Annotated in this window: 51 protein-coding genes and 2 pseudogenes (2 of these 53 cut by a window edge); 21 read left to right on the top strand and 32 right to left on the bottom strand. The window is 72.6% G+C overall.

All coding sequences use genetic code 11. The annotated features are described in order from the left end of the window. On the bottom strand, positions 1–392 hold the beginning of the coding sequence (gene egtA, locus ACFWI4_RS04765) for an ergothioneine biosynthesis glutamate--cysteine ligase EgtA (RefSeq protein ID WP_387191010.1). The gene continues 964 nt to the left of window position 1, outside the view; only the first 392 of its 1,356 coding nucleotides appear in the window; its start codon is at positions 390–392; its stop codon lies off the left edge, out of view. A 256-nt stretch (positions 393–648) separates the two neighbouring features. Here egtA and ACFWI4_RS04760 point away from each other — a divergent pair, with 256 nt between their 5' ends. Continuing rightward, positions 649–1,482: a TIGR02452 family protein gene (locus tag ACFWI4_RS04760; protein ID WP_387191008.1), complete on the top strand. Its 834-nt coding sequence runs from the start codon at positions 649–651 to the stop codon at positions 1,480–1,482. A gap of 48 nt (positions 1,483–1,530) precedes the next feature. Here the strand turns inward: ACFWI4_RS04760 and ACFWI4_RS04755 are convergent, their stop codons facing one another. The 4 genes from ACFWI4_RS04755 to ACFWI4_RS04740 form a co-directional block, all read right to left on the bottom strand. Then, positions 1,531–1,986: a type II toxin-antitoxin system PemK/MazF family toxin gene (locus ACFWI4_RS04755; protein ID WP_387191006.1), complete on the bottom strand. Its 456-nt coding sequence runs from the start codon at positions 1,984–1,986 to the stop codon at positions 1,531–1,533. Positions 1,987–2,214: 228 nt separating this feature from the next. Further along, the gene (locus ACFWI4_RS04750; protein WP_387191004.1) at positions 2,215–3,702 is read right to left on the bottom strand and encodes an SPFH domain-containing protein; all 1,488 of its coding nucleotides are present in this window, start codon (positions 3,700–3,702) and stop codon (positions 2,215–2,217) included. A 204-nt stretch (positions 3,703–3,906) separates the two neighbouring features. Further along, on the bottom strand, positions 3,907–4,125 hold the full coding sequence (locus tag ACFWI4_RS04745) for a hypothetical protein (RefSeq protein ID WP_387191002.1): 219 nt from the start codon (positions 4,123–4,125) through the stop codon (positions 3,907–3,909). A gap of 26 nt (positions 4,126–4,151) precedes the next feature. Next, positions 4,152–5,576, bottom strand: a complete 1,425-nt coding sequence (locus ACFWI4_RS04740) for an amidase (protein WP_387191000.1) — start codon at positions 5,574–5,576, stop codon at positions 4,152–4,154. A 169-nt stretch (positions 5,577–5,745) separates the two neighbouring features. Here ACFWI4_RS04740 and ACFWI4_RS04735 point away from each other — a divergent pair, with 169 nt between their 5' ends. The 3 genes from ACFWI4_RS04735 to ACFWI4_RS04725 all read left to right on the top strand — a co-directional run bounded on the left by ACFWI4_RS04735 (position 5,746) and on the right by ACFWI4_RS04725 (position 9,600). Beyond that, positions 5,746–6,780: a LacI family DNA-binding transcriptional regulator gene (locus tag ACFWI4_RS04735; protein WP_387190998.1), complete on the top strand. Its 1,035-nt coding sequence runs from the start codon at positions 5,746–5,748 to the stop codon at positions 6,778–6,780. Positions 6,781–6,931: 151 nt separating this feature from the next. Further along, a complete protein-coding gene (locus ACFWI4_RS04730) occupies positions 6,932–8,146 on the top strand; it encodes a 4-hydroxybenzoate 3-monooxygenase (RefSeq protein ID WP_387190996.1) in 1,215 nt (404 codons plus the stop codon). 17 nt (positions 8,147–8,163) lie between these two features. Then, on the top strand, positions 8,164–9,600 hold the full coding sequence (locus ACFWI4_RS04725; protein ID WP_387190994.1) for an aldehyde dehydrogenase family protein: 1,437 nt from the start codon (positions 8,164–8,166) through the stop codon (positions 9,598–9,600). A 34-nt stretch (positions 9,601–9,634) separates the two neighbouring features. Here ACFWI4_RS04725 and trxA read toward each other — a convergent pair whose 3' ends face one another. Continuing rightward, positions 9,635–10,009 carry a thioredoxin gene (trxA, locus tag ACFWI4_RS04720; RefSeq protein WP_387190992.1) on the bottom strand — a complete coding sequence of 125 codons (375 nt, stop codon included), beginning with the start codon at positions 10,007–10,009 and terminating at the stop codon, positions 9,635–9,637. A gap of 119 nt (positions 10,010–10,128) precedes the next feature. On the opposite strand from trxA, the gene ACFWI4_RS04715 reads away from it, so the two are divergent. Further along, on the top strand, positions 10,129–11,562 hold the full coding sequence (locus ACFWI4_RS04715) for a dihydrolipoyl dehydrogenase family protein (protein ID WP_387190991.1): 1,434 nt from the start codon (positions 10,129–10,131) through the stop codon (positions 11,560–11,562). Between the two features lie 31 nt (positions 11,563–11,593). Here the strand turns inward: ACFWI4_RS04715 and ACFWI4_RS04710 are convergent, their stop codons facing one another. Together ACFWI4_RS04710 and ACFWI4_RS04705 are read right to left on the bottom strand one after the other, a co-directional pair. Next, a complete protein-coding gene (locus tag ACFWI4_RS04710) occupies positions 11,594–13,180 on the bottom strand; it encodes an ABC-F family ATP-binding cassette domain-containing protein (protein ID WP_387190989.1) in 1,587 nt (528 codons plus the stop codon). A 225-nt stretch (positions 13,181–13,405) separates the two neighbouring features. Further along, on the bottom strand, positions 13,406–14,293 hold the full coding sequence (locus ACFWI4_RS04705; RefSeq protein WP_387190987.1) for a helix-turn-helix domain-containing protein: 888 nt from the start codon (positions 14,291–14,293) through the stop codon (positions 13,406–13,408). Between the two features lie 199 nt (positions 14,294–14,492). Here ACFWI4_RS04705 and ACFWI4_RS04700 point away from each other — a divergent pair, with 199 nt between their 5' ends. Next, positions 14,493–14,684, top strand: a complete 192-nt coding sequence (locus ACFWI4_RS04700; RefSeq protein ID WP_387190985.1) for a hypothetical protein — start codon at positions 14,493–14,495, stop codon at positions 14,682–14,684. Between the two features lie 291 nt (positions 14,685–14,975). Here the strand turns inward: ACFWI4_RS04700 and ACFWI4_RS04695 are convergent, their stop codons facing one another. The 4 genes and pseudogenes from ACFWI4_RS04695 to ACFWI4_RS04680 form a co-directional block, all read right to left on the bottom strand. Continuing rightward, entirely contained in the window at positions 14,976–15,635 is a 660-nt protein-coding gene (locus ACFWI4_RS04695; RefSeq protein ID WP_387190983.1) for a peptide deformylase, read from the bottom strand. Positions 15,636–15,816: 181 nt separating this feature from the next. Continuing rightward, the gene (locus ACFWI4_RS04690; RefSeq protein WP_385401226.1) at positions 15,817–16,164 is read right to left on the bottom strand and encodes a tetratricopeptide repeat protein; all 348 of its coding nucleotides are present in this window, start codon (positions 16,162–16,164) and stop codon (positions 15,817–15,819) included. 67 nt (positions 16,165–16,231) lie between these two features. Beyond that, positions 16,232–16,690 carry a MarR family winged helix-turn-helix transcriptional regulator gene (locus ACFWI4_RS04685; protein ID WP_387190981.1) on the bottom strand — a complete coding sequence of 153 codons (459 nt, stop codon included), beginning with the start codon at positions 16,688–16,690 and terminating at the stop codon, positions 16,232–16,234. 107 nt (positions 16,691–16,797) lie between these two features. Next, a pseudogene (locus ACFWI4_RS04680) lies at positions 16,798–17,268 on the bottom strand (MarR family winged helix-turn-helix transcriptional regulator); the annotation flags it as partial. Positions 17,269–17,587: 319 nt separating this feature from the next. On the opposite strand from ACFWI4_RS04680, the gene ACFWI4_RS04675 reads away from it, so the two are divergent. Beyond that, positions 17,588–18,553 carry a pirin family protein gene (locus ACFWI4_RS04675; RefSeq protein ID WP_387190979.1) on the top strand — a complete coding sequence of 322 codons (966 nt, stop codon included), beginning with the start codon at positions 17,588–17,590 and terminating at the stop codon, positions 18,551–18,553. 45 nt (positions 18,554–18,598) lie between these two features. On the opposite strand, the pseudogene ACFWI4_RS04670 reads toward ACFWI4_RS04675, so the two are convergent. From ACFWI4_RS04670 to rhaI, 9 genes and pseudogenes are all read right to left on the bottom strand, one after another. Further along, a pseudogene (locus ACFWI4_RS04670) lies at positions 18,599–18,781 on the bottom strand (electron transfer flavoprotein subunit alpha/FixB family protein); the annotation flags it as partial. Positions 18,782–19,209: 428 nt separating this feature from the next. Next, entirely contained in the window at positions 19,210–19,710 is a 501-nt protein-coding gene (locus ACFWI4_RS04665) for a hypothetical protein (RefSeq protein ID WP_387190977.1), read from the bottom strand. An 840-nt stretch (positions 19,711–20,550) separates the two neighbouring features. Next, the gene (locus tag ACFWI4_RS04660; RefSeq protein WP_387190975.1) at positions 20,551–21,360 is read right to left on the bottom strand and encodes a hypothetical protein; all 810 of its coding nucleotides are present in this window, start codon (positions 21,358–21,360) and stop codon (positions 20,551–20,553) included. 340 nt (positions 21,361–21,700) lie between these two features. After that, positions 21,701–22,351 (bottom strand): lactate utilization protein C, encoded by a 651-nt coding sequence (locus ACFWI4_RS04655; protein WP_387190973.1) that lies wholly within the window; start codon positions 22,349–22,351, stop codon positions 21,701–21,703. After that, on the bottom strand, positions 22,348–23,826 hold the full coding sequence (locus tag ACFWI4_RS04650; RefSeq protein WP_387190971.1) for a LutB/LldF family L-lactate oxidation iron-sulfur protein: 1,479 nt from the start codon (positions 23,824–23,826) through the stop codon (positions 22,348–22,350). The genes ACFWI4_RS04655 and ACFWI4_RS04650 overlap by 4 nt, the downstream gene beginning before the upstream one ends. Continuing rightward, positions 23,823–24,578 carry a (Fe-S)-binding protein gene (locus ACFWI4_RS04645; RefSeq protein ID WP_387190969.1) on the bottom strand — a complete coding sequence of 252 codons (756 nt, stop codon included), beginning with the start codon at positions 24,576–24,578 and terminating at the stop codon, positions 23,823–23,825. The genes ACFWI4_RS04650 and ACFWI4_RS04645 overlap by 4 nt, the downstream gene beginning before the upstream one ends. A 168-nt stretch (positions 24,579–24,746) precedes the next feature. Further along, a complete protein-coding gene (locus ACFWI4_RS04640; RefSeq protein ID WP_387190967.1) occupies positions 24,747–26,222 on the bottom strand; it encodes a rhamnulokinase family protein in 1,476 nt (491 codons plus the stop codon). Between the two features lie 5 nt (positions 26,223–26,227). Continuing rightward, positions 26,228–28,267, bottom strand: coding sequence for a bifunctional aldolase/short-chain dehydrogenase (locus ACFWI4_RS04635; protein ID WP_387190965.1), 2,040 nt, complete (start codon positions 28,265–28,267; stop codon positions 26,228–26,230). A gap of 170 nt (positions 28,268–28,437) precedes the next feature. Continuing rightward, the gene (gene rhaI / locus ACFWI4_RS04630; protein ID WP_387190963.1) at positions 28,438–29,598 is read right to left on the bottom strand and encodes an L-rhamnose isomerase; all 1,161 of its coding nucleotides are present in this window, start codon (positions 29,596–29,598) and stop codon (positions 28,438–28,440) included. Positions 29,599–29,866: 268 nt separating this feature from the next. Between rhaI and ACFWI4_RS04625 the strand changes: the two genes are divergently transcribed. The 9 genes from ACFWI4_RS04625 (at position 29,867) to sigJ (ending at position 39,709) form a co-directional block, all read left to right on the top strand. Next, positions 29,867–31,384: a sugar ABC transporter ATP-binding protein gene (locus ACFWI4_RS04625; protein ID WP_387190961.1), complete on the top strand. Its 1,518-nt coding sequence runs from the start codon at positions 29,867–29,869 to the stop codon at positions 31,382–31,384. Between the two features lie 109 nt (positions 31,385–31,493). Next, the gene (locus ACFWI4_RS04620; protein WP_387190959.1) at positions 31,494–32,534 is read left to right on the top strand and encodes an ABC transporter permease; all 1,041 of its coding nucleotides are present in this window, start codon (positions 31,494–31,496) and stop codon (positions 32,532–32,534) included. Beyond that, complete coding sequence (locus tag ACFWI4_RS04615; protein WP_387190958.1) at positions 32,527–33,522, top strand: ABC transporter permease; 996 nt, start codon at positions 32,527–32,529, stop codon at positions 33,520–33,522. Before ACFWI4_RS04620 ends, ACFWI4_RS04615 begins: the two co-directional genes overlap by 8 nt. A gap of 94 nt (positions 33,523–33,616) precedes the next feature. Further along, positions 33,617–34,699, top strand: a complete 1,083-nt coding sequence (gene rhaS / locus ACFWI4_RS04610) for a rhamnose ABC transporter substrate-binding protein (protein ID WP_387190957.1) — start codon at positions 33,617–33,619, stop codon at positions 34,697–34,699. A gap of 65 nt (positions 34,700–34,764) precedes the next feature. Beyond that, on the top strand, positions 34,765–35,085 hold the full coding sequence (locus ACFWI4_RS04605) for an L-rhamnose mutarotase (RefSeq protein ID WP_385401038.1): 321 nt from the start codon (positions 34,765–34,767) through the stop codon (positions 35,083–35,085). A 266-nt stretch (positions 35,086–35,351) separates the two neighbouring features. Next, the gene (locus ACFWI4_RS04600) at positions 35,352–36,377 is read left to right on the top strand and encodes a LacI family DNA-binding transcriptional regulator (protein WP_385401040.1); all 1,026 of its coding nucleotides are present in this window, start codon (positions 35,352–35,354) and stop codon (positions 36,375–36,377) included. A 133-nt stretch (positions 36,378–36,510) separates the two neighbouring features. Then, positions 36,511–37,812 (top strand): alpha/beta fold hydrolase, encoded by a 1,302-nt coding sequence (locus tag ACFWI4_RS04595; RefSeq protein WP_387190955.1) that lies wholly within the window; start codon positions 36,511–36,513, stop codon positions 37,810–37,812. Between the two features lie 107 nt (positions 37,813–37,919). Then, a complete protein-coding gene (locus ACFWI4_RS04590) occupies positions 37,920–38,753 on the top strand; it encodes an enoyl-CoA hydratase/isomerase family protein (RefSeq protein ID WP_387190953.1) in 834 nt (277 codons plus the stop codon). A 50-nt stretch (positions 38,754–38,803) separates the two neighbouring features. Further along, a complete protein-coding gene (sigJ, locus tag ACFWI4_RS04585; RefSeq protein ID WP_387190951.1) occupies positions 38,804–39,709 on the top strand; it encodes an RNA polymerase sigma factor SigJ in 906 nt (301 codons plus the stop codon). Between the two features lie 3 nt (positions 39,710–39,712). Here the strand turns inward: sigJ and ACFWI4_RS04580 are convergent, their stop codons facing one another. Then, positions 39,713–40,663: an SDR family oxidoreductase gene (locus ACFWI4_RS04580; protein ID WP_387190949.1), complete on the bottom strand. Its 951-nt coding sequence runs from the start codon at positions 40,661–40,663 to the stop codon at positions 39,713–39,715. 123 nt (positions 40,664–40,786) lie between these two features. Here ACFWI4_RS04580 and ACFWI4_RS04575 point away from each other — a divergent pair, with 123 nt between their 5' ends. Then, a complete protein-coding gene (locus ACFWI4_RS04575; RefSeq protein ID WP_387190946.1) occupies positions 40,787–41,629 on the top strand; it encodes a pentapeptide repeat-containing protein in 843 nt (280 codons plus the stop codon). Positions 41,630–41,680: 51 nt separating this feature from the next. On the opposite strand, the gene ACFWI4_RS04570 is transcribed toward ACFWI4_RS04575, so the two are convergent. Then, the gene (locus ACFWI4_RS04570) at positions 41,681–43,165 is read right to left on the bottom strand and encodes a cytochrome P450 (RefSeq protein WP_387190944.1); all 1,485 of its coding nucleotides are present in this window, start codon (positions 43,163–43,165) and stop codon (positions 41,681–41,683) included. Positions 43,166–43,272: 107 nt separating this feature from the next. On the opposite strand from ACFWI4_RS04570, the gene ACFWI4_RS04565 reads away from it, so the two are divergent. Then, the gene (locus ACFWI4_RS04565) at positions 43,273–43,881 is read left to right on the top strand and encodes a TetR/AcrR family transcriptional regulator (protein WP_385401060.1); all 609 of its coding nucleotides are present in this window, start codon (positions 43,273–43,275) and stop codon (positions 43,879–43,881) included. 81 nt (positions 43,882–43,962) lie between these two features. Next, positions 43,963–44,667 carry a DUF2470 domain-containing protein gene (locus tag ACFWI4_RS04560; protein ID WP_387190940.1) on the top strand — a complete coding sequence of 235 codons (705 nt, stop codon included), beginning with the start codon at positions 43,963–43,965 and terminating at the stop codon, positions 44,665–44,667. Between the two features lie 55 nt (positions 44,668–44,722). Here ACFWI4_RS04560 and ACFWI4_RS04555 read toward each other — a convergent pair whose 3' ends face one another. From ACFWI4_RS04555 to ACFWI4_RS04525, 7 genes are all read right to left on the bottom strand, one after another. Next, complete coding sequence (locus ACFWI4_RS04555; RefSeq protein WP_387190937.1) at positions 44,723–46,429, bottom strand: aldehyde dehydrogenase family protein; 1,707 nt, start codon at positions 46,427–46,429, stop codon at positions 44,723–44,725. Positions 46,430–46,529: 100 nt separating this feature from the next. Then, the gene (locus ACFWI4_RS04550) at positions 46,530–47,843 is read right to left on the bottom strand and encodes an MFS transporter (RefSeq protein WP_387190935.1); all 1,314 of its coding nucleotides are present in this window, start codon (positions 47,841–47,843) and stop codon (positions 46,530–46,532) included. Between the two features lie 88 nt (positions 47,844–47,931). Then, positions 47,932–48,855 carry a TauD/TfdA dioxygenase family protein gene (locus ACFWI4_RS04545; protein ID WP_387190932.1) on the bottom strand — a complete coding sequence of 308 codons (924 nt, stop codon included), beginning with the start codon at positions 48,853–48,855 and terminating at the stop codon, positions 47,932–47,934. A gap of 118 nt (positions 48,856–48,973) precedes the next feature. Next, on the bottom strand, positions 48,974–49,576 hold the full coding sequence (locus ACFWI4_RS04540) for a TetR/AcrR family transcriptional regulator (RefSeq protein WP_387190930.1): 603 nt from the start codon (positions 49,574–49,576) through the stop codon (positions 48,974–48,976). 9 nt (positions 49,577–49,585) lie between these two features. Beyond that, entirely contained in the window at positions 49,586–49,687 is a 102-nt protein-coding gene (locus ACFWI4_RS04535; RefSeq protein ID WP_387191186.1) for a hypothetical protein, read from the bottom strand. Positions 49,688–49,778: 91 nt separating this feature from the next. Next, complete coding sequence (locus ACFWI4_RS04530; RefSeq protein WP_387190927.1) at positions 49,779–51,035, bottom strand: lactonase family protein; 1,257 nt, start codon at positions 51,033–51,035, stop codon at positions 49,779–49,781. Between the two features lie 131 nt (positions 51,036–51,166). Further along, positions 51,167–52,414 (bottom strand): aromatic acid exporter family protein, encoded by a 1,248-nt coding sequence (locus tag ACFWI4_RS04525; protein WP_387190925.1) that lies wholly within the window; start codon positions 52,412–52,414, stop codon positions 51,167–51,169. Between the two features lie 120 nt (positions 52,415–52,534). Here ACFWI4_RS04525 and ACFWI4_RS04520 point away from each other — a divergent pair, with 120 nt between their 5' ends. After that, positions 52,535–53,140, top strand: a complete 606-nt coding sequence (locus ACFWI4_RS04520; RefSeq protein ID WP_387190922.1) for a TIGR03086 family metal-binding protein — start codon at positions 52,535–52,537, stop codon at positions 53,138–53,140. An 88-nt stretch (positions 53,141–53,228) separates the two neighbouring features. Here ACFWI4_RS04520 and ACFWI4_RS04515 read toward each other — a convergent pair whose 3' ends face one another. Continuing rightward, positions 53,229–53,723: an FBP domain-containing protein gene (locus ACFWI4_RS04515; protein WP_387190920.1), complete on the bottom strand. Its 495-nt coding sequence runs from the start codon at positions 53,721–53,723 to the stop codon at positions 53,229–53,231. A gap of 181 nt (positions 53,724–53,904) precedes the next feature. Between ACFWI4_RS04515 and ACFWI4_RS04510 the strand changes: the two genes are divergently transcribed. Then, complete coding sequence (locus ACFWI4_RS04510; RefSeq protein ID WP_387190918.1) at positions 53,905–54,939, top strand: phosphotransferase family protein; 1,035 nt, start codon at positions 53,905–53,907, stop codon at positions 54,937–54,939. Between the two features lie 15 nt (positions 54,940–54,954). Here the strand turns inward: ACFWI4_RS04510 and ACFWI4_RS04505 are convergent, their stop codons facing one another. Further along, a protein-coding gene (locus tag ACFWI4_RS04505; protein ID WP_387190916.1) for a GH1 family beta-glucosidase crosses the window boundary here: on the bottom strand, positions 54,955–55,871 show its 3' portion. The gene runs 442 nt beyond the window's last position; only the last 917 of its 1,359 coding nucleotides appear in the window; its start codon lies off the right edge, out of view; it ends in the stop codon at positions 54,955–54,957.

Genomic DNA, 55,871 nt, shown 5'->3' with positions numbered 1-55,871 from the left:
GGGGGGTTCCAGGGGTCCTGGCCGAATCCGCTGAGGCCGAGATCCGCCTCGCGCAGGGTCGCGCGTACGGCGTCGAGGTCGGCCGAGACGGACCGCACGCACTCCATCAGGGAGGCGGCGGGGTCGGAGCTGAGCTCCAGCTGCCCGCCGGGTTCGACGGTGAGCGCCGAACGCAGGGGCAGGGTCCGCAGTGCGGCATAGGCCGCTTCGAGTCGTTCGGGTGATACGGGGAGCCGCGGCCCGCGCAGCTCGTGGACCAGCCATTCCACCTCGACACCGAGGAGGCGGGGCGGACCGGTCTTGAAGCAGATGCCACGGACCAGTGCCTCCACCTCGGCCTCGGTGACGGCGGAGCGTCGTCGCTCCGTACAGTCACTCACCGAATCGGACATGTCGGGATCCTCCTGAGATTCCACCATGCCGCCGGCCCGGGGTCTGGTGGGCCGGACCGACAATGACCGTTCCACCCAAGACCTTCTCGCCGGTTCGCACAAGGGTGCAAATCGTTGCTTCGGGGACCGGGACGCACTGTTTGCGGCGCCGGGAAACTCTGTTGCGCCGCAGGACCAGCATCGCTCACGATGCGTTCATGGGCACGACGGGGGAAAGCACGCAGGCCGCGCCCGTGGCACGTACGGGGGTCGCGCCATGAGCGCGCGTCTGCGTGCGATCGCCCGGGAGACCGAGGAGATCGTGGCGGCCGGCGGCTACCGCGGTCCCTCCGGGGGCACGGTGTCCATCGCCGCGGCCGTCGAGGGCGCCCGGGCCGGGACCCGGTTGCACGGACCGGAGCCGGTGGAGATACCGTCCGTGACCGCGGTCGTCACTTCGTACGAGGTCACGGGCGAGAGCAGCCTGGAGGCGGCCCGCCGGCTGACCTCGGGGGGCGCGGGCCCGGTCGCCGTGCTGAACTTCTCCTCGGCGCGCAATCCCGGCGGCGGCTATCTGAACGGGGCGCAGGCCCAGGAAGAGGCCCTGTGCCGGGCCTCCGCGCTGTACACCTGTCTGCTGCGCGCCCGTGGCTTCTACGACCACCACCGCGCCCACCGTGACGCGTTCTACACGGACCGTGTCATTCACTCGCCCGGCGTACCGGTGTTCCGGGACGACCGCGGCCGGCTCCTCGACGAGCCGTTCACGGCCGGTTTCCTGACCGCCGCGGCCCCGAACGCCGGGGTCGTCCTGCGCACCGCCCCGCGGCGGGCGGCGGAGCTGCCGGGCGCGCTGGCGATCCGCGCCGAACGCGTCCTGGAGACGGCCGCCCACCACGGCTACCGCCGTCTGGTCCTCGGAGCCTGGGGCTGCGGGGTCTTCCAGAACGACCCGGAAGAGGTGGCGCGGGCCTTCCGCGGGGTGCTGGCCGGGGGCCGCCTGGAGGGGTACTTCGACCACGTGGTCTTCGGCATCCTGGACCGCACCCCGCACCGGACCACCCACCGGGCCTTCGACCAGGTGTTCGCGCCCGAGCTCCGGGGCGTGTGAGGCCCCGGGCCGTCGCGGTGCCGTCCGGTGCGGTCGGCGGAGGAGCGCTCAGCGCCAGCCGTACAGCTCCTTGAGCCGGTGCACCACGGAGTTGAACCGCATCCGGTCCAGCGCGCACGCCTCCCGGCGCATGCCCTCCTCGTGCAGCCGCATCACACGGTCCACGTTGACCCAGGAGTCCCGGCCGGTCCGGTCCCAGGGGCCGCTGCCGATGGCCACCCACTCGCGGTCGCCGTTGTGCTCCTTGCTGGAGAGCTGGACGGCGAGCAGCGTCCCCTCGGTCTCCCGGGCCACGACCAGCACCGGGCGGTCCTTGCCCCGGCCGTCGTTCTCCTCGAAGGGCACCCACGTCCAGACGATCTCACCGGGATCGGGGTCGCCGTCGTGCGCGGGGGAGTACTCGGTCCTCACGGCGCCGACCTCACGGGGCTCGGCCTCGGTGGTCGCGGAGGGGCCGTAGCGGCCCGGGACCTGGTCTTCTGTGTCATCGGTAAAGGCGTTCACGTCGGCCACCGTAGAGGCCGCGTCCGAAGCCGTAGCGGGCGGGGCCCGGGCCCGAGGCCCCCGCGGGGAACCGGGACCGGGTCCAACTCCCCGGCGGCGCCCGCCGTACGGCGTCACCCGTGCCGGGGGAACGGCACAGGGCGTACGGGAGCAGTGACTCAACTCCCGTACGCCCCAACCTCATTGCTCAGAACTCCTGGGCCGGCGCGCCCCGGTGGGCCGGCGGCCTCATCCCTCCTTCTCCACGGGCACCTTCTCGCTGACCGGTGCCACGACCCCGTTGAGTTCCACCGCCGGGTTCTTGGGCCCGCTCCCCTCGGGGTTCATCGAGGCGAGCAACTGGCGTGCCAAGCCGAGGCCGGTGCCGCCCATGGTGAGCGCCTTGGCGAACAGGTCCGACATGCCGTCGGCGCCGTTGAGCAGCACCATGTGGTCCACGTTGCCGAACGCGCTCGCACCCGCCTGGACGATCTCCGGCCAGTGCTCGGCGAGTTGCTGGGCGACGACGGCCTCCTGGTTCTCGGCCAGCGCGGCGGCGCGGGCCTGGATGGCCTCCGCCTCCGCGAGACCCTGCGCCCGGGTCGACTCGGCCGTCGCCAGACCCTTGGCCCGCGCCGCGGCGGCCTCGGCCTCACCGGTGGCGCGCGTCGACTCGGCGGCGGCCGCACCCCGTGCCTTGGTCGCCTCGGCCTCGGCGTTGGCGGCCGTCTTGACCCGCGTCGCCTCCGCCGCCGCGGCCAGTTCGGTCTCCCTGGCCTGGGCCTGCGCCGCCGAGATCCGCGCGTCACGCTCGGCCTCGGCCCGTGCCCGGATCTCGTACGCCCGGGCGTCCGCCGGCTTGCGGACGTCCGCCTGGAGCTGCTGCTCGCGGCGGTGCGCCTCCAGCTCGGCGACCCGGGTCTCCTGGACGACGACGTCCTGCTGAGCGGCGGCCGCGGCGAGCGGGCCGGCCATCTGGGCCGTCGCCGCCGCCTTGTCCCGCTCGGCCTGGTAACCGGCCTGCTGGATCTCGCTGTCCCGGGTGGCCTCCGACATCCGTGCCGCGGCCTTCTGCTCGGCCTCGGTCGCCAGCCGGTTCGCCTCGGCCTGCGCGATACGCGCGTCACGCTGCACGGCGGCGGCGTGCGGCATCGCCAGGTTCCGGATGTACCCGGTCGGGTCCTCGATCTCGTGGATCTGGAGCGAGTCGACGATCAGACCGAGCTTCTCCATCTCCGTGCCGCAAGCGGCCCGGGTCTGACCGGTCAGCTTCTCCCGGTCCCGGATCATGTCCTCGACGGTCAGCCCGCCGACGATGGACCGCAGATGACCCGCGAACACGTTGTGCACGCGCTCCGCCATCATCTTCTGCTGGTCGAGGAAACGACGCCCCGCGTTCGCGATCGACACGAAGTCGTCGCCCACCTTGAAGATGACCACGCCCCGCACCTTGAGCGGAATGCCCTGGGTGGTCACGCAGTCCACATGCAGTTCGGTCTCGTTCAGGTCGAGCGAGATCTTCCGTACCGCCTGCACGCCGGGCAGAACCAGCGTGCCGCGCCCCGTGACGATGCGGAAGCCCATCCCCTCTTCGAGACCTTCGGTCCGATGCTTCGAACCGGAGATGATCAACGCTTCGTTGGGCTCCGCGACGCGCCACATGAGCTTGAAGACCACAACGACGAAGATCAGTGCGAGGACGACAGTCCCCGCCACGACGCCGATGACCATCGGCATACGCCCCCTTTGCATGGTGCCCTTTCGGCACCGAACGAACGGGAGTGTGCTCCTCGCCGCCACCCGGGTACAGGGCCCGGGGAATCCTTGTTGCGTTCTTGACGCATACGGCTCTCACCTGGGACGAGTGAAGCTCAACTGTCGTGTGTACGGACGGAGTTCACCCCTCCAACAGGTGGGGTTCCGGGGTCGGCGGGAGCGCCGTCAGCTGTCGTAGGCGGCCGATACGTAGACCGTGCGCGGGGGCAGGTACTCCACCACCATCACCACCGTGCCCCGCTCGATGCGGTCACGCGGCGCGGCCGGGTACGCGAGGAAGTGCTCGGCGCCGCCGCGCACCCGGACCATCACCTCGCCGACGAGCCCGGGCCCGACCGTGCCGGTGACCCGTCCCACCAAACCGACCATCGAGGCATCGTCCATGGCCCCAGCGTAAGACCGGAACTCGGCTAAGCGGCCCGGGAGTTCGCGACGGCTTCATGCGGAGGCCACCGCTCGTGCCAGCGCAGGTCCGCCTCCAGCTGCGCGGCCAGCGACACCAGCAGCGGCTCGCTGTCCGCAGGGCCGAGCAACTGCGCCCCGACCGGGAGCCCTTCGCCGACGAACCCTGCGGGGACGTTGACGCCCGGCCAGCCGAGGATGTTCCACGGCCAGGCGTAGGGGCAGGCCGCGATCATGGCCCGGTCGGTGCCGATCCCGCTCAGCCCGAGCATCGAGCCGATCCGCGGCGGGGGAGCGGCGGTCGTCGGCGCGAGCAGCACGTCGTAGACGCCGAACAGCGCGCCGACGCGCCGCTGGAGCGCCGCCTCGGCCCGGCGGGCGGCCCGCAGCGGCGCCCCGCCCAGCAGCCGGCCGACGCGCGCGGTGTCGTGGGTGCGCCGGTCGAGGAGCTCGGGGAACGGCGAGGTGCGCACGCGTTCGGCGACGCCCGCCGTGGCGCGCGGGACGAACGTGAGCCCGATCGGCCCGTAGCGCGGCTCGGCCTCCTCGACCGAGTGCCCGAGCGAGGCGAGCCGCTCGGCGAGCGCGAGGACCCTCTCCCGTACGGCGGGGTCGAGCCGCGCGGGCAGCGCGGTGAAGGGCGGTTTCAGGGACAGCGCGATGCGCAGCCGCCCGGGGTCCCGGCCCACGGCGTCGTGGACGCGCAGCGGGGCGGGCCGGTGCAGGTCGCCCTCGTGGCCGCCGCTCGCCGCGTCCAGCAGCAGGGCCGCGTCCGCGACCGTGCGGGCGAGCGTGCCGTTGACGGTGATGCCCTGGAAGGACTCCGGGCACGGCCAGGTCGAGATCCGGCCGCGCTGCGGCTTGATGCCCACCAGATGGGTCCAGGCGGCCGGGATGCGCACCGAGCCCGCCCCGTCCGAACCCAGCGCCGCGGGCACGAGACCGGCGGCCACGGCGGCCGCGGAGCCCCCGGACGAGCCGCCCGGGGTGTGCCCGTGGTGCCAGGGGTTGCGGGTCGCGCCGAAGGCCGGGCCCTCGGTGAAGGGCCACTGGCCGAGCTCGCAGGCGTTGGTCTTGCCGACCACGACGGCCCCGGCCGCGCGCAGCCGTCGTACCGCCTCGCCGTCCTCGGCGACCGGCGGGAAGTCACCCCGGCAGCCGAACGCCGTCGGCTCGCCCGCCACGTCCATGTCGTCCTTGACCGCGACCGGCACCCCGAGCAGTGGCCGCCGCCCGCCTGCCGCCAGTTCCGCGTCGGCCGCGTCCGCCTCCGCGAGGGCGGCCTCGGCGCGGACCAGCCGGAACGCGTTCACCGTGGACCGGGTGGCCTCGATCCGGGCGAGCGCCCGCTCGACCAGCTCGCGCGAACTCACCTCGCCCGCGGCCAGCGCACGCGCGCTCTCGGTCAGCCCTGGGGCGCGGTCGGGATCCATCCGGGTCACCTCCGAAGCGGTCGTCTACCGAACGGTAACCTGTGCTGGGGCGCTGCGGTACGGGGCCTGCAACTCCCTTTTCGGAAGCGGCAGTTCCAGCGATCCGGGAGCCGATCGGGTGCCCCGCCGCGCGGTGGGGCGAGGGCCCTCTGCAAGGATGCCTGCCGTCATGGTGCAGATACCGAACCAGTCCGCCCAGCCGGCCCCCGCCCGACGGCCCGTACCGACCAGTGCCGACGTGGCACGCCTCGCCGGAGTCTCGCGCGCGACCGTCTCGTACGTCCTGAACAACACCAGCGCCGTCCGCATCAGCGAGCCCACCCGGCGCCGGGTCCGCGAGGCCGCCGAGGAACTCGGCTACGTGCCGCACGCGGCCGCCCGCAGCCTGCGTGCCGGACACAGCCGCATGGTCCTGATGCCCGCCCCTGCCGTCCCCGTGGGCCCGCTCTACCACCAGTTCTTCGCCGAACTCCAGTCCGAGCTCGGGCGGCTCGACTACACGGTCGTGCAGTACGGAAGCGTCGGCCTGCGCGGCGACGAGGCCGCCCGCGCCTGGGCCGAACTGCGCCCCGTGGCCGTCCTGGTGCCCGGCAGCGGCCTCGGCCCCCAGGGGTTGGCGGTCCTCAAGCGGGCCGGCGCCCGCGCCGTGCTCACGCTGGGTCCCGAACGCGTCGAGGGCGCCCACGCGCTGCTCATGGACCACGACCGGGTCGGCCACTGCGCGGCCGCCCATCTGCTGTCGGTGGGCCGCCGCCGCGTGGGCGTGGTGATGCCCGAGGAGAGCGGACTCGAGGTCTTCTCGCGGCCCCGCCTGGACGGCGTACGCAGGGCCCTGAGCGGTACGGACGCGACGGTGACGGAGCTGCCCCTGGCGTACGAGGAGGAGGCCGCGTCCCGGCTCGCCGCGCGCTGGCGCTCCCTCGGCCTCGACGCCGTCTTCGGTTACAACGACGAGTACGCGATGCTCCTGATGCGCGCGCTCCAGGACGAGGGCGTGGCCGTGCCCGAGGAGACCGCCGTCGTGGGCGCCGACGACCTCATGCTCGGCCGGCTGCTCAGACCCCGGCTCAGCACCGTGCACCTCGACCTGCCCTCGGGCCGCGACCTCGCGGAACTGGTGGACCGGGCGGTCCGCGAACCGGGTGCCGGACCCGGGACGCACGAGGTGCTGGGTGCACGAGTGGTGCATCGCGCGTCCAGCTGAGAGAGGCTGGTGCCGCGGCGGGCCGGCCGGGAGAGGCCGGTGGCCGCGGCAGGCGGCATCGGCGCGGCCCGTGCGCGGCCGGGCCCCGGACCGGTCACCGCGCCGGAGCCCGGGACGGCGGCAGCGGACCCTCGGACAGCGGAGGCGTGTCATGCGGACCACGGTCGGCATCATCGGCGGAGGCCCGGCGGGGCTGCTGCTGGCCCGGCTGCTCCACCGGACCGGGATCGACTGTGTCGTCCTGGAGAGCAGGACGCGCGACCACGTCGAGCACCGCCAGCGCGCCGGCATGCTGGAGCAGGGCACGGTCGACGCCCTGCGCGCCTGCGGGGCGGGCGAGCGGCTGGACGCCGAGGGCCTGGTCCACCACGGGATCGAGCTGCGCTTCGAGGGCGAGCGCCACCACGTCGACTTCCCCGGGCTCACCGGTGGCCGGACCGTCACGATCTACGCCCAGACGGAGATCGTGAAGGACCTCGTCGCCCTCCAACTCGCCGACGGACCGCCCCTGTTGTTCGAGGCCGAGGCGCTCGCGGTGGAGAAGCCGGACAGTGCCTCGCCCGTCGTGCGGTTCACCCACCAGGGGCGCGAGCGGACGCTGACCTGCGACTGGGTGGTGGGCTGCGACGGCGGTCACGGCGTCGCGCGCGCCGCGTTCCCGGCCGGGACGGGCCGCTCGTACGCGCACGACTACCCGTACTCCTGGCTCGGCATCCTGGCCGATGTGCCGCCCTCCTGCGAGGAGTTGATCTACGCCAGGGGCGCCGGGGGCTTCGCCCTGCACAGCATGCGCTCCCCGACGGTTTCCCGGCTCTACCTCCAGGTCCCCAACGGCACCGACCCCGCCGACTGGAGCGACGAGAGCGTCTGGGACGAACTGGCCGCGCGGTTCGCTGTCGACGGCGACTGGCGCCTCGAACGCGGGCCCGTCACGGCCAAGTCGGTCACCCCCATGCGCAGTTGGGTGCACGAGCCGATGCGCCACGGACGGCTGTTCCTGGCCGGGGACGCCGCCCACATCGTGCCGCCGACCGGCGCCAAGGGTCTCAACCTCGCGGTCTCCGACGTACGGCTCCTGGCCCGCGGCTTCGCCGCGCTGCACCGCACCGGTTCGACCGAACTCCTCGACAGTTACTCGGAGTTGGCGCTCGAACGGGTGTGGCAGGCCACCCGGTTCTCGTACGACATGACTAGAATGTTGCACGCTCAACCAGATGGGGATGCCTTCGAACACCGGATGCAGCTCGCCCGGCTGCGCCGGATCACGGCCTCCCGCCCCGCAGCCGCCGAACTGGCCGCGAACTACACGGGACTTCCACTGCCCCGAGCCGCAGGGCCCGGCGAGTCCCCCGCTGCTGATCAGTGAACGATCGGAGAGCCGACATGCCGCTGCTCGACCCCACGACCTGGCAGTCCCACCCGCTTCGGGGCGAGACCCACACCGTCACCGAGCCCGCCACCGGCGAGGGCCTCGGCACCCTCACCCTCGCCGGACCCGAGGACGTCGCGACGGCCGCGCGGACCGCCCGCGCCGCCCAGGCCGAATGGGCCAGGGCCCCGCACTTCGTCCGCGCCGCCGTACTGCGCAGGGCGGGCGACCTCTTCTCCGCGCACGCCGGCGAACTGCGCGACTGGATCGTCCGGGAGTCGGGCTCCATCCCCGGCAAGGCCGACTTCGAACTGCACGTGGCCGCCCAGGAGTGCTACGAGGCGGCCGCCCTCGCCTCCCGCCCCACCGGACAGGTCCTGCCCTCGGAGGCTCCGCGGCTGTCGTACACCCGCCGTGTCCCGGTCGGCGTCGTGGGCGTGATCGCGCCGTTCAACGCGCCGCTGATCCTCTCCATCCGCTCGGTCGCCCCCGCGCTCGCCCTCGGCAACGGCGTCGTCCTGAAGCCGGACCCGCGCACGGCCGTGTGCGGCGGCCTCGCCCTCGCGGCCGTCCTCGCCGAGGCGGGCCTGCCGGACGGGCTGCTCCAGGTCCTGCCCGGCGGGCCCGAGGCGGGCCGGGCCCTGGTCACCGACCCCCTGGTCCCGGTCATCTCCTTCACCGGCTCGACCGCCGCGGGACGCGCGGTCGGCGAGGCCGCCGGACGCCATCTCAAGCGCGCGCACCTGGAGTTGGGCGGGAACTCCGCCCTCGTCGTCCTGGAGGACGCCGACCTCGACGCGGTCATCTCCACGGCGGCCTGGGGCTCGTTCTTCCACCAGGGCCAGATCTGCATGACCACCGGCCGCCACCTGGTCCACGCCTCCCTGTACGAGGAGTACGTGGAACGGCTGGCCGCCAAGGCCGACTCCCTGGCCGTCGGCGACCCGCACCGCGAGCAGGTGCACCTCGGGCCCGTCATCGACGAGGCCCAACTCGCCAAGATCCACGGACTGGTGGAGTCCAGCACCGCGGGCGGAGCGAAACTGGCGGCGGGCGGCACGCACGACCGGCTCTTCTACCGGCCGACCGTCCTCGCCGGAGTCGACGACACCACCCCGGCGTACGCGGAGGAGGTCTTCGGCCCGGTCGCCCCGGTCCGCTCCTTCGCCACCCTCGACGAGGCCGCCGCCCTGGCCGCGGCGGGCCCGTACGGACTCTCCCTGGGCATCGTCACCCGGGACACCGCCCGCGGCCTCGACCTCGCCGAACGCATCCCGACCGGCATCGCGCACATCAACGACCAGACCGTCAACGACGAGGCGGTCGCCCCCTTCGGAGGCACCGCCGCCTCCGGCACCGGCGCGCGCTTCGGCGGCGAGGCGAATCTCGACGCCTTCACCGACGTCCGCTGGACGACCGTGCGCGGGGACGTGGCGGGGTACCCCTTCTAGAGCCCGTGGGCCGGCGGCGGCCGCCCCCGGCCCGTCAGGCGTTCTTGCCCTGCTGCGCCGCGACCGACTTGCGGACCTCGTCCATGTCCAGCTTCCGGGCCTGCCCGATGATGTCGTCCAGCGCGGCGGCGGGCAGCGCACCGGGCTGGGCGAAGATCGCGACCTGGTCGCGGACGATCATCAGCGTCGGGATCGACTGGATGTCGAACGCCGCCGCGAGCTCCGGCTGCGCCTCCGTGTCGACCTTGGCGAAGACCAGGTCGGGGTTGGCCTCGGCGGCCTTCTCGTAGACCGGGGCGAACTGACGGCACGGCCCGCACCAGGACGCCCAGAAGTCGATCAGGACGAACCCGTTGTCCGTGACCGTCTGGTCGAAGTTCTCCTTGGTGAGCTCAACGGTGCTGCTCATTCCATTTCCCTCTTCCTCGCGTACGGGTCATGCCGGTCAGCACAACGCCACCCACCGGGGGCCTATTCCGGGCCCGTACCCGTGTGGCCACGGCGCACACCAGCAACCAGACTGGCCCCATGACGGAAACGGAATCCATCGCCTACGACGTCGTGGTGCTCGGTGCCGGACCCGTGGGGGAGAACGTCGCCGACCGCGCACGCGCCGCCGGCCTCTCCACCGCGGTCGTGGAGAGCGAACTGGTCGGCGGCGAGTGCTCGTACTGGGCCTGCATGCCCAGCAAGGCACTCCTCCGCCCGGCGATCGCCCGCGCCGACGCCCGCCGCGTACCCGGCCTCGCCGCCGCCGTGCAAGGCCCCCTCGACGCCTCCGCGGTACTCGCCCACCGCGACTGGTTCACCTCGGACTGGAAGGACGACGGCCAGCTCGCCTGGCTGGACAGTATCGGTGCCGACCTCCACCGCGGACACGGCCGGCTCGCCGGACCGCGCACCGTGACGGTCGAAGGCCCCGACGGACGACGCACGGTCCTGACCGCCCGGCACGCGGTGGCGGTCTGCACCGGCACCCGCGCCCAGCTCCCCGGCCTGCCCGGCCTCGCCCAGGTCAAGCCCTGGACGAGCCGCGAGGCGACCAGCGCCCACGCGGTTCCCGGACGGCTGATCGTGGTGGGCGGCGGTGTCGTGGCCGCCGAGATGGCCACGGCCTGGCAGGCACTGGGCTCCCGGGTCACCCTCCTGGTCCGCGGCAAGGGACTGCTGCCCCGCATGGAACCCTTCGCCGGGGAACTCGTCGCCGAGGCGCTGACCGAGGCGGGCGCGGACGTCCGCACCGGCACCTCGGTGACCGCCGTGTCGCGCGAGGGCTCGACGGTGGTCGCCCTCACGGACACCGGGGACCGCATCGAGGCCGACGAGATCCTGTTCGCGACCGGCCGGGTGCCGCACACGGACGACATCGGCCTGGAGACGGTCGGCCTGGAGCCGGGCGGATGGATCGAGGTCGACGACAGCCTCCGGGTCGTCGGCAGCGAATGGCTCTACGCGGTCGGTGACGTCAACCACCGGGCGCTGCTCACCCATCAGGGCAAGTACCAGGCCCGGATCGCGGGTGCCGCCATCGCCGCCCGCGCCGCGGGAGTACCGCTGCTGGAGACGGACCCCTGGGGCGCGCACTCCGCCACCGCCGACCACGCCGCCGTACCCCAGTGCGTCTTCACCGACCCGGAGGCGGCGGCCGTGGGCCTGTCCCTCGCGGAGGCGGAGCAGGCGGGCCACCGGGTCAGGGCGGTGGACGTCGACATGGCCTCGGTCGCGGGCGCGGGCCTCTACGCGGACGGCTACCGCGGCAAGGCCCGCATGGTCGTCGACCTGGACCGCAGGATCGTCCTCGGGCTCACCCTGGTCGGCCCCGGCGTCGGCGAACTGATCCACTCCGCGACCGTGGCCGTCGTCGGCCAGGTACCGGTGGACCGCCTGTGGCACGCGGTCCCGTCCTACCCGACGGTCAGCGAGGTCTGGCTGCGGCTGCTGGAGGCGTACCGGGACGCGTGAGGCGCCGGGACCCGCGCGGCCCCCTCCGCGATCAGGACAGGGACACCAGCTCCCGGTACTCCTCGCTCCACAGGTCGTCGTCGGCGCCCGGGAGCAGGAGCACCCGGTCCGGGCGCAGGGCGTCGACGGCTCCCTCGTCGTGGGTGACCATGACCATCGCGCCCGGATACGTGGCCACCGCGGCCAGGACCTCGGCGCGCGAGGCCGGGTCCAGGTTGTTGGTGGGCTCGTCCAGCAGGAGCACGTTCGCGCCCGAGTGGACGAGCCCGGCCAGGGCGAGCCGGGTCTTCTCGCCGCCGGAGAGCACCCCGACCCGCTTGTCGGCGTCGTCGCCGGTGAACAGGAACGAGCCGAGCACCCGCCGTACCTCCCCGTCGCCGAGACCGGGCGCGGCCGCGGCGAGATGGCCGCGGACCGTTCCGGCGGGGTCCAGGGTGTCGTGCTCCTGCGCGAAGTAGCCGAGACGCAGCCCGTGCCCGCGCACCACCCGCCCGCTGTCCGGATCGTCGTGACCGGCGAGCAGCCGCAGCAGCGTCGTCTTGCCCGAGCCGTTCGGGCCGAGGATCACCAGCCGACTGCCCCGGTCGACGGCGAGGTCCACGCCGTCGAGGACGCGCAGCGTGCCGTACGACTTGGCCAGCGCGACCGCGCCGAGGGGCATCCGTCCGCACGGGGCCGGTTCGGGCAGCCGGATCCGGGCCGCCCTCTCCGTCCGCCGGACCGGTTCGAGTCCGGCGAGGAGGCGGTCGGCACGGCGGTCCATGTTCCTGGCGGCCACGGCCGTCGCCACGTGCGAGCGCATCTTGTCGGCCTGGGCGTGCAGCGCGGCGGCCTTCCGCTCGGCGTTCGCCCGCTCCCGGGCCCGCCGTCGCTCGTCGGCGTCGCGCTGGGCGAGGTAGGCGGACCAGCCGGTGTTGTGGACGTCGAGCGTGGCGCGGTGCGGGTCCAGATGGAAGACGCGGTTGACCACGTCGGCCAGCAGGGAGGTGTCGTGGGTGATGAGGACGAGCCCCGCCCGGCGGCCGGCCAGGAACCCGCGCAGCCAGGCGGTCGCGTCGGCGTCCAGATGGTTCGTCGGCTCGTCGAGGAGCAGGACGCCGGCGTCCGCGAACAGGACGCGGGCCAGTTCGACCCTGCGCCGCTGCCCGCCGGAGAGGGTGCCGACCGGCTGGTCCAGCACCCGGACCGGCAGCCCCAGGCCGGCGGCCACCCGGGCCGCCTCGGCCTCGGCCGCGTATCCGCCGCGTGCCTGGAACTCGGCCTCGGCGCGCACGTAGGCGTCCATCGAGCGCTCGGATCCGTCGGCCATCGCGGCCTCGGCGGCCCGCAGGTCCCGTACGGCACGGTCGAGGCCGCGGGCCGAGAGGATCCGGGCGGTGACGGTGACCGTGGGGTCGGCAGCCGCCGGGTCCTGGGCGAGATGGCCGACGGGCCCGGTACGGGAGACGGAACCGGCGGCGGGAGGCCGCAGCCCCGCGAGGGTGCTGAGCAGCGTGGTCTTGCCGGCGCCGTTACGGCCGACCAGGCCGACGCGGTCGCCGGGGGAGACGGTGAAGGAGATGCCGGACAGCAGCAGCCGGGCACCGGCGCGCACGTCGGCACCGCGAACGGTGATCATGGGAAAACGCTCCAGAGGTCAATCGGCTCAAGGACACACGTGTGGCGTGGAAGCGGGTCCTGGAGCTAAGAGACGCGGGGCGTAGACATACCGGCAGGCTAACGGAGGCGGGGGCGGGGCGCCCGTGAATTACGGGCCGGGACAACCGGACGAGCACCTCCCGGCGGACCGGCGACGCGCCACCAGGTGGTCCATGGGGGCTCGCCCGCCCCCCTCGACGTCACCTCACCCGGGCGTCTCGTCGTCGCCGGGCGCTTCTTCGAGATACGTGGCCAGCGGCTGGAGAGCGGCCCAGAGCTGATCGAAGTGGGCCGCGAAGTAGCTCATGAAGGTGGGATCCTCGACGCTGAAGCAGTTGAGCTTCTGGCGCGGGCCTCCGGAGAAGGCCAGGAACACCACGCTGTCGTCGATCAGGGCCATGTTCAGATCGTCGGCAGCCGCCGTCCATCGCAGCACGTTGGCCTCGTAGTTGAGGATGTCCTTGCTGTCCTCGTAGTGATCGCGGGCCCAGGACAGCATGGCCTTGTCGGGACACCCCTCGCGTTCGGGCACCCCGATGATGCGGCGCACGCACCGTTCGTCGTCGCTCGCGGCACGTGCCCAGTTCAGAATGGACTCGAAGTACTCGGCGGACGCCGGAGTGGTGTACTGCGTCGGCGGATACCGGCGGGTGTAGGTGACCCGGATCTCCGACCGTGCCAGGCGGACGCGTTCGGCGGCCGCCAGGTAGAACTCGCGGTTGTTCCGGTACCAGCGCGCGGAGAGCATCGCTTCGCCGCCGACCTCCAGCCCCTCCGGAAGCGCCGCCTGCGTCGGCGTGTTGGCGGGTCCCCGCGCCTGCTGGCGTACCTCGTCGATCTGTCGCCTGGCCCGCAGCCAGGCCTCCTGCCAGTCCTTCGTGACACCGTCGCACGCCTCCACGAACGCTGCCGTGTGGGGCCAACTGGGAAAGCGGCGGCCGTTCAGGATCGCGGAGACGGTGCTGCGCGCGCACCCCATCCTCCTGGCGAGTGCCTCCTCCGTGGGTTCGACGAGGGTGCGGCGTCGCAGCTCGCGCAACCGGGCCGCGAACGCGAGCTGGGGTTCGGGCGGTGATCCGCTCGGGCCGGACATGGTTCCCCCCTCGGCGATCGGCACACAACGCTACTGAGTGTCCGTCATCGTCCGTCATTGCCACAGGCATTCGCCGATGTCCGTGCCTGCGTTCCCCGCGCCCGTGAAGTTCTACGCGTGTATCCCAGGCGTTGTCCCTGCACCAGCCCCGTTCCAGACTCCTGGGAGCGGTCTTCCGCTCGGAGACAAGGAGACTCTCGTGCTCGTCGAATTCAGGCTGGACCTGCCGGGTCCCATCGCGTCCTTCGTGGCCGTGCTGGTGCTGGGTGTCGTGCTGGTGATGTCGTCCCCGGTCCAGGCGGGGGACTTCCAGGAGAGGGCGTGGCTGCTGTCGCTGGCCGCGGGCCTGGCGCTCGGTGTGCCCGTCGTCGGCGGGAGGGGCCGGCGATGACGTCTCGCGACGACGTGCGGCGATGCCCGCACTGCGCGGCGGAGGTCCCGCGCTCGCCCCGTAGCGAACCCTTCTTCGGCTGCTCCGGTCAGCCGTTGGTCGCCACGGTGTCGGTGTGCGGGCGATGCCGCCGCCGGCTCGATTTCCGGATCGGTGGGTCGGAGACCGGCCCGCGGGGTGGCGGCCGGCCCGGCACGGACCGCCTCTGACCGTGCTCCTCCGGCCCCGTTCGTTTCGGCAGGTCGCCCCTTCCGGGGGCGGCCCCTGCCGCGGAACCACCGGGCGGGGACGTCATTCCGGCAGGACGAACCCGAGGGCCTCGGCTGCCCGTCGCGGTGTCGGCTGGGGCCAGAGTTCCGCCGTCGCCTGGTTCGAGGACAGGGAGCGGAGCTCCGCGTGGTCGAGGTAGAGCACGCCGTCCAGGTGGTCCGTCTCGTGCTGGACGATGCGGGCGGGCCAGCCGCTGAAGACCTCGTCGACGGCGAGCCCGTGTTCGTCGAGCGCCGTCAGCCGCACCTGGTCGTGCCGGGCCACCACGGCCTGCCAGCCCGGAACGCTCAGACAGCCCTCGAAGAACGCGGCCCGCCCGGGGCCGATCCCGTCGTACGACGGATTGACCAGCACGCGGTACGGCAGCGGCACCCGTCCGCGTACGAGGCGGATCTCGTCCGAGACCGGCGCCGGGTCCTCTATGACGGCGATCCGCAGCGGCACCCCGACCTGCGGTGCGGCGAGGCCGACGCCGGGCGCCGCGTGCATCGTGGCACGCAGGGCGGCGACGAACCGGGCCAGCAGGTCCGGGTCCAGCTGCCCGTCGAAGGGCTCCGTGCCCCGGCGCAGCACGGGATCACCGGCCGCGACGATGGGCAACGGCCCCTCGTGACCGAGGAGTTCTTCGACCAGGTCGCTCAGGGGGATGCGCGGGGGGCTGCGGTCAGGTTCGGATCCCATCCCGCCAGGATGCCAAGCGGAAGCAAAGCGATCGAGGCGGCACGGGCGGAGTCGGGGGACATTCCTCGTATGGCACCGGTCACAACGCCGGGCCGCGCCGGTCGGGTCCGGCCCCGACGGCCGCCGAGGCCGGGCCCGACATGGCCGGGTCCGACCCCGGAATCACCGGAGACGGCCCGTCTCAGGCTTCCTCGAACTCGCCACCGAGCGCGGACGCGATGCGCAGGTGGGATGCCGCCTCGTCGGGGCGGCCGAGGCGCTGGAGGGTGCGGCCCAGCATCAGACGGGCGTAGTGCTCCACCGGGTCGCGCTCCACGATGGTGCGCAACTCGGTCTCGGCGCGCCGCAGTTGGGCCGAGTGGTAGTAGGAACGCGCCAGCAGCAGCCGGGGTCCGGTCTGCTCCGGCACCTCCTCGACCAGTCCGCCCAGGACACGGGCCGCGGCCGCGTAGTCCTTGGCCTCGAAGAACATCCGCCCGCGCTCCCAGCGCTCCGCGGCCGTCCCGTGGTCGTAGTACGTCATGTCCACCACTGACCTCCTTCGACGCGCCACAACCACGCTGATCGGTTGAATATTCCACTAGTCGGCGCGTCGGCTACGCCCCGGCGAGTTCCGCGTTGGCCCGCTCCGTCACCAGGGCGAGTACGCGCCCCGCGACGGCCAGGTCCTCGGCCGGGATCCCGGCGTACACCCGGGCGGCGATCGCGTCGCCCGCGGCCCGGACCGACGCGAACAGCTCCCGCCCGGAGTCGGTCAGCGACACCTGCTCCGGCGCCGGCTCCTCCAGGAGTCCCCGTGCCGTCAGCTCCTCGACGGTCCTGCGGGCCGCCGCCTCCTCGATCTTCAGGCCGGCGGTGAGCCGGTCCGTGACCCGGGCGCGCTCGGTGGTCCCGCCGCCGTCGGACACGGCCCGCAGGGCCACCGACTGCTCGAACGTGGTGCCGCTGCGGGCCAGCACCCGCTCCAGGGCGGCGCGGGACGCGTAGTGGGCGAGGCCGATGACCTGGCCGTTGACGGGGGGAGCGGAGGGAACGGGGGTGACTGGGCTGGTCATGGCTACTCCTCGGGTGGAACCTCTTCGGAATGTTTGGAATGTTCGGAATGTGCGTAGGGTGCGGAGTGCTCGTCAGGCCGTGGCGCTCGGCCGGAGCGCGGTTCGGCCTCGGTGGGCGGATCGAGCGGTACGTCGAGCAGGGCGGCCAGTTCATTGCTGAACGCCCGTGTGCGCTCGCCGCCTAGGCCGCCCAGGGGTTCGAGCAGTTGCTCAAGCAGGCCCTGGACCACGGTGATGGCGCGCAGGGTCACCTCGCGCCCCTCGTCGGTGAGGGTCAGCCGCACGGCCCGGGGGTCCGCCGGGTCCCGGGTGCGGTCGAGGAGGCCGGCCGCCTCCAGGGAGCGGGCCAGTTTCGAGACGTAGAGCGGTTCGAGTCCGGTGTGGTCGGCGAGCCGGCGCTGGCTGGGGTGCTCCCCGGCCCGGTGCATGCCGTACAGCGACGCCACCAGCGAGTACTGCGCGTGCGTCAGGCCCAGCGGGCCCACGGCCCGGTCCACCGCGACGCGCCACTTCATCGACAGCCGCCAGACGAGGAATCCGGGCGTCGCGTACTCGGCGGCCTGCTTCGCTGAACTCATGAGAGATACGGTACATGGCTACTATGTCCATGGCTACTATTGTCCCCATCCCTCCGGCCGCCCCCTCCGGCCGCCCCCTCCGGCCGCCCCCTCCGGCCGCCCCCTCCGGCCGCCCCCTCCGGCCGCCCCCTCCGGTCGGCCCGCCCGGCTCGCCGCTCAGCTCCTCCCGGCTCGCCGCCCGGCCCCGAACGGCCCCGGCCGGCGTGTGCGGACGTACGGCCGCGCTCCCGGGCAGCCGCGCCGGTTCTGGGTCAAGTGCCCCTCAATGTGCCGATCGATGGACTGACGAGAGGCCCCCGGCGGGGCTAGGTTGTCGGGCATGAGCAATCTTGATCGGGAGGCGGTTCCCGCCCCCTGTGGCGGCCGCGGGTTCGTGGTGGCCGAGCCGGTGCGCGAACTCCTCAGCCCCCGCCGGGTCAAGCTCGGCGAGGCGACCGAGGTCCGGCGTCTGCTGCCCAATCTGGGCCGGCGGATGGTCGGCGCGTGGTGCTTCGTCGATCACTACGGGCCCGACGACATCGCCGACGAGCCCGGCATGCAGGTCCCGCCGCACCCGCACATGGGCCTCCAGACCGTCAGCTGGCTGCACGAGGGCGAGGTGCTGCACCGCGACTCCACGGGCAGCCTCCAGACGATCCGCCCGCGCGAGCTCGGCCTCATGACCTCGGGCCGCGCGATCAGCCACTCCGAGGAGAGCCCCCGCGCGCACTCCCGCCTGCTGCACGGCGCGCAGCTCTGGGTCGCGCTCCCGGACAGCCACCGGCACACCGACCCGCACTTCGAGCACCACGCCGAACTGCCCGTCGTCACCGCCCCCGGCCTGCGGGCCACGCTCCTGCTGGGCACGCTCGACGGCGCGGCCTCGCCCGGCACGACGTACACGCCGATCGTCGGCGCCGACCTGGCCCTGACGGCCGGCACGGACGTACGGCTGCCGCTGGAGCCCGACTTCGAGTACGCCGTCCTCGCCATGTCCGGCGAGGCCCGGGTGGACGGCGTACCGGTGCTCCCCGGCTCCATGCTCTATCTCGGCTGCGGCCGCACCGAGCTCCCGCTGAGCGCCGCGACCGACGCGGGCCTCATGCTGCTCGGCGGCGAGCCGTTCGACGAGGAGCTGATCATGTGGTGGAACTTCATCGGCCGCACCCAGGAGGACATCGAACAGGCCCGCGAGGACTGGGCCAAGGGAACCCGCTTCGGCGAGGTGAAGGGCTACGACGGGGCACCGCTGTCCGCCCCGGAACTGCCCCCGGTCGCCTTGAAGCCACGGGGACGGGTGCGCTGAGCCGGGAGTGGCGTCCACCGGAGCCGGGGCAGGGCAGATGCGGCATCAGCCCTTGCGGATCTTGATCCCCTCGGTGCGCCGGTGGACGACGTCGAAGAGGTCGCCCAGGATGCCGCAGTCGACGAGGCCGAAGACGAGCACCTCGGCGTCCTTGTCGATCGCCGCGATCGTCTTCGAGGTCCGCATGCCGGCGCGGTGCTGGATGGCACCGGAGATGCCGGAGGCGATGAGGTGCGTTCCGGTGGCGCGTGCCGGACGCTCGGTGCCTTTTCGGATCCTGCGGGCCGCCCAGCCGCGTTGCCGCGGTGGCCGGTGACCGAGAAGAGCGGCAAGGGCTACGCCCCGGCACCGAGGCCGAGGGCGCTGTCGTTCGGCGCTCGCTTCCGCGATGCCGTCCGCCGTGCCCGGTCGGGTGATCTTCGCGATGGGAGAGCGGGATGGCTGCTGCACCAGGAGCTGAGACCTGAACGGTACATCTGCCGCGCATCCGCGGGGCCGGCAGCGCAGTGCACCAGCACCTGGCGGGTGGCAGGCCCGCCGTGCGCACCGATGACGGCTGGTGTGGTCGGTTCCGGTCGTCACATCGCCTCGCGGACGGCGACCACTGTGTTCGGGCGACGCCCGGCCGAGACGGCCGGGCGTCGAGGGGCATGTGGCTACTTCCAGACCTGGTACCGGCCGCCGTTGCACGCGAGGGTGTACACGTCGCCGTGGGAGTTGCTGTCGAGGCACTGACCGGTCTCCCGGTTGACCAGGTTGAAGCCGTCCCCGGTCCACTTCTCGTACCACTGCTCGTAGTAGTTGGCCGGGCTGGAGCACCGCTCGGTGTAGACCTGGCCCTGCCAGTAGGCGGTCAGGCATTCGCCCTGGTTCGACTTTTCGGTCCAGGCGCCGTTGGAGCTCTCCAGGTTGCTCTGGCCGTCGTACCAGTCGCTCTTGAGGTGGCCGATCGGGTCGAAACAGTGGACCATGCCCGGCGCGTCCGTGCTGACGCGGTGCTCCGCGCCCACGGTCGCCTCGGTGATCAGGCAGCCGCCCGTCTGGGCGTTCCGCCAGTGGATCTGACTGTCGGCGGAGGCGTTGCCCGAGGTTGCCAGCACGAGGACGGGTGTGGCAGCGGCGACAGTCAGGAATGTGGTGATGCGCTTCTTGGACATGATGGCGCAGTTCCCCCTTTGAGTTATCGGTAGTAGAGGCCGCGCGAAATGCGATGCGACAATGGGGGTCAATCCATTGAATGCAAAACTCCGTCAAAACCCTCTGCTTTTAGAGGGTTTGACCGGCGCGCGACTGGCCAAGTCTATGCGACGGTGAATCAGGTGACCTTGTGATCTTCGTGACTCCGGCCTGGTCACAGGCCTTGAACCCCACCCGAAGTCGGTTGGTGACTTCGCGGGTCGTGACTGGGACGGCAGGTTCGCCACCGGATTCCAGCGGGCCGACGGCTACCGGCTCCGAGTCGGCCCAGCCAAATGCACTCCCAACAGCCGCACTTGTGCGTCAAGGTCGAGGATGCCCTGGAGCAGGGCGAGACTCGACTCCTGGAGTTGAGCGCGGGCAAGCCGGATCGTCGGCCTCATGAACCCGAGGCCCGGATTTCGCCGGTCCGGGCCGACTGTTCCTTCTGCATCGGCAGAGGTGGACCGGGTCCGCGCATCATCCGCCTGTCCAACGTCGACCGCGGCACCCGGAGGAAGAGCGTGCACGGCTCCGCGCGGACCTGTGACTTCGCCCCGGACACCGACCAGAGCGGTACACCCATGCCACGGTCCGAGGGAACTCCCTTTCGAAACGCCTGGCGACGGTTGTTGCGGGATCCGAGGTGCGGGAGGAAGACCCGAAGTCCACGTGGTGGTGGATGGGGCGAAGCCCGGTCGGGGGACACCGTTTGGGTGCCGACTGTGCGACCGGGCTCGCTCGACGGAGAGGAACGGGACCCGCCGCCTCTTTAGGAGTGCCGACGGACCCAGGATTGCGGCGCGCTTCTGGGCGTGGGGTCAGAGGCCCGAGGCCGTGTCCAGCGCGCCGTTCTGGACGTCGCGCCGGGACATGGCCATGTAGGCGACGAAGCCGACGATGGCGACGGTCCAGGCCGCGGTGACCGGCCCGAGGCCGAGCGCGAGACCGCCGCGGGCGTGGCTGAGCGCCATCCAGTCGGCCACCGAGGCGCCGAGCGGGCGCGTGATGACGTACGCGGTCCAGAACGCGGCGACCGCGTTCAGGGTGCCCCACTTGTGCGCGATGGCGGGGACGGCGATGGCGACGGCGTACAGGACGGCCGAGCCGAGGTAGCCGAGGCCGATCGTGGCCGAGAGGTCACCGGCCGCGGTGCCGAGCGCGAACGTGGCGAGCACCGTGGCCCAGTAGAACACCTCGCGGCGGCGGGTGCGGATGCTGTGGATGGAGAGCGTGCGCTCGCTGGCGTACCAGACGGCGAACACGGCGCCCAGCGCGACCATGAAGAGCGGCGTGGAGATCAGGTACGGAACACCGAGACCGACGTGGAGGATGTCGGCGGCCATCGTGCCGAACACGCTCACCATGACGACCGCGGTCCAGTAGATCCAGGCCACATAGCGGCGGACGGCGAACTGGAGCACCAGGGAGGCCGCGAAGGCGATGCCGCCGAGCCCCACGGCGGGAATCGGCCCGAGCGCGTGGGCCAGGAAGTCGGACGCCGTCTCACCCATTCCGGTGGTCAATACCTTGATCACCCAGAAGTACAGGGTGACTTCCGGGACCTTGCTCGCCATGACGGCGGCGGAGGTGACGGGCGAGGATTGACGGGTGACGTGCTCGGTGCTCATGCGCGGCACCATGACACGCCCGACCCCCGGCGTCACAGAGGGCTTTGCCATGGCTTTGACGCTTCTGGGGCATGACTTGCCATGAGCCGTTCCGAGCCTGAACGCAACCTGAACGGTCCGGCGCAATGCCTGGTCGGAGCCGTGATCGCGATGGTACGAAGGCGGGTCATGGACCCGGCCCGGTCCGGCTCGGTCCGGTCCGGCCCGTACGTCCCCGATCGCTCGGTCCCTCCCTGCCGGCTCAGTCCGCGCCGACTCCCTCAGCCGCCCGTTCCCTCCGGCGCCGGGCCGGAGCCGCGGGTCGACCGCTCCGGCGCCCGCCCGTCGAGCGTCGCACGCGTCACTCCTGGCTCACCAGTACCACCTCAAGGACTCGCGGCCCGTGCACCCCCTCCACCCGGTCCAGCTCGATGTCGCTGGTGGCGGACGGGCCGGAGATCCAGGTCAGTGGGCGGGACGGGTCCAGACGTTCCAGCGCCTGGGGGACCGAGGCCACCACCTGGTCCGGGACCCGGACGACACAGATGTGGTGGTCCGGGATCAGTGTGATCCGGCGGCGGCCCTGGTCCGGGCCGCCGTCCAGCACGATCGTGCCGGTCTCGGCGACGGCGACGGCGCAGCCGGTCACCACGCTCTCCACCGCGTCGAGTTCGCGGGGCGTGCTCACCGCACGGTCGTGGACCCGGGTGGGGTCCGCCGCGGACATCCACGCGGGCGGCAGCCCCGGCGGCACGAGTACGTACCGGGACCCGCGCTCGGCGAGCAGCCGCATGACGACGTACGGCAGTTCCTCCTCCGTCGCCCGGTGCACGATCGCCCGGTAGTCCGCCAGGTTCTCCGCGAGGAGGTCGACCGTCCCGGCGGCATCGCGCGCGCCGTGCTCGCGCAGATAACTCCGGCCGACCGCCTGCTCGTACGGCATGTCGTCGTCCCGGGGCACGTCCGTGAGGGCCCGGCGCACCCGGCCCAGGACCAGATCCCTGCTGCTCACTTCGTCATGTCCTTTCCGCCGCCCGTACGTTGCCACCAGTCACGGAACGACTCCGCCGGGACCGTGGGCAGTTCACGGGTCGCGCTCCACGCCCTGCCGGGGCCCGGCAGGGTCCGCGGGTGGAAGCGGCGGGTCCCGGACGCCAGCCGCTGACCGGCGCGCAGGGCGCCGGGACGCCCGAACGCCCAGCGGGCCGCGCGCATCGCCGCCCGCTCCGCCGCGTGTCCCCCGGCCGGCCGCAGCACGACCGTGTTGCCGTCCCGGGTCGCCCGGCCGCCCTGCACCAGCCGCTCCCGCAGATGGACGAGGACCTCGGGGATGTCGATGGCGACCGGGCAGACCTCGTAGCAGGCGCCGCACAGCGAGGAGGCGTACGGCAGGGAGGCGTCGATCTCGCTCCCGGTGCCCCGGAGTTGGGGACTGAGGATCGCGCCGATCGGGCCCGGGTAGACCGAGCCGTAGGCGTGCCCGCCCGCCCGCTCGTACACGGGGCAGACGTTCAGACACGCCGAGCAGCGGATGCAGCGCAGCGCCTGGCGTCCGACCTCGTCGGCGAGCGTGTCGGTGCGGCCGTTGTCGAGCAGGACCAGATGGAAGGCCCGGGGCCCGTCCCCGTCCGTGGTGCCCGTCCACATCGAGGTGTACGGGTTCATGCGCTCCGCCGTCGAGGAGCGGGGCAGCGTCTGGAGGAACACTTCGAGGTCCCGCCAGGTCGGGACGATCTTCTCGATGCCGACGACCGAGATCAGGGTCTCGGGGAGCGTCAGACACATCCGGCCGTTGCCCTCGGACTCGACGACCACGAGGGTGCCGGTCTCGGCGACCATGAAGTTGGCGCCGGAGACGCCGACCTTGGCCCGCAGGAACTTCTCGCGGAGATGCAGCCGGGCCGCCTCGGCCAGTTCGGCGGGCGTGTCGGTGAGTCCCTCGGGAGCCGCCCTGCCCCAGGCACCCATCTCGCGGACGAAGATGTCCCGGATCTCGCCGCGGTTGCGGTGGATCGCCGGGACGAGGATGTGCGAGGGCCGGTCCTTGCCCAACTGCACGATGAGTTCGGCGAGATCGGTCTCGTACGCGTGGACGCCCGCGACCTCCAGCGCCTCGTTGAGCCCGATCTCCTGCGTGGCCATCGACTTGACCTTGACGACCTCGCTCTCCCCGGTCGCCCTGACCAGCTCCGTGACGATGCGGTTGGCCTCCTCGGCGTCCGCGGCCCAGTGCACGACGCCGCCGGCCGCGGTCACCGACTCCTCCAACTGCACGAGATAGCGGTCGAGATGGCGGAGCGTGTGATCCTTGATCCGCTTGCCCGCCTCGCGCAGCTCCGCCCAGTCGGACACCTCGGCGACGGCCTTGGCGCGTTTGGCGCGGATGGTGTGGGTGGCGTGCCGCAGATTGCCGCGCAGGGTCGCGTCGCCCACGGCCTCGCGCGCGGCCTCGGGGAAGGCCGGCATCCCGACGAACGTTCCGCTCATGCCCTCTGCTCCTCTGCCGTGCTCGCCAGGATCTCCGCGATGTGCACGGGCCGCATCCCCGTCCTGAGGCGGCCCATCGTGCCGCCGAGGTGCATCAGACACGAGTTGTCCGCGGCGCACAGCACCTCGGCGCCCGTCGACTCGGCGTTGCGCACCTTGTCGGCGCCCATCGCCGCGGAGACGTCGGGGTTCTTGAGGGCGAAGGTGCCGCCGAAGCCGCAGCACTCCTCGGCGCCGGGCAGTTCCCGCAGCTCAAGTCCCCCGACCGCCTCCAGCAGTCGGCGCGGCCGGTCGCCGAGTCCCAGACTCCGCAGCCCGTGACAGGTGGGGTGATAGGTCACCGTGTGCGGGTAGTACGCGCCGACGTCCGTCACCCCGAGGACGTCGACCAGGAACTCGGTCAGCTCGTACGTTCTCGGCACGACCGGCGCCAGGGTCCGGGCCAGGGTGTCGCCGCGTCCCTCGGCGCGGGCCCGTTCCCCCATCCGCGGATACAGCTCCCGCACCATCGCCCCGCACGATCCGGACGGCGTCACGATCGCCTCGTACTCCCCGAACACCTCGGCGAAACGCCGGGCGAGCGGCTCGGCCTCGTGGCGGTACCCGGTGTTGTAGTGCGCCTGGCCGCAACAGGTCTGCCCCATCGGGAAGTCGACATCGACACCCAGTCTGGTCAGCAGGTCCACCACGGCCCGGCCGGTGTCCGGATACAGCGTGTCGTTGATACAGGTCAGGAACAGGGCGACACGCATCGCGGCTCCTCGGGGTCGGTCGTGGATGGGTGCAGGGTACGTGGCGGCCGCGCGCCGCAGGGGAGGCGCGCGCCCGCCGTCCGGGCGGCGCACACCCACGGTGGGGGCGGCGCGGCCCGCGCGATCGCGGAAGAACGCCCCGCCGCGTGCTTCACGGTGTGCGGCGCTTCATCGTGTGCCGAGCCGTGCCTCGGCCGCGTCCCACGCCGCCGTGTCGCCGCGCGGCTCGTAGCGGCGGAGCGGCTGGGTGCGGGCGACCAGCGCGCGCATCCCGGCCAGGTCGCCGACCAGGCCGTCCGCCCTTGCCTGGACGAGGACGTTGCCGAGCGCGGCCGCCTCCGCCGGGCCCGCCACGACCGGCAGCCCGCAGGCGTCGGCGGTGAGCCGGCACAGCAGTTCGTTGCGGGCGCCGCCGCCGACGATGTGCACGACGTCGACCGGATGCCCGGCGAGGGACGCGGCCCGCTCGATCGCGCGCCGGTGCGCGAGCGCGAGGGAGTCGAGGATGCAGCGGGTGATCTCGGCGCGGGACCCGGGCACCGGCTGCCCCGTGGCACGGCAGGCGTCCGCGATCCGTGCCGGCATCCGGCCCGGCGCGAGGAACACCGCGTCGCCCGCGTCCACGACCGACCGCAGCGGCGCCACCTCGGCGGCGGCCGCGAGGAGTTCACCCAGATCGGGGCCGCCCCACTCCCGTACGCACTCCTGGAGCAGCCACAGCCCCATGATGTTGCGCAGATAGCGGACCGTGCCGTCCAGGCCCAGTTCGTTGGTGAAGTTGGCGGCCCGGCTCGCCTCCGTGAGGACGGGAGCGTCCAGTTCCAGACCCGCCAGGGACCAGGTGCCCGTGCAGATGTAGGCGAACCGCTCCCCGGTCGCGGGCACGGCGGCCACCGCCGAGGCCGTGTCGTGCGAGCCGACCGTGGTCACCGGCACCGGGCCGGACATCCCGGTCTCCTCCAGCACCCGCGGCAGCAGGGTTCCGGCCCGGTCACCGGGACGGCGCAGCGGCGGGAACAACCCCAGGTCGATCCCGAGCCGCTCCGCGAGGCCGTATGACCAGTCGCGGGTCCTCGGATCGATCAGCTGGGTGGTGGAGGCGTTGGTGAGTTCGGTGCCCAGCTCGCCCGTGAGCCAGTACGCCAGCAGATCGGGGATGAGCAACAGATGCTCGGCACAGGCGAGTTGGGCGGAGCCGCGGGCGGCCGTCAGCTGGTACAGGGTGTTGAACGGCGCGTACTGGAGTCCGGTGGCCGCGTACAGCTCGGCCGCGGGCACGCTCGCCCACACCTTCTCCGCGACACCTTCGGTGCGGGCGTCGCGGTAGTGCACCGGGTTGCCGAGCAGCGCTCCGCCGGCGTCCAGCAGCCCGTAGTCCGCCGCCCAGCTGTCGATGCCGACGGAATCGACCCGCCCCGCCGCGCGCAGCCCGTCGAGGACGCCCGCGTACAGCCCGAGGATGTCCCAGCGCAGCCCCTCGGGGACACGGACCGGCCGGTTGGCGAAGCGGTGCGCCTCGGTCAGGCCGAGCGTGTCCGGCCCGACGCGGCCGACCATGACCCGACCGCTGGACGCCCCGAGGTCGACGGCGGCGTAGACGCGCTCCGGACCGGCGGGCAGGGGCGAGGTCTCCGGGGAACCCATCGGCGTCACCGCAGGAAGGCGGCGGCCACGCCGGCGTCGACCGGAATGTGCAGACCGGTCGTGTGCGTCAAGTCCCCGCCCGTCAGGGCGAACACGGCCCCGGCGACATGCTCCGGCAGCACCTCGCGCTTGAGGATGGTCCGCTGGGCGTAGAACTCGCCGAGCTTCTCCTCCTCGATCCCGTACGTCGCCGCCCGCTGCGCGCCCCAGCCGCCCGCGAAGATCCCGGAACCGCGTACCACGCCGTCCGGGTTGACTCCGTTGACCCGGATGCCGTGCTCACCCAACTCGGCTGCCAGAAGCCTCACCTGGTGAGCCTGGTCGGCCTTGGTGGCGGAGTAGGCGATGTTGTTCGGGCCGGCGAAGACCGCGTTCTTGGACGCGATGTAGACGATGTCGCCGCCCAGCTTCTGCGCGATCATGACCCGGGCCGCCTCGCGCGAGACGAGGAAGGAGCCGCGCGCCATGATGTCGTGCTGGAGGTCCCAGTCCTTCGCGGTGGTCTCCAGGAGCGGCTTGGAGATGGAGATGCCCGCGTTGTTGACCACGAGGTCGACACCGCCGAAGGCCAGCGCCGCGGTCTTGAAGGCTTCGGCGATCTGCTCCTCGGAGGTGACGTCCACGCCGACGGCGACCGCCCTGTCGGGTCCGCCGAGTTCGGCCGCGACCCGCTCGGCACCCTCGGTGTTCAGGTCCGCGACCACGACGCAGGCGCCCTCGGCCACCAGCCTTTCCGCGACGGCCCGGCCGATCCCGCTGCCCGCTCCGGTGACCAGGGCGACCCGGGCCGCGAGCGGCGCCGGCCGCGGCATCCGCCGGAGCTTGGCCTCCTCGAGGGCCCAGTACTCGATACGGAACTTCTCCGACTCCTCGATCGGCGCGTACGTCGAGACGGCCTCCGCGCCACGCATCACGTTGATCGCGTTGACGTAGAACTCGCCCGCCACCCGCGCCGTCTGCTTGTCCTTGCCGAAGGAGAACATGCCGACCCCGGGGACCAGGACGATCGCCGGGTCGGCGCCGCGCATCGCGGGGGAGTCCGGCAGCGCGTGCCGCTCGTAGTAGGCCGCGTACTCCACGCGGTACTCGGCGTGCAGTTCCGCGAGCCGGGCGACCGTCTCGTCGAGGGAGGCGGCGGGGGGCAGGTCGAGCACGAGCGGCCTGACCTTGGTGCGCAGGAAGTGGTCGGGGCAGGAGGTGCCGAGGGCCGCGAGCCGTCCGTGTTCGGCGCGGGCGAGGAAGTCGAGCACCTCCTCGGAGTCGGTGAAGTGGCCGACCTGCGGGCGGTCCTGGGAGGCGACGGCGCGGATGTACGGGGCGAGCGCGGCGGCCCGCTCACGGCGTTCCGGCGCGGCGAGCGCCTCGTACCCCTCGACGACGGGTCCGAACGGCTCGGCCTTCCCGCGCCCGGCGAGGAACGCCTCGGCGGTGCGGATGATGTACAGCGAGTTGCGCTCGCACTCCTCGGCGGTGGCGCCCCACGCGGTGATGCCGTGGCCGCCCAGGACACAGCCGACGGCCTCCGGGTTGGCCTCCTTGACCGCCGCGATGTCCAGGCCCAGCTGGAAGCCGGGCCGGCGCCAGGGCACCCACACCACCCGGTCGCCGAAGCACTCGGCCGTGAGCTTCTCCCCGTCGGCCGCGCAGGCGAGCGCGATACCGGAGTCGGGGTGCAGATGGTCGACGTGCGGGGCGTCGACCAGTCCGTGCATCGCCGTGTCGATCGAGGGTGCGGCGCCGCCCTTGCCGTGCAGGCAGTAGTCGAAGGCGGCGACCATCTCGTCCTCGCGCTCGACGCCCGGGTACACCTCGGTCACCGCCCGCAGCCGGTCGAGCCGCAGCACCGCGAGTCCGGCCTCGGTGAGGGTGCCGAGGTCCCCGCCGGACCCCTTCACCCACATCAGCTCCACGTCCCCGCCGGTCACCGGGTCGATCTCGGTTCCCTTCGCGGAGGCGTTGCCCCCCGCGTAGTTGGTGTTGCGCGGATCGCCACCGAGCCGCCGCGACCGCGCCAACAGAGCCTCGGCTTCGGGATGGGGTGCCATGTTCCAGGTCCTTAGAAAGAGAAGAGAAGAGGGGAGGAGAAGCGCCCCGTCAGGGGCGCGGGGAACTGCGCGACCAGCCCCGACGAACCGCGCCCCCGGCGAACCACCGATCGGGGCAGACGCGACCCGCCGGGCCGGCCGGCCCGGGAAACCCAGCCGGGCAAGGGGGCCTAGGCCCCCCACCCCGCCTGCTCACCCCCCACCCGCTCCGCGGCGATCCGCTCCCCCCACCCGGACCGCCGATACGCGGCCACCGGATCGGGGTCGAGCCCCAGCTCGGTACGGACCTCCGCGAGCAGCGGCCGCACGTCGGTGTTGTACGCGTCCATGACCACCGCGTTGGCGGCCAGCACATCCCCGCCCCGCTGCGCCTCGGCGAGCGCGGCACCGTCCACCAGGAGCGCCTTGGCCGTGGCCTCCTGCACGTTCATCACCGACCGGATGATCGCCGGGATCTTCGCCTCGATGTTGTGGCACTGGTCGAGCATGAAGGCGACGTCCGGGGTGAAACCGCCGCCGCGGATCACCTCATACATGATCCGGAACAGCTGGAACGGGTCCGCCGCGCCCACCATCAGGTCGTCGTCGGCGTAGAAACGGGAGTTGAAGTCGAACGCGCCGAGCTTGCCCTCGCGCAGCAGCGTGGCCACGATGAACTCGATGTTGGTGCCGGGCGCGTGGTGGCCGGTGTCGACCACGACCTGTGCCTTGGGCCCGAGTTTGAGGCAGTGCGCGTACGCGGTGCCCCAGTCGGGGACGTCGGTGGCGTAGAAGGCGGGCTCGAAGAACTTGTACTCCAGCAGCATCCGCTGCCCGTCGCCGAGCCGTTCGTAGACCTGCGCCAGGGCCTCCGCGAGCCGGTCCTGCCGTGCGCGCAGGTCGTCCTGGCCCGGATAGTTCGTACCGTCGGCGAACCACAGCTTCAGGTCCCTCGAACCCGTCGCGTCCATGATGTCGACGCACTCCAGGAGGTGGCCGACCGCCTTGCGGCGCACGGCCGCGTCCGGGTGGCAGACGGAACCGAGCCGGTAGTCGTCGTCCTGGAAGGTGTTGGAGTTGATCGCGCCCAGCTTCAGTCCGCGCTCCTCGGCGTGCTTGGCGAGCGCCGCGTAGTCGTCGGTCCTGTCCCAGGGGATGTGCAGCGCAACGGTCGGGGCCGCGCCGGTGAACTCGTGCACCTTGGCCGCGTCGTCCAGTTTCTCCTGGGGGGTCCTGGGCACGCCCGGTTGCGCGAACACCTTGAACCGGGTGCCCGAGTTCCCGTACGCCCACGACGGCGTCTCGACGGCCTGGGTCTTGAGCGCGGCCTTCACCGCGGCGAGGTCGGTCACTTCGGGACTCCTACGACTTCGGATGCGACAGCCTCATTGCCCGGCTGCCCTGAAACGATTCAGCAGCGAAGTTATGAGCCCCCCGAAGGGCTGTCAACCCCTCCGGCGGGCGGCTGTTGTCGTGACCCTCTTGTGACAGCCGGGTGCCGAAAAATTTCGAACCGAACCCATTGACGTGCCCTGGGTGGCATGCCTAACGTCCCGGCAATCCAATTGAAACCTTTCACGACGCCGTGGCCGCCCCGTCGGCGTCGTCGAGGAGCCCCTCATGACCCACCCGTCCGACACGGGACACGCCCCGGTGCTGGCGCTCAAGGACATCTCGAAGTCCTTCGGCGCCGTCCGCGCCCTGCGGGACGTGTCCCTGGAACTGTTCCCCGGCGAGGTGCACGCGCTGGCCGGAGAGAACGGCGCGGGCAAGTCGACCCTCATCAAGACGCTCGCCGGCGTGCACCGACCGGACGCCGGGCAGGTGCTGCTGGACGGCGAACCCACCGTCTTCCACGGTCCCGCCGACGCCCGCGACGCGGGCATCGCGGTGATCTACCAGGAACCGACCCTCTTCCCCGACCTGTCCATCGCCGAGAACATCTTCATGGGCCGTCAGCCCCGGCGGGCCCTCGGCCGCATCGACCACAGGGCCACCCGCGCCGCGACGGCGGCCCTCATGAAGCGTCTCGGCGTCGAGCTCGACCCCGAGCGCCCGGCACGCGGACTGTCCATCGCCGACCAGCAGATCGTGGAGATCGCCAAGGCGCTCTCCTTCGACGCCCGCGTCCTGATCATGGACGAGCCGACCGCCGCCCTCACCGGCAGCGAGGTGGCGCGGCTGTTCGGCGTGGTCCGCACCCTGCGCGAGCAGGGCTCCGCCGTGCTGTTCATCTCGCACCGGCTGGAGGAGATCTTCCGGATCTGCGGGCGCGTCACGACCCTGCGCGACGGGGCCCTCGTCTCCAGCGAGCTCCTGGACGGAATGACCGAGGACGACCTGGTACGCCGGATGGTCGGCCGCGACCTCGACGAGCTCTACCCCAAGCAGCACGTCGAGGCCGGCGAGGTCGCCCTGAGCGTCCGCCGGCTGACCAGGGAGGGTGTCTTCACCGACGTCTCCTTCGAGGTCCGGCGCGGCGAGATCGTCGGACTCGCCGGGCTCGTCGGCGCGGGCCGTACGGAGGTCGCCCGGGCGGTGTTCGGCGTGGACCGCTGGGACGCGGGCGGGGTCGAGGTCGACGGGCGGCCGCTGACGAACGGCGCCCCCTCCGTCGCCATGGCCGCCGGACTCGGCCTCGTCCCCGAGGACCGGCGCGCCCAGGGCCTGGTGATGGACATGTCCATCGAGCGCAACATCGGCCTGACCGGGCTGCGTTCGACGGTCAGGGCGGGCCTGATGGACCGCGGGGCCGAGCGCAGCCGCTCCCTCGACTGGGCGGTCAGGCTCCAGGTGAAGTACGCCCGGATCGCCGACACCGTCGCCACGCTCTCCGGCGGCAACCAGCAGAAGGTCGTCCTCGCCAAATGGCTGGCCACCGGCCCCAAGGTGCTGATCGTCGACGAGCCCACCCGGGGCATCGACGTCGGCACCAAGGCCGAAGTGCACCGACTGCTCAGCGAGTTGGCCGCCGACGGGGTGGCCGTCCTGATGATCTCCTCCGACCTTCCCGAGATCCTCGGCATGGCCGACCGCGTGCTCGTGATGCACGAGGGCCGGCTCACCGCCGAGATCCCGCGCTCCGAGGCCACCGAGGAATCCGTGATGGCCGCCGCCACCGGGAGGGCCGCCGCATGACATCCGCCGAGAGGGCCGCCCGTACGACAGCCGTGGCGAGAGCCCCCCGTACGACAGCCGCCGAGAGGGCTCCCCGCATGACCCCGATCACCGCCCGGAGGGCCGCCGCATGACGGTCACCGCGCCCACCCCCGCCCCCGCCACCGAGGCGCCCAGGTCCAGCGGCGCCCGGCTTGTGGACCGCGTCTTCAAGATGCGCGAACTCGCCATCCTGGCCGTCTTCCTGGTGATGATCGCCGTCACCCAGCTGGGCAACAGCGAGTTCCTTTCCGAGCAGGGCGTCAAGGACCTGCTCCTGAACGCGACCATCCTCGTGCTGGTCGCCACCGGTCAGTCCCTCGTCGTCATCACCCGCAACGTGGACCTGTCCGTCGGCTCGACCCTCGGTATCAGCGCCTTCGCGGCCGGCACCTACCTCCAGGGCGGCGGCAACCCCGTCGTCGCGGTCCTGCTCGCGGTGCTGCTCGGCATCGGCTGCGGACTGGTCAACGGAGCGCTCGTCAGCCTCGGTCAGGTACCCGCGCTCGTCGTCACCCTCGGCACCCTCTACATCATCCGCGGGCTCGACTCCATCTGGGTCGGCTCCCGTCAGATCACGGCGGCCGATCTCCCGGGCGGCTTCGTCGACTTCGGCTCCGGCGGCCTCTCGGCGGTCCCCTATCTCGCGCTGATCGCCCTGGCCGTCCTGGTCGTCGCCGCGTACTACCTCAAACACTTCGGCAGCGGCCGCGAGCTCTACGCGCTCGGCTCCAACCCGGAGGCCGCGCGGCTGGCCGGCATCCCGGTGCGCAAGCGCATCCTGACCGCGTACGTCGTCTGCGGCGGACTCGCCGGACTCGCCGGCGCCCTCTATCTCGCCCGGTTCGGCAACGTCGACTCCGCCACCGGCAACGGCTACGAACTCACCGTCGTCAGCGCGGTCGTGGTCGGCGGCGTCGTCTTCACCGGCGGCTCCGGCAGCGTCTACGGAGCCGCGCTCGGCGCCCTGCTGCTCACCTCCGTCAACAGCGTCCTGCCCGCCCTCGGCGTCAGCTCCGTCTGGGTGCTCGCCATCAACGGCGTCCTGCTCATCCTCGCCATCGCGGTCGACCGGATCGTCGCGCTGCGCGTGGCCTCCGCACTGAAGAAGAGGAACGCCCGCCATGGCTGACTCCGCTCTCGCGCGCGCCGTCCGCTGGGACACGGTCGTCGGCGCCCTCCTCATCGTCCTGCTGCTCTTCTCCTTCTCCTTCGTGGACGGCTTCGGCAACTCCCTCAACCTGTCGTTCCTGATCGGCAACACCCTGCCGATCGCCCTGATCGCCCTGCCCATGACCCTGCTGGTGGTGGCCGGCGAGATCGACCTGTCCGTCGCCTCGACGGCCGGGCTCTCCGGATCGGTCATGGGCGCGCTGTGGAACCAGGGCATGGCGATCGAGACGATCATCCCGCTCTGTCTCGTCCTCGGCGTGGTGTGCGGACTCGTCAACGGCCTGCTGGTGACCCGGCTCGGACTGCCGTCCCTCGCCGTCACCATCGGCACCCTCGCCGCCTACCGGGGCATCGCCCAGATCGTGCTCGGCTCCGACGCCGTCACCGACTTCCCCACCCAGTACCAGGACTTCGCGGCCGGACGCATCGGAAGCAGCTTCGTGCCCCAGGCACTCCCGCTCTTCCTGGTGCTGCTCGCCGTCGCCGTGGTCGTGCTGCACGCCACCCCGTTCGGGCGCTCCGCGTTCGCCATCGGCGCCAACGAGGAGGCCGCCCGGTTCGCCGGCATCCGGGTCAGGCGGCAGAAGCTGATCCTGTTCGTCGCGACCGGCTTCATGGCCTCCCTGACCGGCGTGTTCTGGGCCCTGCACTACGCCAGCGCCCGCTACGACAACGCCACCGGGCTCGAACTGTCCGTCGTGGCCGCCGTCCTGCTCGGCGGCATCGACTTCGACGGCGGCAGGGGCACGCTCGGCGGCGCGGTCGCGGGCGTCTTCCTGCTCGGCTCGCTCCAGAACGTGATGAGCCTCCTCAACGTCTCCGCGCAGTCGCAGATCGTCGTCACCGGCGTCCTGCTCGTCGTCTCCGTGCTCGGCCCCCGGGTCGGGCGCCAGATCTCCGTGGCGAGGGCGGGCCGCAGAGCCGCCGGCCCGACCCCGGCCCCGTAACCCCGCCCGACTCGGCACGTACTCGTCACCCCGTCCGACTCGGCCCCGTACTCGTCACCCCGGTCCGCTCTCCCTCGTAAAGGAACCCTCAGCCATGCGCAGAACCTCGATCCGCCGTACCTGCGCGGCGCTCGCCGCCGTCACCTCGCTCGCCCTGGCCGTCACCGCCTGCGGCGGCACCACCAAGAACGACGTCAAGGACTCGGGCGGATCCGCCGCCGCGGGTGCCACGGCGAACCCCGGCGCGGCCACCAAGAAGGGCCTCACCGTCGGCTTCCTTCCCAAGGCGGTCAACAACCCGTACTTCACCTCCTCGGACAAGGGCGGCGAGAAGGCGCTGACGGAACTGGGCTCCAAGTACAAGGAGGTCGGCACCAACAGCGCCACCGACACCAGCGGCCAGGTGAGTTACGTCAACACCCTCACTCAGCAGCAGGTCGACGCCATCGCGGTCTCCGCGCAGGACCCGGGTGCCCTGTGCACCGCGCTCAAGCAGGCCATGACGAACAAGATCAAGGTCGTCACCTACGACTCCGACACCAAGACCGACTGCCGTAACGCGTTCGTCTCCCAGGCGAGCGCCGAGGACCTGGGCCGCACCGAGGTGCAACTGCTCGCCGAACAGATCGGCTACAAGGGCGAGATCGCGATCCTGTCCGCCGCGCAGACCGCGACGAACCAGAACACCTGGATCGACTACATGAAGGACGAGCTGAAGGACCCCAAGTACAAGGACGTCAAGCTGGTCAAGGTCGCCTACGGCAACGACGAGGCCCAGCAGTCCTTCCAGCAGACCCAGGGTCTGCTCCAGGAGCACCCGAACCTGAAGGGGATCATCTCCCCGACCACCGTCGGCATCAAGGCGGCCGCCCAGTACCTGTCCGGCTCCAAGTACAAGGGCAAGGTCAAGCTGACCGGCCTCGGTACCCCCAACGACATGCGCAAGTACGTGAAGAACGGCACCGTCGAGGCCTTCGAGCTGTGGGACCCGGCCAAGCTCGGCGAGCTGGCCGCGCGCACGGCCGTCGCGCTCGCCTCGGGCCAGATCACCGGCAAGGAGGGCGAGACCTTCAAGGCCGGCGACATGGGCTCGTTCACCATCGGCAAGGACGGTGTGATCAGCCTCGGCAAGCCCACCGTCTTCGACGCCAAGAACATCGACCAGTTCGACTTCTGACGGTGCGCCGGGCCGGCGCACCCCGCGTCGCGCCGGCCCGGCTCCCGGACCCCGGAGGGTCGTTGATGCAACGTGTCTGCTTCCTGCTGAAGGTCCGCGCGGACCGGCTCGACGAGTACCGCGAGCGGCACGCCGCCGTGTGGCCCGAGATGCTCGACGCGCTCTCGGCCACCGGCTGGCACAACTACTCGCTGTTCCTGCGCGAGGACGGCCTGCTGGTCGGCTATCTGGAGACCGAGGACTTCGCGGCCGCGCGGGCCGCGATGGACGCGACCGCCGTCAACGCCCGCTGGCAGCGGGAGATGGCGCCGTTCTTCACCGGACTGGACGGCGCCGGCCCCGACGAGGCGATGCGGCCGCTCACCGAGGTCTTCCATCTCGCCTGACCGCTCCACCCGCCGCCCTGACCGACCGAGGAGCCGTACATGAGAGAGCGCCGCGAGGACGAAGGACCCTGCCCGGCGCCGTGGGGAGACGTCCGGCGGGACCGCTCCTCCGGCCCCGGGTGCCCCCGGCACCCCCGGGCACACCGACCGGACGCTCCTGTCCGCCGGCGGTCCCCGGCTGCCCGCACGACCACTGTTTCCGGCCCGCCCGCGGGTAATCTGAGGGCCGGCCTGCCGCTTCTCGTTCTTCTGGAGGTTCCCGCCTGATGGCCCAGTCGGTGGGTATCAAGGACGTCGCCCGTGCCGCCGGAGTCTCCGTCGGCACGGTCTCGAACGTGATCAACCGCCCGGACTCCGTGGCCTCCGAGACCCGGGCACGCGTCCAGTCCGCCATCGACCGGCTCGGCTATGTGCGCAGCGAGTCGGCCCGCCAGCTCAGGGCCGGGCGCAGCCGGATCATGGGCCTTCTCGTCCTCGACATGGGCAACCCGTTCTTCGTGGACGTCGCGCGCGGCGCCGAGCGGGCCGCGCGGGAGACCGGACTCGGGGTGATGGTCTGCAACAGCGCGCAGTCCCCGAGCGAGGAGGCCGACTATCTGTCGCTCTTCGCCGAGCAGCGGGTAAGGGGGGTGCTGCTGACCCCGTCGGACGCGAGTGGACGCAACATCGAGGCGTTCCGCCGCCACGGCATCCCCTTCGTCCTGGTCGACCGGGTCGCCGAGGGCACCACCGAGTGCTCGGTCTCGGTCGACGACGTGGCCGGCGGCGCGCTCGCCGTGCGGCACCTCGTGGACGCCGGGCACCGCACGATCGCGTACGTCAGCGGACCGCCCGGACTCAGCCAGGTGAGGGACCGCCGTACGGGCGCGCTGAACGCCCTGCGGGAGGCGGGCCTCGGTCCTGAGCAGCTGCGCGAGCTGCCCACCGAGCGCCTGGACGTGGCCGCCGGACGCGACGCGGGAGCCCGGCTCCTCGGCCTCGCCGAGCGGCCCACCGCCGTCTTCTGCGCCAACGACCTGCTCGCGCTCGGAGTCCTCCAGGCCATGTACGCGGCGGGTGTCGACGTGCCGGGCGACCTCGCGATCGTCGGCTACGACGACATCGAGTTCGCGGCGGCGGCGGTCGTCCCGCTCACCTCCGTGCGCCAGCCCGCGGTCACGATGGGTGCCCTCGCGGCCGAACTGCTCCTGGAGGAGATCGACGCCGAGACCGCGCCCGCGCCGCACGAGCACCGTCGGGTCGTGCTCCAGCCGGAGCTGGTGGTGCGCCACTCCAGCCTGGCGGCGCGCTGAGCGGCGGTTCAGCCGCCCGTCACCGGGCTGCTGAGTCACTGTTCAGTTGGTCTTCCCGGTCCCCGGGCCGCGGAGTCCGGGCAACATGTGCTCAACTGGGACAGCCTGGAATCCGTACGTCTCGGGAGACCTGTTGACCGTCAGCTACCGCCAGCCCGGTGTCGTCCTCACCGACCACCGCTTCACCGTGCCCCTCGACCACGACCGTCCGGCGGGCGAGACCATCGAGCTGTTCGCCCGTGAGGCCGTCGCGAGCGACAAGGCGCACCAGAAACTGCCCTGGCTGGTCTACCTCCAGGGCGGCCCCGGCTTCGGGGCGAATCGTTTCGTCGGCCGTCAGGCCTGGCTCGACCGGGCCCTGCAGGACTACCGCGTCCTGCTGCTCGACCAGCGCGGCACCGGCCATTCCACCCCCGCCAACCGGCAGACGCTCCCGCTGCGCGGCGGCCCCCGCGAGCAGGCCGACTACCTCGCCCTCTTCCGCGCCGACTCCATCGTCCGGGACTGCGAGGCCATCCGGCCCGGGCTGACCGGCGGAGCGCCCTGGACGGTGCTCGGCCAGAGCTTCGGCGGCTTCTGCACCGTGCGCTACCTCTCCAGCGCCCCCGAGGGACTGAGCGCCGCCGTCGTCACCGGCGGTCTGCCCTCCCTCGACGGACACGCGGACGACGTCTACCGCGCCGCCTACCCGCGCATCGAGCGCAAGGTCGCCGCCCACTACGCCCGCTACCCCCAGGACGTCGAGCGCGCCCGCCGGATCGCGGAGTACCTGCTCCAGCACGAGCCGGTGCTGAACGGCGGCTACCGCCTGACCGCCGAGGCCTTCCAGTCGCTCGGCATCCTGCTCGGCGGCAGCGACGGCAGCCACCGTCTGCACTTTCTGCTGGAGGACGCCTTCGTCCGCACCCCGCAGGGCCCGGCCCTCTCCGACGCCTTCCAGGAGGAGGTCCAGGCGCTGCTGTCGTACGCGGGCCACCCGCTGTACGCGCTCGTCCACGAGGCCATCTACGCCCAGGGCGGCCGCCCCACCGCCTGGTCCGCGGAGCGGGTACGGGCCGAGTTCCCCCAGTTCGACGCCGCCAAGGCCCTCGCCGACGACGGGCCCCTGCTCTTCACCGGCGAGTCCGTCCACCCCTGGATGTTCGAGACCGACCCGGCCCTGCGCCCGCTGCGCGACACCGCCGAGGAACTGGCCGCCCGCACCGACTGGGCGCCGCTGTACGACCCGGCCCGCCTCGCCGCGAACGAGGTGCCCGTCGCGGCGGCGGTCTACCACGACGACATGTACGTCGACGCCGAGCACTCGCTGCGCACCGCCCGCGCGATCCGGGGCCTGCGCACCTGGGTGACCGACGAGTTCGAGCACGACGGGGTACGGGCCGGCGGCCCGCGCGTACTGGACCGGCTGCTCGCGCTCACCCGCGACGACGTCTGATCCGTCCGCCGGCCGTCCCCCGCTCCCGCTCCTCGCCCTCCCCGGCGCTCCGCGCCCCGCACCCCTCTAGACTTCTGACGGCCTGTCAGAATCCTGAGGGGGCACGGATGATCGACACCACCCGCACGGACATCCCGGAGGGCGAGGAGCGGCTCAGCCTCGGCGTCGAGGACGGCGTCGCCGTCCTCACCCTGTGCCGGCCGGCGAAACTCAACGCCTGGAGCTGGGAGTCGACCCGCCAACTCGGCCTGTTCGCCGACCGGATCCGCTTCGACCCCTCGGTCCGCGCGGTGCTGCTGCGGGCCGAGGGGCGCGCCTTCTGCGCGGGGATCGACGTGACCGCCCCGGGCGGAGCGATCACCGGCCGCTCGGGCGCCGAGCGTGCCCGCGCCTACTACGAGGGCATCCGCTGGGCCCACGAGCGCTTCGCCGCCTTCGCCCGGCTGCCGCAGCCCGTCGTCGCGGCGGTCCAGGGCTACTGCCTCGGCTTCGGCTTCGAACTGGCGCTGATGGCGGACATCAGGGTCGCCGCCCGCGACGCCGTGTTCGCCCTGCCCGAGGCCCAGTTGGGGCTCGCCGTCGACGCCGGAGGGGATCTGCGGATCGCCCGCGAGGCGGGCGCGGGCTGGGCGAAGTACCTCGCGCTGACCGGGAGACGGCTGGACGCGCCCGCGGCCGAACGGCTGCACCTCGTCCAACTCCTCGTGGAGGAGGCCGAACTCGACTCCACCGCCCGGACCGTCGCGGCCGAGATCGCGGCGAACGCGCCGCTCGCCGTGCAGGCCGTCAAGCACGGCATCGACGCCTACGCCGAGGCGCCCGTGACCGCGGCACTCGACCGGAGCGCCCTGTCCGCCGCCCTCACCCTCACCTCCGAGGACGCGGCCGAGGGATACGCGGCCAAGGGTGCCCGCCGCGCGCCCCGCTTCGACGGAAAGTGACCCACGTGTTTTGATCGGTCACTGCCGCGTACGACGAGACAGGGGGAGCGATGTCCGACAGCGAGCTGCTCGCGAAGAAGTTCGAGGAGCACCGGGGCCGGCTGCGAGCCGTGGCCTACCGGATGCTCGGATCGCTGAGCGAGGCGGACGACGCCGTCCAGGAGACCTGGCTGAAGCTCGGCCGCACCGACGCCGGCGAGATCAAGAACCTGGGCGGCTGGCTGACCACGGTGACCGGCCGGGTGTGCCTGGACATGCTGCGCTCCCGGGCCGCGCGCCGCGAGGACCCCCTGGAACCCTCCGGCACCTTCGTCCCCGACCCCGTGGTCAGCCCCCTGGACCGGATCGACCCCGAACAGGAGGTCCTGCTGGCCGACTCGGTCGGGCTCGCCCTCCTCGTCGTCCTGGAGACCCTGGAACCCGCCGAACGGCTCGCCTTCGTGCTGCACGACATGTTCGCGGTGCCCTTCGACGACATCGCGCCCGTCGTGGGCCGCAACGCGGCCGCCACCCGTCAGCTCGCCAGCCGGGCCCGCCGCCGGGTCAAGGGAGCCGCGCCCGAGCCCGAGCGGGACGCCGTCCGCCAGCGGGAGGTCCTCGGCGCCTTCCTCGCGGCCTCGCGCGAGGGCGACTTCGAGGCGCTCGTCTCCGTCCTCGATCCCGACGTCGTGCTGCGCGCCGACGCCGGCGCGCTGGTCGGCGGCGTGACCGTGTCCAAGCTGGTGCGCGGCGCCGAGGCGGTGGCCCGGCAGGCGCTCGCCTTCCGCAGGTTCGCGGCGAGTTCGCGGCTCGTGCGGGTCAACGGGGAGGCGGGGGTCGTCGCGATCGTGGACGGCCGGCCGCAGTCCGTCATGGGGGTGTCCGTCGTCGACGGCAGGATCGTCGCGATGTACATCCTCGCCGACCCCGTACGGCTCGCCGGGCTCGATCTCGCCGGGGAGCGGCCGGGGGAGTGACGGTCAGCCGGTGAAGGGACCGCGCCCCAGCTGGTCCCGCACCGGCGTGACCGGCGGGGCGACCAGGTCCCTGCGCTGCCAGTTGGCGCCGTCCACCACCAGGGTGTGACCGGTGATGAAACGGGCGTAGGGCGAGGCCAGGAAGGTGGCGGCCCAGCCGAGTTCACGGGGTGCGCCGACGCGCAGGGCCGGCTGGCGCCGGTCCAGCGCGCCGCGCCCCGCGCCCTCCCCGGCCCGCTCGTTCCCGCCGTCGCCGGTGCTCCCGTCGTCCGCCGTCCGGGGTGCCGCGGCCCGGGTCAGGTTGCCGCGGATGGCGTCCGTCATGTCCTCGTGCGGCATCAGTCCCGGCACCAGGCCGTTGACCTGGATGCCGTACGGCCCCCATTCGACGGCCAGGGTCCGCACCAGGCTCTCCACGCCCGCCTTGGCCGCCGCGCTGTGCGCGAAACCCGGGCCGCCGGTCCAGGCGTAGGACGCGCCGACGTCGATGACCGACCCCGGTGTGCCCGCCGCCAGGTGCCGCCGCCCGAACTCACGGGTCATCAGGAAGGTTCCCGTCAGGGTGATGTCGACCACCGCCTGCCAGGCGTTAGGGGACATGTCCTCGGTGGCGACGGGGAAGTTGGCGGCCGCGTTGTTGACCAGCACGTCGGGCAGCGCGCTCGCGTCGAACACCTCGGAGACGCGCACCGGGTCCCGGATGTCGCACACGGCGGATGTGACCCGGGTGCCCAGCGTCGCCAACTCGGCCCGGGCACGCGCGAGACGGCGCTCACGTCGGCTGACGATCAGCAGATCGGCGCCCAGCCGCGCGAACTCCGCCGCGATCGCCTTCCCCAGCCCCGTCCCGCCACCGGTGACCAGCACGAGCGAGCCCTCGTACGTCCCGTCCGGCAGGGCGCTCGCACCCAGCGGGGGAGGGGCGGGGAGACCGGGGAACGCGGTGTCGTCCATGGCGGATTCGATACCCGGTGTGCCGTGAACCATCCGGAGCGCGGGCCCCGATCGCCGCGCGAGGGGGCCCGCCGTCACGTCGGCCCAGTTCAGGGCGCTTGCGAGGTCGGTAGTCTTGAGGACATGCCAGAAGAAGTCAGCACATCCCCGGACCGCCGTGACGAACTGCGCGCCGACTGCGGCCGGTGCTTCGGACTGTGCTGCGTCGCCCTGCCCTTCTCCCGCTCGGCCGACTTCGCGATCGACAAGGGCGCGGGCGAACCCTGCCCGAACCTGCGCGGCGACTCCCGGTGCGGGATCCACACCAGGCTGCGGGACGAGGGGTTCACGGGCTGCACGGTCTACGACTGCTTCGGCGCCGGCCAGCACGTCTCGCAGGTGACCTTCGGCGGGGTGGACTGGCGCTCGGGGCCGAAGGAGCGGGCCCGGCTGATGTTCGACGTGTTCCCCGTCGTACGCCATCTCCACGAGATGCTCCGGTACTTGAACGAGGCACTCACGCTCCCGGCCGCCCGTCCGGTGCACGCGGACGTGCGGCGCCTGATCGCCGGGACCGAGCGGCTCACCCGGGGGACCCCGCGGGAACTGGCCGCGCTGGACGTCGGCGCGCACCGGCGGGAGACCGGCGAACTGCTGCTGCGGGTCAGTGAACTGGTCCGGGCCGGAGCCGGGGGCCGGGGGAAGGACCGGCGCGGCGCCGATCTGATGGGCGCGCGTCTCAAGGGCGCCGATCTGCGCGGCGCGAGTCTGCGCGGTGCCCTGCTCATCGCGGCCGATCTGAGCGGCGCCGATCTGCGGGGGGCCGATCTGCTCGGCGCCGACCTCCGGGACACCGACCTCACCGACGCCGATCTGACCGGAGCGCTCTTCCTCACCCAGCCGCAGCTCGACGCGGCCCGCGGCGGTGCCGGCACCTGCCTCCCTCAGACGGTCACCCGCCCCGGCCACTGGACCGCCCGGGGCTGAGCCGGCCTCCCGGTGCCCGGAGTTCGGAGGCTCCGGGCCGGGAGGGGCGGCTCACCCGGCCGCGCCGGCCGGCGTCGCCCGCCGCCCCGCGGACACGGGCGGGCGCCGTTCGAGGTGCAGGCGCAGCCCCTCCGGCATCAGCGTCAGCCGCTCGGCCACCCGCAGCCGGTAGCCGGGGTCGGGCCGCAGGTCGTAGCGGCGCAGCAGCAGGCCGAGGACCAGGGTCGCCTCGTGCAGCGCGAACTGGCGGCCGATGCAGGCGCGCGCCCCGGTGCCGAACGGCTTGAAGGTGTGCGCGGGACGGGCCCGTACGGCCTTTGCGTCGAAACGGTCCGGGTCGAACTCCTCCGCGTCGGCGCCCCACACCCCCGGGTCGCGGTGCAGCATCGCGGTCAGCACCAGCGCCCACGCTCCCTGCCGCATCGGGTGGACACCGCCGAGCACGGTGTCGTGGCGGGCCTCGCGCGCGAACGCCGGTGCCGTCGGCCACAGCCGCAGCGACTCGTCCAGGACCCGCCGTACGTACCGGAGCCGGGCGACCTGCTCGTAGCCCGGCCGCTCCGTGCCGCCCCAGACCCGGTCGACCTCGGCCCGCGCGCGGGCGGCGGCCTGCGGGTGCCGGGCGAGGTAGTGCAGGGCGAAGGACAGGGCGCCCGAGGTGGTCTCGTGGCCGGCGATCAGGAAGGTGATGACCTGGCGGCGGATGTTCTCCGGGGTCAGCCGCTCCCCGGTGGCGGGGTGGGCCGTCTCCAGCATCCGGTCGAGCAGGTCGCCGCCACCGCCGCCCCCCGCACGGCGGGAGGCCACCACGGCGTCGACCGTGCGGTTGAGGTACGCCATGTCCGCCGCGTTGCGCCGGGATGCGCCCCGCAGCAGGAACGGCGCCAGCGGGACCGGGACGACGTTGAGGCGTTGCGCGTAGGTCAGCGTGCCCACCATCGCGTCCACGAAGGGGTGCGGCCGGGAGCGTTCGAAGGACGCGAAGTCATGGCCGAAGCCGGTCCTGGCGATGGTCTCCAGCGTCAGCTTCGTCATGTCGCCCGGCACGTCCACCGCGCGGCCCGCGGCCTGTTCGCGGTCCCAGTGGTCCGTCAGCCGCTCGGTCACGGCCAGCATCATCGGGTGGTAGCCCTCCATGGCCTCACGGCTGAACCCGGGGGCCAGGACGTCGTGCGCCAACTGCCAGTTGGGCTCGTGGTTGTAGGCGGTGAACAGTCCGTCCCCGGCGACCGGGCGGAGGTTGGCGACCCCCAGGCCCACGTGCTTGGCGAACCGCGACTCGTCGGCCAGTTCGGCGGCGAGGTCCGCGCCCCAGACGAAGACGATCTCGTTGCGGAAGGCCCGGCGACGGAAGATCGGACCCAGTTGCCGGCCGAACCGCATCGAATCCTGGAGCGGGGAGCGGACGTCGGCGCCCAGCACGTCGCCGACCAGCGGGACGCGGCGCGGCGGGTGGGGGATGCGGTGCAGCTCGGGCCAGCCCAGTTCCGCGCTGCGGAACCCCTTGGGCGGAGCCCCCTGTGCCGTGTCCGCCATGACGCCATCTCCCTTGTGGTCCGGGCGTGTTGAGCCTGTTGTACGCGAGTTCAATAGCGGCTTCAGTCTGGTCCCGTCGCTGAACCCGCGTCAAGTAAGGTGCGGGCATGACGGGGAAGCAGGGGGAGCGCGCACGCCGCCGGCTCGGTTCCGCCGAGCGCCGGGAGCAGTTGCTGTCGGTCGGCGCCCGCCTGTTCTCCGAGAGCCCGTACGACGACGTCTGGATCGAGCAGGTCGCCGAGATCGCCGGCGTCTCGCGCGGGCTGCTGTACCACTACTTCCCGACCAAGCGGGACTTCTTCGCCGCCGTGGTCGAGCGGGAGAGCGGGCGGATGCTGCGGATGACCGCGGCGGTGCCCGGTGTCCCGGTGCGGGAGCAACTGGGCGCGGGCCTGGACGTCTTCCTCGGGTACGTGCAGGAGCACGCGCACGGGTTCCGGGCCTTCCACCGCGCCGACGCGGCCGGCGACCAGGCCGTGCGCAGGGTCTACCAGCAGGCGCTGGCCGCGCAGGAGCGGCAGATCCTCCAGGCCCTGGCCGCGGATCCCGAGCTCGGCGAGTCCGCCGAGGACCGGCCCGAACTCCGGGTCGCCGTGCGCGGGTGGCTCGCCTTCACCACGGCGGTGTGCCTGGAGTGGCTCCGGGGCGCGGACCTCACCAGGGACCAGGTGCGGGACCTGTGCGCGCGGGCGCTGCTCGGCGCGATCGCCGTCTGAACCCCTCCTCCGGGCGAGGCGTGGTTGGCGTACGGCCCGATCTTCGATAGGTTAGGCAAGCCTTACCTAGGGAGGAAGTCGATGGGTGACCGTCACACCTGGACGGCCGCGCCCGGCGCGGCGGAACACGCCCGCTCGGTGCTCGCCGCGGCCTGGTCCTGCGCCGTGAGCGCGGAGGGCGGCCGGGAGGAGTTCGTCGGCTCGCACTCCGTCACCGAGGGCGGCCGGGTGCTCCTGGAGGTGCCGGAGGACAGCGCGCTGCGGGCCGCCGCCATCTGTTCGCCGCGCGGAGAGCCGTCCGCCGTCCTGGAGTTCGCCGACGTCGCGCCCGTTCCCGTACGGAACCGGATCCGAGCCCGGCTCTGGCTCGCCGGCTGGTTCGTCCCCGAGGACGGGCGGCTCGCGTTCCGCACCACCCGCGCGGTGCTGCGCCGGCCCGGTGGAACCGTGGTCGTCGACCTGGACGAACTGGCCGACGCCCGGCCCGATCCGCTCGCCCTCGCCGAGGCCCACCTGCTGACCCATCTCGCCGACGCCCACCCGGACGCCGTCGAACGGCTCACCCGCCTCGTCGAACCGGACAGTCTCCACGGCGCGGTGCGCGTCCAGCCGCTCGCCGTCGACCGCCACGGACTCACCCTGCGCATCGAACGGGCCCGTGGCATCGGCGACGTACGCCTGCCGTTCCACGCGCCCGCCGACGACGTCTCCGAACTGACCGAGCGCATGCACGTCCTGCTCACCCAGGCGAACCGCGCTTCCTGCCACCGCCCCCACCTCTTGTAGCCGAGAGAGCCCCGGCGTTCGGGCCGGGGGTGATTCGCCCCATGGCGGAATGGGGTCAGCCGCGCAGCGCGGAGGCGAGGATGGCGGGCAGTTTCAGGAGGCCCGGCGCGGCGGTGAAGCGGGTGACGCGTTCCACTGTGGCCAGCGCCGTCCGGTTGGTGACGAAGTACGGCGGGCGGGGGGACAGGGACGGGTCGCCCGTGACCAGACCGCGCGGGGCGGGCGTGAAGGGCGCGCGCAGCACGGTCTTCTCGATGTCCTCGAGCATGAAGGCGTTGTGCACGAAGCCGATGCCGCTGCCGATGTCCTGGCGGGTGTGGCCGGGGAACGCGCCCCAGGGGGTGAAGCCGAGGAGGAAGCCGACCGCCGACCAGCAGTTGACACCCAGGGTGCCGTACCGCAGTCCGGCGACGGCCTTGTCGACCGCTGCCCGGTCGGTCCTCTCCGTCCCTGGGTGGACGATCAGGGTGGCGCCGAGGGTTCCGGGGAGGGTCTCGTTGGCGAATTCGACGGCGTGGCCGAGGAATTCGGCCGGGGTGTCGCCGGGCAGTCGTACGACGCCGAGGGCGCTGCCGAAGACTTCTCCGGTGATCAGGACGTCGTCGTGGTCGGTGATGTCCGGGACCAGGAGCCGGCAGCCGTCGCCGTGGGTCTCGGCCTTCGGATGGGCCGCCAGCACAGCGCCCAGGCGCCGCTCGGCGCCCGGGTAGTAGTCGGTGCGCGGCGGCAGTGCGCGCAGCACTCGCCGGATCTCGTCCAGCAGTCGCTCGGTGCCGTCCCACTCCCGGGGCAGGACCAGGATCTGGCTGGCGATGCAGTTGTGGCCGGAGTTGTTCATCTTGCTGGTGACGATGTGCTCGGCCTGGAAGCGGAAGTCCGCCGCGCTCCAGGGGCCGGGGGTCACGATGCAGGGGCTGACGCCGCCCAGCTCGCTGGTGAACGGCTTGCCGATCAGCGGCATGTCGTCGCGGCGGCGCTCGCCCGCCTGCTCGTCGGTGCCCCACACGATGGCGTCGTGGGTGCGGTCGCTGCCGGTGACGTGGATGGCGTCGACGCCCTCGTGCGTGGCGAGGTATCCGCCCTCGGCCGCACCTCCGTCGATGAAGCGCACCCAGCCCCGCTCGACGTACTCGGCGAAGGCGTGCTCGAAGTGCGGGCGGAGATAGGCGTTGACCGGGTTCATCTTCGCGACGACGACCTGGCCCTCGACATAGAGCTTGTGCAGGATGTCGAGCGCGGTGATGGCGGCGACGTTCCCGGCACCGAGCACCAGGGCCACCGCGGGACGGCCCGGCCGGCCCCGGTACTCCCCGGCGGCGCGGCTGCGTGCCTGCTCCCGGGTGATGCCGGGCCGAAGCCACACCTGAGCCGTGAAACCGTTGAGCAGCAGCGTGTCCCAGCCGGTGGCGGGGAAGACGTCGACGTGGGTACGGCCGTCGCGGGTTCGCACGGCCTTGGCGTCGACCGGGTCCTTTCCCGCGGCGATGCGCCGGAGTACGTGCAGATATGCCGCGGCGTTCTGGACCAGGGCCCACGGCCCGCCGATCCAGTCCTCGGCGGCCCATGGGGAGTCAGGGTCGTAGCCCTTGGCGCGGGCGCCGGCGGCGGCCAGGTCGGCGGCGCCGGAGGTCAGGCGGGGGAGCAGGCGCTCCAGCAGGGCGATGCGTTCGGTGAGCGGGGTGGCGGACCAGGACACGGCGCCGATGCGCAGTTCGGCGACGGTCTGGTCGAGGGAAGAGGTGTCGAGGGCGCTGGGGTTCACGTCATGCCTCGTGGAAGGTGGATTGAGGGCGGGCGGGCGGTGCCGTGCTCTGTGCGAGGGGCGGCGGACCGCGCCCGGGGGGCACGGCGGTGTCGCGTCGTCAGGCCGGGAGCAGGCGCGCGTCGCGGTCCGGGTCGATCAACGTGACGGCGGCGCTGCCGCCCAGCAGGAGCAGAGCACCGGTGATCATGACGGCGTACCGGTAGCCCCCGGTTCCGTGCGTGTCCACGAGGTGCCCGATCAGCGTCGGGGCGATCAGACCGGCGGTGGTCACCACGGCGTTCATGATGCCGAGTGAGCCGCCGCGGCGGTCGGCCGGCACCAGTTCCACGACGGTCGTGGCGGCGACGCTGCCCATCGCTCCGGAGAGTGTGACCCCGGTGACGAGGAGCACGACGGTCACGGCACCGGCCCGGGCCCACGGCAGGGCCAGGCATGCCGCCGCGCCGACGAGCATGAGGATGCCGCCGACCCTGCCGCGGGCCCACCGGCTCGCGCTCCCGCGGCGCAGCAGCCATCCGGTCAGGCCCGCCTGTCCGAGCACCACGATGCCGCTCATGCCCCACACCAGCATCAGCAGTCGGGCGGAGGTGGCCGAGGAGTAGCCCAGACCGTCATGGAGGTAGGACGGGAGCCAGACCAGCGCGAAGGCGATGACCCAGTAGGTGCCGAAGTAGGCGATCGTGGCACCGATCCAGGTACGGGTCGCGAGGATCCGGCGGTACGGCGTCCTGCGGGATGCCGGGCCGGTCGCGGTTCCGGCGCCCTCGGCAAGGGCGGGCGAGTCGGTCCCGTACCGTCCCTCCCCGCCGAAGGGGATCCACAGCAGAGCCCACACCGTGCCGGCGACCGCCACCACGGCGACGGCCGAGCGCCATCCGTGGTGGTGGATCACCCAGGTCAGTACGGGAGCGGCGACGAGGACTCCCAGGGTGATTCCCAGGACGATGAGTGCCCCGGGCAGGTTGCGCCGGTGGTTGGGGAACCAGGACAGGGCGGTCTGCTGGGCCACGGGGAAGGCGGGCCCCTCGGCGGCGCCGAGAAGGACACGTGAGGCGATGAGCACCGCGAGCCCTCCGCCCAGGGCCAGTGGCGCCTGGGAGACGGACCACAGGAGGGCCATCGTCAGCAGAAGCCACTTGGGCCGTGTGCGGTCGGCGAGCAGTCCCACCGCGGCGCCGCAGATCGAGAACAGCAGGAAGAAAGCGCTGCTGGCGAGCCCGAAGGCGGACGCGGACAGGCCGAGGTCCTTGCGGATCGGGTCGGCCGCGAGGCCCAGCACGGACTTGTCCGCGAAGTTGATCATCATGAGGGCCACGAGCAGAGCGGTGACGACCCATGCGCGGAGTCGCGGATCGCTCGCGGTCTTCGCAGGATCGGCGGGCACGGCCGGTACGACGTCGGTGTCGGTCACAAGAGCTCCGCGAGAGACGGGCGGGACGGGGAGGGCGGGCGAGGGACCCCTGCGGCCCCTCGCCCGTGGGTGTACGGTCCGGCGCCGCTCAGGCGAGCGGGACGCCTGCGATCGCGATGCGCTCCATGACGCGGCGCTGCGGGTAGTAGTCGTTGATCGCGTAATGCTGGGTGGCGATGTTGTCCCAGATCGCGACGGAGCCCGGCTGCCAGCGGAAGCGCACCTGGTACTCGGGGATACGGGCCTGCAGGACGAGCTCGTCGAGCAGGTCACGGCTCTCGCTGTCGGACAGGCCGACGATCCGGGTGGTGAAGGGCTCGTTGACGTAGAGCAACTTGCGGCCGGTGCGCGGGTGGCGGACGACCACCGGGTGCTCGACGGGCGGCAGGGCGTCCCGGAAGGCGGTGATCTGGCTCTCCGTCATCATCGCCCCCCAGCTGGGCACCCAGTCGTGCACAGCGGTGAGCCCCTCGATACGGGCCCGCGTCCTTGCCGAGAGGTTGTCGTACGCGGCAGCCATGTCGGCCCACTGGGTGTCGCCGCCCGCGGGCGGGACCTCGACGGCGCGCAGGATCGAGCCCAGGGCGGGCGCGGCCATGAAGGAGTGGTCGCTGTGCCAGATGTTCTCGGTGCCGATGGCCATGGCGTCCTTGGCCAGACGGGAGACGCCGGCGATGTCTCCCTTGGGGAAGAAGGGGTTCACCTCCGGCTTGCCCCACAGGCCGGAGAGTGCGAGCTGGGACTGCGGGTCGAAGGCGTGCTGGTCACGGAAGAAGATCACCTTCCACTCCAGCAGGGCCTGCTCGAGCTCCTGGGCGAGGTCCTCACCGATCGGCCGGGACAGATCGACGCCGTCGATCTCGGCACCGATGTGCGGGGTGAGGGGACGGATGCCCAGGTGCTGGTACTCGACCTGGGTCCAGTCCGGCGCGGTGCGCTCCAGCACGCGCTTTCCGTAGTGCATCAAGGGCTTGTCGAGGGCGGGGGCGGGGGCGGTGACGACGCTGTCCATGGGCGCTCCGAGGCGACGATCGGCATTTCGTTCCTGGGAGTATCGTTATTCGGGCATGGTCTGGCAAGGGCTTGACAGCACCGATGCAGAACGAGAGGGTCCGGCGTGGTCGACCCGGTCAGGACGCCGAACCGACGGCGCGCGCCACAAGGTCCACCAGGGCGTCCACGAAGCTGGAGTCGGGCATCTCCTGCTCGCCGATCAGCCGGAACAGCAGCGGTGCCGCCACCAAGGTGGCCGCGGCCCGCACGTCGGTGCCGGGCCGCACGTCGCCGCGGGCGATCCCGCGCTCGAGGATGCGCCTCGTCTCGCTGGTGATCCGTTCGGTGTACTCCGCGTACTGACCCCGAATCGCGCCCGTCTCGGCCGCCGCTCCGATCAGGCCCGCGATCAGCCGGTCCGACCCCGGCAGCCGGTAGGCCTCCAGGCGAGCGGTGAGCACGAAGTGCAGCTCGGCACGGAAGCTGCCCAGATCAGGCACTGACAGGGCGCCGATGCGGGTCTCCGCAGCAGCGATGATGAGGTCCTGTTTGGTGGGCCATCGCCGGTAGATGGTGGGCTTGCTCACCCCGGCCCGTGCCGCAACGGCATCCATCGTCACCGCCCCGATCCCCTGCTCGGTGACCAGGTCGACGACCGCGTTGAGGACGGCCCCGGTGGCCCGCTCCTCCCTCGGTCGCCCCGGTCCCTTCACTGTCCCGCGCGGTTCCATACCCACCATGCACAGAGCCTACGATCTCGCGGGAACCAAGGCCCCGCCGAGCGTGGGGTGCGCGACGCCGATGACGGCGGCATCGGCCGCGGCGGGGTGCTCGTACCGAACCTCCTCGATCCGAGACGATCAGCAGGACACCGGCTCCGGCAGGCGCGATCACCGCGCGATGAAGCAGCGACCCGCCGAGACGGTCAGGGCCGGGAGGATGTCAGAGCGGCAGCGCACAGACCGCGACGGGTGAGGCGAACGGCTGGCCCGTGCGCCGGAGTTCACCGCTGTCCCGGTCGACCTCGAAGACCGTGACCGTGCCCGACCGCTGGTTGGCCGCGAACAGCAGCCGTCCGTCCGGGGAGAACGCGATGTGGCGGGGGAAGTCCCCGCCCACCGGCACCGTGTCCAGGAGCCGCAGCCGGGCGCCGTCCGCCTCGATCGCGTACCGCGTCAGGCTGTTGTCGCCCCGGTTGGCGAGGAACGCGTACGAGCCGTTCGAGGTCACCAGGATCTCGGCCGGGTAACTCGTCCCGCCTCCCGTGCCGGTGGACTGCGGCTCGCCCACGGTGAGCCGGCCGGTCGCGGGGTCGTAGCCGCAGACCGTCACCGAGTTGTCCGTCTCGTTGGCCAGATACGCGTACCGGCCGCCCGGGTGGAACGTGAGGTGACGGGGACCCGCGCCCGGCCTCGTCCGCGCCCGGGAGACCTCGGTGAGCGTCCCCCTGGTCTCGTCCAGGCGGTAGGTGTACACCGTGTCGGTGCCCAGGTCGACGGCGAGCAGATGCCCGCCGTCCGGAGTGGTGACGAACTGGTGCGCGTGCGGCCCCTGTTGGCCGGGACCAGGGGCCGGGGACGAGTGCGTCACCAGAGCGGTGCGCTCACCGGGAGCGCCGGACGCGTCGAGAGGATGCACCGCGACGCTCCCCGAGCCGTAGTTCGCGCTCAGCAGCCAGCGTCCGCTCGGATGCACGGACACATGACAGGGCCCCGAACCACCGGTGGACCGGCTGCCGAGCACCTCGTTCCCCGGCAGCCGGACGGCGGTCACCGCGCCCCGGGCCCGCTCGTCGACCGCGTACAGCGTCCGGCCGTCCGGATGCACCGCGAGGAACGACGGATCGTCCACGCCCGTCACCACACCAGCGCCGGTGACCGTTCCGGTCGCCGTGTCGTACGTGGCGACACCGATCCCCCTGCCGGCGCCGTCGCCCGAGGTGTACGTGCCCAGGAACAGTGGACGCGGACCCGCGTCCGGGGACGGGGCCGGGGACGCGGGAGCCGGCGTGGAGGCCGACGCCGGGGGACCGGCCGGCGGCGTCCTCGGGAGCGGCGCCCTCGCGGCGGGCTCGTCCGGCCGGGGCGCGGCCGGTGCCGGGACCGTCGTGATCGCGGCGGCCCCCGCCAGCACACCGACGAAACGGCGTCGGCTCCAGCCGCCGCCCGTACCGCGCGCCGGCCGTGCGCCACTGCTCATGTCTGCACCTCGCGGTTGTCGGTCGCCTCGGCTGTGACGGCCACCTTGGCGTGCGGCACCCCCGACGTGCAACAACGGCAACCCGCGTTGCGTCCGGCGCAACGCCCCGGCGGACCGGGAGGGCCGATCCGTCACCGCTGTCCACGCGAGGCGGCGGAACGGTTCCGGCGCGGCCGCCGCAGCCGGTTCCGCAGCCGGGTGAGGCGCGGCCGGCGCTCGCGCTGCTCACGGGTGCAGCGGTCCAGCTCCTCGAACAGCCGCCGCGTACGGTGCTCGGTGTCGAGCTCGTCGATGATGCGGGTGGTCTCGGCCAGGACGGAGCCGTGCAGCTGCCACTGGCTCGGGTCGCGCCGGACCTCCTCCAGGAACAGCTGGGCCAGTTTGTCGCGGGTGGCGGCCGCGGTGGCGAGCTCCGCGCTGAGACGCTCCTCGGCGGACACGGCGTTGCGGGTGACGTCGGTGGTCACCAGCACCGCGAAGCTGACGATCGCGTCCGCGACCTCGGACAGCAGCTCCTGGAGGACGGCCCCGGCCTGTGGTTCGAACAGCGGGCTGGGTTCCCGCTCCTTGGCCAGGTCGGTGAGGCTGCGCGCAAGCACCCGCAGGACCACGGTGCAGATCTCCAGGGTGTCCAGGCCGGTGCGCAGCACGACCCGGTGCATCAGTCCCTCGCGCACCCGCGGGTTGAGCTTCAGACTGTCCTCGGCCTGCCGCAGGGCCGCGTCCACCCCGGCGATGTCGTTGTCGAGCCGGCGGGCCTCGTGCAGCCGCTCGGCCGCGACGTGGAAGGGCGTGTGCGCGGCGGCCCCCTCGCCGACCCGCAGCATCAGCTGCCGCATCCGGCGTGCCAGGTCCTCGATCTGCTCCCCGGCCATGTCGACCCACACGGGCGGGGCGAGCACGAGATTGCAGGCGAGACCCACGACCGCGCCGATCAGCGTCTCCAGGACCCGGGCCCACGCGGTGCTGCCCACCCGGGTGACACCGAGGACCAGCATGGCGCTGATCGCCACCTCGGGCACGAACTCGCTCACCCGGACCAGATGGCCCACCGCCAGCGAGGCGAGGATGATCAGCCCCAGACTCCACCAGGTGAGACCCACCAGGCTGCTGAAGCCGATGGCGATGACGACGCCCACCACCACCGAGTTCACCCGGCGGATCGCGGTGGTGATCGTCGAGTACAGCGTGACCTGGACGACCAGCAGCGCGGTCAGGGGCGCGGTCAGCGGCGCGGGCTCGGGACTGAGGTGGATGGCCACCACGTACGCGATCGTGGCGGCGGCCGTCGAGCGAAGCGTCTGGACGACCACCGGCTCCCGGCGTCGCTCCACGATCCTCGCGACGGATGCCGTCCACTCACCACGCGCCTCGTACATCCTTGTGGCCTTCCCGTTCGACACGGGTACCGAACGTGCGAATCGCGGACCCGACCTGTCCGCAAGGGCACCTAGATTGAAGGCATCAACCAGGTCGAACCGCATCAGGAGGCACCGCCGATGAGCGCAACCAGCCACCCCGAAGGCATCGAACTGCTGACGCTGTCGCACGACCGGCTCCGGGCCGTGGTCGCCGGGGTGCCGCGGGACGCCTGGCAGGCGCCCACGCCGTGCGACGAGTGGACGGCGGCCCAGGTGCTCAACCACGCGCGCCTCGACCAGCAGGCCTACGGCGCGGCGGTCACCGGCACCGGATGGCCCGAGTCGGACGCCTTCCACCCGGACGGCACCCTGGAGGCCGACGCGGCGGCGGAACTCGACAAGGTCCTCGCCCAGGTCGCCGCCGTCTACGCGGGGCTGCCCGCGGACGCCCAGGAGGTGGCCACGCCGCTCGGGCCGCTGCCGTTCCGCGTGGCGGCCGCGGCGGCCGCCATGGACGCGGGCGTGCACGCCTGGGACATCGCGGTGGCGACCGGCCAGGCGTCTCCCCTCGACGACGAGCTGGCCGGCGGCGTCCGGCTCGCGGCGGACCGGCTGGCCGACCACCTGCGGGACGCGTTCGGCGTCTTCGCCCCCGCGCGCGAGGTGCCGGAGGGCACCGGCCCCGCCGGATCGCTGCTCGCCTTCCTGGGCCGGGACCCGCACTGGACACCGGCCGGAGCCTGACGAGTCCCCGGCCCGGGAGCGCCGGCCGGCACTCCCGGGCGCCGGAGCGCGGCCGGCGAGTCCCCGGCGCCCGGTCGGCGGCCGTGGTTCAGTCGCGCACTCTCGCCAGGAAGGAGGAGAGATTGCCGACCGTCCGGGCGATCTGCTGCTCCGTGGTCAGGGTCTCCTCGAACCGGCTTCCCGGCCCGAGGGCCTTGCGGCCCCGGACGTACAGCGAGCAGTCCAGGTCGGCGCAGACGTAGACGCCGACCGAGTTGCCCTCGCGGCCCGCCGCGCCCGCCTTGCGGGCCGTCATCAGCGAGACCCCGGCGCCCGGGTGCGTGGTCAGGCAGAGCGAGCACATGCTCCGGTGCGCGAGACCGCGCCGGGCGGCGGGAAGGCGCAGGGTGACGCCCACGAGCCCGCCGTCCCGTTCGGCCACGAGGAAGCTCCGGTCGGGCGCGCCGGGATCTCGCCAGCCGAGGAAGTCCAGATCGTCCCAGGGCCGCTCGCCGAGATCGCGGGGAACGGCGAGCCGCTTCGCCTCCCCCCGGGAACAGTTGACGAACGAGCCGCGGATGTCCTGCTCGGTGATTGATCGCAAGGTGTGCTCCCGGTCTTCCTCGTGGGCTCTGCCTGATGGTCTTCGACCAAAACCTAGGGGGCCTAGGTTTTGCTCGAAGGTACCTAGTCACGAGAGCGGGGGCCAGCGGATTTCCGGGGACCCGGGGAAGTCGTCCCGCGGGGGCTGCGGACGCGTGAGGTCACCTGTCACAGTGGCCGTCATGGGCGACGGGGGCGCGGGCGAGGCGGCGGACGCCGGCGCGGGCGCGGCGACGGACGCGTGGGAACGCGCGGCAGAGGCACTCAGGCAGGCCGGGCTGCCCTCCTGGAGCCTGACCGGCCGCCGGGTCCTGTCCGGGGGCACGTACAACGCCGTCGAGGAGCTGACGCTCGCCGACGGCAGCCGCTACGTGCTGAAGGTGCCGCCCCCGCGCGCCGTCCCCGCTCTGGCCTACGAGCGCCAACTCCTCATCTCCGAGGCGGAGTTCTACCGGCAGGCCGCCACCGTCGGGGTGCCGGCGCCCTCTCCGGTCGGCGACCACCGCGACGGCCACCTGCTGATGACGCACTGTCCGGGCGAGCCCTGGGCGGACCTCCCCGAGAACGAACACGGGCCGCTCCGGAAGGAGTTGGGTCGTCTCGTGGCCCGGCTGCACCGGGTGGCCGGCCCGGGCTTCGGCTATCCCTCCGGAGCGCTCGGCCCGCTCGCGCCCGACTGGCGGACCGCCTTCACGGGGATGTACGAGGCGATCCTGGACGATGCCCGCGGCTACCGCGCCTGGCTGCCGCACCCCGTGGACGAGGTGGCCGGGATCGCCAGGGCCGCCTTCGGCGCGCTGGAGGAGGTCACCGTCCCCCGGCTCGTCCACTTCGACCTGTGGAGGGGGAACATCCTGGTCGAGCGCGCGGAGCCGGGACCGCGCATCGGCGGCCTGATCGACGGCGAGCGCATGTTCTGGGGAGACCCGCTCGCCGACTTCGTCTCCCTGGCCCTGCTCGGGGACATCCGCCGGGACACCGACTTCCTGACGGGCTACCAGGAGGGCGGCGGAACATACGCGTTCGAGGATGCGCCCCGGCAACGCCTGGCCCTGTACCGCAGTTACCTCTATCTGATCATGCTCGTCGAGACCGTCCCCCGCGCCTCCGGCGACGAACGGGTCGCCTGGGTGCGCGAGGTGGTGGCCCCGCAGCTGACGGCCGCCCTCGACGAGGTCGGCCGGGGCGCGAACGCCCCGGCCGACAAAGGTCCTTAGAGTTCCGGCGAGGTCCTAGGCAGCCTTGCTCGCACGCCCGAGGTGCTCGCGGACGATCTCCGCGTAGCGGTGACCGCTGCTCTTGATCGTCCGCAGCTGCGTCTTGTAGTCGACGTGCACCAGACCGAACCGCTTGTCGTAGCCGTACGCCCACTCGAAGTTGTCGAGCAGCGACCAGGCGAAGTAGCCGGCCAGCGGAACGCCCTTGCGGACCGCCGAGGCGCAGGCCGCCAGGTGCTGTTCGAGGTAGGCGACCCGCTCCGGGTCGTGGACGGTGCCGTCGGGGCGTACGACGTCGGGGTAGGCGGAGCCGTTCTCCGTGACGTACAGCTTGCGGGCGCCGTACTCGTTCGTCAGGCGCAGCAGCAGCCGCTCGATCCCGGCGGCCTCGACCTCCCAGTCCATGGCGGTGACGGGCACGCCTGGCCGGCTGATCTGCCGCGCGTAGGGCGCAGGGCCGGTGGGGTCGTCGACCACGCTGGACGGGAAGTAGTAGTTCAGCCCCAGCCAGTCCAGCGGCTGGGCCATCGTCTCCAGGTCGCCGGCGACCTCGGGGAGTTCGACGCCGTAGACCTCGACCATGTCGGCGGGGAAGCCGCGGCCGTGCACCGGGTCGAGCCACCAGCGGTTGGTGTGCCCGTCCTGTCGCTTCGCCGCCGCGATGTCCTCCGGGCGGTCGGTGGCCGCCTCGATGCTGCCGAGGTTGTTGACGATGCCGACCTGCGCACCCGGCACGGCCGCGCGGATCGCCTGGGTGGCGAGTCCGTGGCCGAGCAGCAGGTGGTAGGAGGCCCGGACCGCGGCCGTGAGGTCGGTCAGGCCGGGGGCCATCCGGCCCTCCAGGTGGCCGATCCAGGCCGAGCACAGCGGCTCGTTGAGGGTGGTCCAGTGCTGGACCCGGTCGCCGAGCCGCTCCGCGACCGCCGACGCGT

This window comes from Streptomyces sp. NPDC127038, from assembly GCF_042725875.1.
Taxonomy (GTDB): domain Bacteria; phylum Actinomycetota; class Actinomycetes; order Streptomycetales; family Streptomycetaceae; genus Streptomyces.
Note: the sequence above shows the minus strand (reverse complement) of the source record. Positions and strands in the feature narration are given on the sequence as shown.

Excerpts from the sequence above, each read along its gene's own strand:
- ACFWI4_RS04760 (WP_387191008.1), top strand. The coding sequence starts at position 649 with ATGAGCGCGCGTCTGCGTGCGATCGCCCGGGAGACCGAGGAGATCGTG.
- ACFWI4_RS04750 (WP_387191004.1), bottom strand. The coding sequence starts at position 3,702 with ATGCCGATGGTCATCGGCGTCGTGGCGGGGACTGTCGTCCTCGCACTG.
- ACFWI4_RS04745 (WP_387191002.1), bottom strand. The coding sequence starts at position 4,125 with ATGGACGATGCCTCGATGGTCGGTTTGGTGGGACGGGTCACCGGCACG.
- ACFWI4_RS04740 (WP_387191000.1), bottom strand. The coding sequence starts at position 5,576 with ATGGATCCCGACCGCGCCCCAGGGCTGACCGAGAGCGCGCGTGCGCTG.
- ACFWI4_RS04735 (WP_387190998.1), top strand. The coding sequence starts at position 5,746 with ATGGTGCAGATACCGAACCAGTCCGCCCAGCCGGCCCCCGCCCGACGG.
- ACFWI4_RS04730 (WP_387190996.1), top strand. The coding sequence starts at position 6,932 with ATGCGGACCACGGTCGGCATCATCGGCGGAGGCCCGGCGGGGCTGCTG.
- ACFWI4_RS04725 (WP_387190994.1), top strand. The coding sequence starts at position 8,164 with ATGCCGCTGCTCGACCCCACGACCTGGCAGTCCCACCCGCTTCGGGGC.
- trxA (WP_387190992.1), bottom strand. The coding sequence starts at position 10,009 with ATGAGCAGCACCGTTGAGCTCACCAAGGAGAACTTCGACCAGACGGTC.
- ACFWI4_RS04715 (WP_387190991.1), top strand. The coding sequence starts at position 10,129 with ATGACGGAAACGGAATCCATCGCCTACGACGTCGTGGTGCTCGGTGCC.
- ACFWI4_RS04710 (WP_387190989.1), bottom strand. The coding sequence starts at position 13,180 with ATGATCACCGTTCGCGGTGCCGACGTGCGCGCCGGTGCCCGGCTGCTG.
- ACFWI4_RS04705 (WP_387190987.1), bottom strand. The coding sequence starts at position 14,293 with ATGTCCGGCCCGAGCGGATCACCGCCCGAACCCCAGCTCGCGTTCGCG.
- ACFWI4_RS04695 (WP_387190983.1), bottom strand. The coding sequence starts at position 15,635 with ATGGGATCCGAACCTGACCGCAGCCCCCCGCGCATCCCCCTGAGCGAC.
- ACFWI4_RS04685 (WP_387190981.1), bottom strand. The coding sequence starts at position 16,690 with ATGACCAGCCCAGTCACCCCCGTTCCCTCCGCTCCCCCCGTCAACGGC.
- ACFWI4_RS04675 (WP_387190979.1), top strand. The coding sequence starts at position 17,588 with ATGAGCAATCTTGATCGGGAGGCGGTTCCCGCCCCCTGTGGCGGCCGC.
- ACFWI4_RS04665 (WP_387190977.1), bottom strand. The coding sequence starts at position 19,710 with ATGTCCAAGAAGCGCATCACCACATTCCTGACTGTCGCCGCTGCCACA.
- ACFWI4_RS04660 (WP_387190975.1), bottom strand. The coding sequence starts at position 21,360 with ATGAGCACCGAGCACGTCACCCGTCAATCCTCGCCCGTCACCTCCGCC.
- ACFWI4_RS04650 (WP_387190971.1), bottom strand. The coding sequence starts at position 23,826 with ATGAGCGGAACGTTCGTCGGGATGCCGGCCTTCCCCGAGGCCGCGCGC.
- ACFWI4_RS04645 (WP_387190969.1), bottom strand. The coding sequence starts at position 24,578 with ATGCGTGTCGCCCTGTTCCTGACCTGTATCAACGACACGCTGTATCCG.
- ACFWI4_RS04640 (WP_387190967.1), bottom strand. The coding sequence starts at position 26,222 with ATGGGTTCCCCGGAGACCTCGCCCCTGCCCGCCGGTCCGGAGCGCGTC.
- ACFWI4_RS04635 (WP_387190965.1), bottom strand. The coding sequence starts at position 28,267 with ATGGCACCCCATCCCGAAGCCGAGGCTCTGTTGGCGCGGTCGCGGCGG.
- ACFWI4_RS04625 (WP_387190961.1), top strand. The coding sequence starts at position 29,867 with ATGACCCACCCGTCCGACACGGGACACGCCCCGGTGCTGGCGCTCAAG.
- ACFWI4_RS04620 (WP_387190959.1), top strand. The coding sequence starts at position 31,494 with ATGACGGTCACCGCGCCCACCCCCGCCCCCGCCACCGAGGCGCCCAGG.
- ACFWI4_RS04615 (WP_387190958.1), top strand. The coding sequence starts at position 32,527 with ATGGCTGACTCCGCTCTCGCGCGCGCCGTCCGCTGGGACACGGTCGTC.
- rhaS (WP_387190957.1), top strand. The coding sequence starts at position 33,617 with ATGCGCAGAACCTCGATCCGCCGTACCTGCGCGGCGCTCGCCGCCGTC.
- ACFWI4_RS04605 (WP_385401038.1), top strand. The coding sequence starts at position 34,765 with ATGCAACGTGTCTGCTTCCTGCTGAAGGTCCGCGCGGACCGGCTCGAC.
- ACFWI4_RS04600 (WP_385401040.1), top strand. The coding sequence starts at position 35,352 with ATGGCCCAGTCGGTGGGTATCAAGGACGTCGCCCGTGCCGCCGGAGTC.
- ACFWI4_RS04590 (WP_387190953.1), top strand. The coding sequence starts at position 37,920 with ATGATCGACACCACCCGCACGGACATCCCGGAGGGCGAGGAGCGGCTC.
- sigJ (WP_387190951.1), top strand. The coding sequence starts at position 38,804 with ATGTCCGACAGCGAGCTGCTCGCGAAGAAGTTCGAGGAGCACCGGGGC.
- ACFWI4_RS04580 (WP_387190949.1), bottom strand. The coding sequence starts at position 40,663 with ATGGACGACACCGCGTTCCCCGGTCTCCCCGCCCCTCCCCCGCTGGGT.
- ACFWI4_RS04575 (WP_387190946.1), top strand. The coding sequence starts at position 40,787 with ATGCCAGAAGAAGTCAGCACATCCCCGGACCGCCGTGACGAACTGCGC.
- ACFWI4_RS04570 (WP_387190944.1), bottom strand. The coding sequence starts at position 43,165 with ATGGCGGACACGGCACAGGGGGCTCCGCCCAAGGGGTTCCGCAGCGCG.
- ACFWI4_RS04565 (WP_385401060.1), top strand. The coding sequence starts at position 43,273 with ATGACGGGGAAGCAGGGGGAGCGCGCACGCCGCCGGCTCGGTTCCGCC.
- ACFWI4_RS04560 (WP_387190940.1), top strand. The coding sequence starts at position 43,963 with ATGGGTGACCGTCACACCTGGACGGCCGCGCCCGGCGCGGCGGAACAC.
- ACFWI4_RS04545 (WP_387190932.1), bottom strand. The coding sequence starts at position 48,855 with ATGGACAGCGTCGTCACCGCCCCCGCCCCCGCCCTCGACAAGCCCTTG.
- ACFWI4_RS04540 (WP_387190930.1), bottom strand. The coding sequence starts at position 49,576 with ATGGTGGGTATGGAACCGCGCGGGACAGTGAAGGGACCGGGGCGACCG.
- ACFWI4_RS04530 (WP_387190927.1), bottom strand. The coding sequence starts at position 51,035 with ATGAGCAGTGGCGCACGGCCGGCGCGCGGTACGGGCGGCGGCTGGAGC.
- ACFWI4_RS04525 (WP_387190925.1), bottom strand. The coding sequence starts at position 52,414 with ATGTACGAGGCGCGTGGTGAGTGGACGGCATCCGTCGCGAGGATCGTG.
- ACFWI4_RS04520 (WP_387190922.1), top strand. The coding sequence starts at position 52,535 with ATGAGCGCAACCAGCCACCCCGAAGGCATCGAACTGCTGACGCTGTCG.
- ACFWI4_RS04510 (WP_387190918.1), top strand. The coding sequence starts at position 53,905 with ATGGGCGACGGGGGCGCGGGCGAGGCGGCGGACGCCGGCGCGGGCGCG.